This window comes from Pseudomonas fluorescens, from assembly GCF_902497785.1.
GTDB classification, from domain to species: Bacteria; Pseudomonadota; Gammaproteobacteria; order Pseudomonadales; family Pseudomonadaceae; genus Aquipseudomonas; species Aquipseudomonas fluorescens_BO.
Map to the genome: position 1 here is coordinate 1 of NZ_CABVHK010000027.1, position 56,877 is coordinate 56,877.

The 56,877-nt window shown below is 59.5% G+C and carries 49 protein-coding genes, 2 tRNA genes, 2 rRNA genes and 2 pseudogenes (1 of these 55 only partly in view); 23 read left to right on the plus strand and 32 right to left on the minus strand.

Annotation, left to right across the window (positions count from 1 at the left end):
• The 5 genes from F8N62_RS29360 to F8N62_RS29380 all read left to right on the plus strand — a co-directional run.
• Positions 1-130, plus strand: a 23S ribosomal RNA gene (locus F8N62_RS29360); the annotation flags it as partial.
• Positions 131-298: 168 nt separating this feature from the next.
• Positions 299-414, plus strand: a 5S ribosomal RNA gene (rrf, locus tag F8N62_RS29365).
• 150 nt (positions 415-564) lie between these two features.
• Positions 565-1,224, plus strand: coding sequence for a paraquat-inducible protein A (locus F8N62_RS29370; protein WP_150713914.1), 660 nt, complete (start codon positions 565-567; stop codon positions 1,222-1,224).
• A complete protein-coding gene (locus F8N62_RS29375; protein ID WP_150713915.1) occupies positions 1,211-1,834 on the plus strand; it encodes a paraquat-inducible protein A in 624 nt (207 codons plus the stop codon). The genes F8N62_RS29370 and F8N62_RS29375 overlap by 14 nt, the downstream gene beginning before the upstream one ends.
• Positions 1,827-4,130 carry an intermembrane transport protein PqiB gene (locus F8N62_RS29380; protein WP_150713916.1) on the plus strand — a complete coding sequence of 768 codons (2,304 nt, stop codon included), beginning with the start codon at positions 1,827-1,829 and terminating at the stop codon, positions 4,128-4,130. Before F8N62_RS29375 ends, F8N62_RS29380 begins: the two co-directional genes overlap by 8 nt.
• A 207-nt stretch (positions 4,131-4,337) precedes the next feature.
• On the opposite strand, the gene mksF is transcribed toward F8N62_RS29380, so the two are convergent.
• From mksF to mksB, 3 genes are read right to left on the minus strand one after another with little or no spacing between them, the layout of a single operon-like run.
• Positions 4,338-7,178: an Mks condensin complex protein MksF gene (gene mksF / locus F8N62_RS29385; RefSeq protein WP_150713917.1), complete on the minus strand. Its 2,841-nt coding sequence runs from the start codon at positions 7,176-7,178 to the stop codon at positions 4,338-4,340.
• Positions 7,175-7,876, minus strand: a complete 702-nt coding sequence (mksE, locus tag F8N62_RS29390; protein WP_150713918.1) for an Mks condensin complex protein MksE — start codon at positions 7,874-7,876, stop codon at positions 7,175-7,177. The genes mksF and mksE overlap by 4 nt, the downstream gene beginning before the upstream one ends.
• Complete coding sequence (gene mksB / locus F8N62_RS29395) at positions 7,866-9,140, minus strand: Mks condensin complex protein MksB (RefSeq protein WP_191632467.1); 1,275 nt, start codon at positions 9,138-9,140, stop codon at positions 7,866-7,868. Before mksB ends, mksE begins: the two co-directional genes overlap by 11 nt.
• Before the next feature lie 239 nt (positions 9,141-9,379).
• On the opposite strand from mksB, the gene F8N62_RS29400 reads away from it, so the two are divergent.
• Positions 9,380-10,120, plus strand: a complete 741-nt coding sequence (locus F8N62_RS29400; RefSeq protein ID WP_150713981.1) for an energy transducer TonB — start codon at positions 9,380-9,382, stop codon at positions 10,118-10,120.
• Positions 10,113-10,565: a ribosomal protein S18-alanine N-acetyltransferase gene (gene rimI / locus F8N62_RS29405; protein ID WP_150713920.1), complete on the plus strand. Its 453-nt coding sequence runs from the start codon at positions 10,113-10,115 to the stop codon at positions 10,563-10,565. The genes F8N62_RS29400 and rimI overlap by 8 nt, the downstream gene beginning before the upstream one ends.
• Positions 10,566-10,684: 119 nt before the next feature.
• Here rimI and F8N62_RS29410 read toward each other — a convergent pair whose 3' ends face one another.
• A complete protein-coding gene (locus F8N62_RS29410; protein WP_150713921.1) occupies positions 10,685-11,089 on the minus strand; it encodes a serine kinase/phosphatase in 405 nt (134 codons plus the stop codon).
• Positions 11,090-11,257: 168 nt separating this feature from the next.
• On the opposite strand from F8N62_RS29410, the gene can reads away from it, so the two are divergent.
• Positions 11,258-11,902, plus strand: coding sequence for a carbonate dehydratase (gene can / locus F8N62_RS29415; protein ID WP_150713922.1), 645 nt, complete (start codon positions 11,258-11,260; stop codon positions 11,900-11,902).
• Between the two features lie 6 nt (positions 11,903-11,908).
• Here the strand turns inward: can and F8N62_RS29420 are convergent, their stop codons facing one another.
• The 4 genes from F8N62_RS29420 to F8N62_RS29435 form a co-directional block, all read right to left on the minus strand.
• Positions 11,909-12,433 carry a lysine methyltransferase gene (locus tag F8N62_RS29420; RefSeq protein WP_150713923.1) on the minus strand — a complete coding sequence of 175 codons (525 nt, stop codon included), beginning with the start codon at positions 12,431-12,433 and terminating at the stop codon, positions 11,909-11,911.
• A gap of 180 nt (positions 12,434-12,613) precedes the next feature.
• Positions 12,614-13,786: a hypothetical protein gene (locus tag F8N62_RS29425; protein ID WP_150713924.1), complete on the minus strand. Its 1,173-nt coding sequence runs from the start codon at positions 13,784-13,786 to the stop codon at positions 12,614-12,616.
• Positions 13,787-13,965: 179 nt separating this feature from the next.
• Entirely contained in the window at positions 13,966-14,286 is a 321-nt protein-coding gene (locus F8N62_RS29430) for a hypothetical protein (protein ID WP_150713925.1), read from the minus strand.
• Positions 14,287-14,521: 235 nt separating this feature from the next.
• Complete coding sequence (locus tag F8N62_RS29435) at positions 14,522-15,940, minus strand: short-chain fatty acid transporter (protein WP_150713926.1); 1,419 nt, start codon at positions 15,938-15,940, stop codon at positions 14,522-14,524.
• 319 nt (positions 15,941-16,259) lie between these two features.
• On the opposite strand from F8N62_RS29435, the gene F8N62_RS29445 reads away from it, so the two are divergent.
• The 5 genes and pseudogenes from F8N62_RS29445 to F8N62_RS32425 all read left to right on the plus strand — a co-directional run.
• Positions 16,260-17,576, plus strand: coding sequence for an MFS transporter (locus tag F8N62_RS29445; RefSeq protein ID WP_150713928.1), 1,317 nt, complete (start codon positions 16,260-16,262; stop codon positions 17,574-17,576).
• A gap of 166 nt (positions 17,577-17,742) precedes the next feature.
• Complete coding sequence (locus tag F8N62_RS29450; RefSeq protein WP_150713929.1) at positions 17,743-21,375, plus strand: toxin VasX; 3,633 nt, start codon at positions 17,743-17,745, stop codon at positions 21,373-21,375.
• The gene (locus tag F8N62_RS29455; protein ID WP_224791429.1) at positions 21,359-22,489 is read left to right on the plus strand and encodes a DNA-binding protein; all 1,131 of its coding nucleotides are present in this window, start codon (positions 21,359-21,361) and stop codon (positions 22,487-22,489) included. Before F8N62_RS29450 ends, F8N62_RS29455 begins: the two co-directional genes overlap by 17 nt.
• A 257-nt stretch (positions 22,490-22,746) precedes the next feature.
• Positions 22,747-23,382 (plus strand): annotated as a pseudogene (locus tag F8N62_RS32420) (PAS domain-containing protein); the annotation flags it as partial.
• A gap of 153 nt (positions 23,383-23,535) precedes the next feature.
• Positions 23,536-23,970, plus strand: a pseudogene (locus tag F8N62_RS32425) (methyl-accepting chemotaxis protein); the annotation flags it as partial.
• A 105-nt stretch (positions 23,971-24,075) separates the two neighbouring features.
• Here F8N62_RS32425 and F8N62_RS29465 read toward each other — a convergent pair.
• Both F8N62_RS29465 and F8N62_RS29470 read right to left on the minus strand, forming a co-directional pair.
• Positions 24,076-24,444, minus strand: a complete 369-nt coding sequence (locus tag F8N62_RS29465; RefSeq protein ID WP_150713931.1) for a cupin domain-containing protein — start codon at positions 24,442-24,444, stop codon at positions 24,076-24,078.
• A gap of 76 nt (positions 24,445-24,520) precedes the next feature.
• Positions 24,521-25,330 carry an AraC family transcriptional regulator gene (locus F8N62_RS29470; protein WP_150713932.1) on the minus strand — a complete coding sequence of 270 codons (810 nt, stop codon included), beginning with the start codon at positions 25,328-25,330 and terminating at the stop codon, positions 24,521-24,523.
• Positions 25,331-25,574: 244 nt separating this feature from the next.
• Here F8N62_RS29470 and ddlA point away from each other — a divergent pair, with 244 nt between their 5' ends.
• Complete coding sequence (gene ddlA / locus F8N62_RS29480; protein WP_150713933.1) at positions 25,575-26,669, plus strand: D-alanine--D-alanine ligase; 1,095 nt, start codon at positions 25,575-25,577, stop codon at positions 26,667-26,669.
• A gap of 27 nt (positions 26,670-26,696) precedes the next feature.
• On the opposite strand, the gene F8N62_RS29485 is transcribed toward ddlA, so the two are convergent.
• The 3 genes from F8N62_RS29485 to ggt form a co-directional block, all read right to left on the minus strand.
• Positions 26,697-27,068, minus strand: a complete 372-nt coding sequence (locus F8N62_RS29485; protein ID WP_150713934.1) for a helix-turn-helix domain-containing protein — start codon at positions 27,066-27,068, stop codon at positions 26,697-26,699.
• Positions 27,069-27,071: 3 nt separating this feature from the next.
• Entirely contained in the window at positions 27,072-27,374 is a 303-nt protein-coding gene (locus F8N62_RS29490) for a type II toxin-antitoxin system HigB family toxin (protein ID WP_150713935.1), read from the minus strand.
• 260 nt (positions 27,375-27,634) lie between these two features.
• Positions 27,635-29,467, minus strand: a complete 1,833-nt coding sequence (gene ggt, locus F8N62_RS29495; protein ID WP_150713936.1) for a gamma-glutamyltransferase — start codon at positions 29,465-29,467, stop codon at positions 27,635-27,637.
• 154 nt (positions 29,468-29,621) lie between these two features.
• Between ggt and F8N62_RS29500 the strand changes: the two genes are divergently transcribed.
• The gene (locus tag F8N62_RS29500) at positions 29,622-30,722 is read left to right on the plus strand and encodes a DUF2817 domain-containing protein (protein ID WP_150713937.1); all 1,101 of its coding nucleotides are present in this window, start codon (positions 29,622-29,624) and stop codon (positions 30,720-30,722) included.
• A 122-nt stretch (positions 30,723-30,844) separates the two neighbouring features.
• Here the strand turns inward: F8N62_RS29500 and F8N62_RS29505 are convergent.
• The 6 genes from F8N62_RS29505 to F8N62_RS29530 all read right to left on the minus strand — a co-directional run bounded on the left by F8N62_RS29505 (position 30,845) and on the right by F8N62_RS29530 (position 36,446).
• A tRNA-Met gene (locus F8N62_RS29505) sits at positions 30,845-30,921 on the minus strand.
• An 80-nt stretch (positions 30,922-31,001) separates the two neighbouring features.
• A complete protein-coding gene (locus tag F8N62_RS29510) occupies positions 31,002-32,462 on the minus strand; it encodes an amidase (protein ID WP_150713938.1) in 1,461 nt (486 codons plus the stop codon).
• Positions 32,463-32,523: 61 nt separating this feature from the next.
• A complete protein-coding gene (locus F8N62_RS29515) occupies positions 32,524-33,558 on the minus strand; it encodes an extracellular solute-binding protein (protein WP_150713939.1) in 1,035 nt (344 codons plus the stop codon).
• Between the two features lie 27 nt (positions 33,559-33,585).
• The gene (locus F8N62_RS29520; RefSeq protein ID WP_150713940.1) at positions 33,586-34,395 is read right to left on the minus strand and encodes an ABC transporter permease; all 810 of its coding nucleotides are present in this window, start codon (positions 34,393-34,395) and stop codon (positions 33,586-33,588) included.
• On the minus strand, positions 34,392-35,312 hold the full coding sequence (locus F8N62_RS29525; RefSeq protein WP_150713941.1) for an ABC transporter permease: 921 nt from the start codon (positions 35,310-35,312) through the stop codon (positions 34,392-34,394). Before F8N62_RS29525 ends, F8N62_RS29520 begins: the two co-directional genes overlap by 4 nt.
• Positions 35,313-35,327: 15 nt before the next feature.
• On the minus strand, positions 35,328-36,446 hold the full coding sequence (locus F8N62_RS29530; RefSeq protein ID WP_150713942.1) for an ABC transporter ATP-binding protein: 1,119 nt from the start codon (positions 36,444-36,446) through the stop codon (positions 35,328-35,330).
• A 226-nt stretch (positions 36,447-36,672) separates the two neighbouring features.
• On the opposite strand from F8N62_RS29530, the gene F8N62_RS29535 reads away from it, so the two are divergent.
• Entirely contained in the window at positions 36,673-37,578 is a 906-nt protein-coding gene (locus tag F8N62_RS29535) for a LysR substrate-binding domain-containing protein (protein WP_150713943.1), read from the plus strand.
• An 11-nt stretch (positions 37,579-37,589) separates the two neighbouring features.
• On the opposite strand, the gene F8N62_RS29540 is transcribed toward F8N62_RS29535, so the two are convergent.
• The gene (locus F8N62_RS29540; protein WP_412071996.1) at positions 37,590-39,782 is read right to left on the minus strand and encodes a methyl-accepting chemotaxis protein; all 2,193 of its coding nucleotides are present in this window, start codon (positions 39,780-39,782) and stop codon (positions 37,590-37,592) included.
• Between the two features lie 186 nt (positions 39,783-39,968).
• Between F8N62_RS29540 and F8N62_RS29545 the strand changes: the two genes are divergently transcribed.
• Positions 39,969-41,186 (plus strand): MFS transporter, encoded by a 1,218-nt coding sequence (locus F8N62_RS29545; protein ID WP_150713945.1) that lies wholly within the window; start codon positions 39,969-39,971, stop codon positions 41,184-41,186.
• A gap of 188 nt (positions 41,187-41,374) precedes the next feature.
• Here the strand turns inward: F8N62_RS29545 and ychF are convergent, their stop codons facing one another.
• The 8 genes from ychF to F8N62_RS29590 all read right to left on the minus strand — a co-directional run bounded on the left by ychF (position 41,375) and on the right by F8N62_RS29590 (position 48,296).
• On the minus strand, positions 41,375-42,475 hold the full coding sequence (ychF, locus tag F8N62_RS29555) for a redox-regulated ATPase YchF (protein WP_150713947.1): 1,101 nt from the start codon (positions 42,473-42,475) through the stop codon (positions 41,375-41,377).
• 23 nt (positions 42,476-42,498) lie between these two features.
• Positions 42,499-43,083: an aminoacyl-tRNA hydrolase gene (gene pth / locus F8N62_RS29560; protein ID WP_095169011.1), complete on the minus strand. Its 585-nt coding sequence runs from the start codon at positions 43,081-43,083 to the stop codon at positions 42,499-42,501.
• 170 nt (positions 43,084-43,253) lie between these two features.
• The gene (locus F8N62_RS29565; RefSeq protein ID WP_150713983.1) at positions 43,254-43,856 is read right to left on the minus strand and encodes a 50S ribosomal protein L25/general stress protein Ctc; all 603 of its coding nucleotides are present in this window, start codon (positions 43,854-43,856) and stop codon (positions 43,254-43,256) included.
• 141 nt (positions 43,857-43,997) lie between these two features.
• On the minus strand, positions 43,998-44,939 hold the full coding sequence (locus F8N62_RS29570; RefSeq protein ID WP_003208392.1) for a ribose-phosphate pyrophosphokinase: 942 nt from the start codon (positions 44,937-44,939) through the stop codon (positions 43,998-44,000).
• Positions 44,940-44,984: 45 nt separating this feature from the next.
• Positions 44,985-45,059, minus strand: a tRNA-Gln gene (locus F8N62_RS29575).
• 36 nt (positions 45,060-45,095) lie between these two features.
• Positions 45,096-45,947: a 4-(cytidine 5'-diphospho)-2-C-methyl-D-erythritol kinase gene (gene ispE / locus F8N62_RS29580; protein ID WP_150713948.1), complete on the minus strand. Its 852-nt coding sequence runs from the start codon at positions 45,945-45,947 to the stop codon at positions 45,096-45,098.
• 2 nt (positions 45,948-45,949) lie between these two features.
• Complete coding sequence (gene lolB / locus F8N62_RS29585; RefSeq protein WP_150713949.1) at positions 45,950-46,567, minus strand: lipoprotein insertase outer membrane protein LolB; 618 nt, start codon at positions 46,565-46,567, stop codon at positions 45,950-45,952.
• A gap of 4 nt (positions 46,568-46,571) precedes the next feature.
• Complete coding sequence (locus F8N62_RS29590) at positions 46,572-48,296, minus strand: tetratricopeptide repeat protein (RefSeq protein WP_150713950.1); 1,725 nt, start codon at positions 48,294-48,296, stop codon at positions 46,572-46,574.
• A gap of 270 nt (positions 48,297-48,566) precedes the next feature.
• On the opposite strand from F8N62_RS29590, the gene hemA reads away from it, so the two are divergent.
• The 6 genes from hemA (at position 48,567) to F8N62_RS29620 (ending at position 53,929) form a co-directional block, all read left to right on the plus strand.
• The gene (gene hemA / locus F8N62_RS29595; RefSeq protein ID WP_150713951.1) at positions 48,567-49,856 is read left to right on the plus strand and encodes a glutamyl-tRNA reductase; all 1,290 of its coding nucleotides are present in this window, start codon (positions 48,567-48,569) and stop codon (positions 49,854-49,856) included.
• Positions 49,853-50,932, plus strand: a complete 1,080-nt coding sequence (prfA, locus tag F8N62_RS29600; protein WP_150713952.1) for a peptide chain release factor 1 — start codon at positions 49,853-49,855, stop codon at positions 50,930-50,932. The genes hemA and prfA overlap by 4 nt, the downstream gene beginning before the upstream one ends.
• Positions 50,929-51,759 carry a peptide chain release factor N(5)-glutamine methyltransferase gene (prmC, locus tag F8N62_RS29605; protein WP_150713953.1) on the plus strand — a complete coding sequence of 277 codons (831 nt, stop codon included), beginning with the start codon at positions 50,929-50,931 and terminating at the stop codon, positions 51,757-51,759. The genes prfA and prmC overlap by 4 nt, the downstream gene beginning before the upstream one ends.
• Positions 51,753-52,508: a molybdopterin-synthase adenylyltransferase MoeB gene (locus tag F8N62_RS29610; protein WP_150713954.1), complete on the plus strand. Its 756-nt coding sequence runs from the start codon at positions 51,753-51,755 to the stop codon at positions 52,506-52,508. Before prmC ends, F8N62_RS29610 begins: the two co-directional genes overlap by 7 nt.
• The gene (gene murI, locus F8N62_RS29615; protein WP_150713955.1) at positions 52,501-53,292 is read left to right on the plus strand and encodes a glutamate racemase; all 792 of its coding nucleotides are present in this window, start codon (positions 52,501-52,503) and stop codon (positions 53,290-53,292) included. Before F8N62_RS29610 ends, murI begins: the two co-directional genes overlap by 8 nt.
• Before the next feature lie 118 nt (positions 53,293-53,410).
• A complete protein-coding gene (locus F8N62_RS29620; RefSeq protein ID WP_150713956.1) occupies positions 53,411-53,929 on the plus strand; it encodes an acyloxyacyl hydrolase in 519 nt (172 codons plus the stop codon).
• A gap of 176 nt (positions 53,930-54,105) precedes the next feature.
• Here the strand turns inward: F8N62_RS29620 and F8N62_RS29625 are convergent, their stop codons facing one another.
• The 4 genes in view from F8N62_RS29625 to F8N62_RS29640 are tightly spaced (at most 53 nt apart) and all read right to left on the minus strand, a layout consistent with a single transcriptional unit that may run on beyond the window.
• Complete coding sequence (locus F8N62_RS29625) at positions 54,106-54,411, minus strand: YkgJ family cysteine cluster protein (protein ID WP_150633078.1); 306 nt, start codon at positions 54,409-54,411, stop codon at positions 54,106-54,108.
• Positions 54,412-54,464: 53 nt separating this feature from the next.
• On the minus strand, positions 54,465-54,971 hold the full coding sequence (locus F8N62_RS29630) for a DUF2878 domain-containing protein (protein ID WP_150713957.1): 507 nt from the start codon (positions 54,969-54,971) through the stop codon (positions 54,465-54,467).
• A complete protein-coding gene (locus F8N62_RS29635; protein ID WP_150713958.1) occupies positions 54,964-56,235 on the minus strand; it encodes an SAM-dependent methyltransferase in 1,272 nt (423 codons plus the stop codon). The genes F8N62_RS29630 and F8N62_RS29635 overlap by 8 nt, the downstream gene beginning before the upstream one ends.
• On the minus strand, positions 56,222-56,877 hold the 3' portion of the coding sequence (locus F8N62_RS29640; RefSeq protein WP_150713959.1) for a DUF1365 domain-containing protein. 160 nt of this gene lie beyond the right edge of the window; the window shows 656 of its 816 coding nt (coding positions 161-816); its start codon lies beyond the right edge, outside the window; it ends in the stop codon at positions 56,222-56,224. Before F8N62_RS29640 ends, F8N62_RS29635 begins: the two co-directional genes overlap by 14 nt.

Sequence of the window (56,877 nt, forward strand, 5' to 3'; positions counted from 1 at the left end):
AAGATGAGATCTCACTGGGACCTTGAGTCCCCTGAAGGGCCGTCGAAGACTACGACGTTGATAGGTTGGGTGTGTAAGCGCTGTGAGGCGTTGAGCTAACCAATACTAATTGCCCGTGAGGCTTGACCATATAACACCCAAGCAATTTGCTTGCTTCGAGCTGAAAAGCGAAAGAGCACCAGATTGCGGTGTGTGAAGACGCAATGAACCGAAAGTTCGAGAGCAACACACAAATCTATCGCATACCCATTCGCTGGAGCGTGATCTCGCAAGAGAAAACGACCCGGCTACCGAATTTCTTGACGACCATAGAGCATTGGAACCACCTGATCCCATCCCGAACTCAGCAGTGAAACGATGCATCGCCGATGGTAGTGTGGGGTTTCCCCATGTGAGAGTAGGTCATCGTCAAGATTAAATTCCGAAACCCCTATCTGCGTATGCAGGTAGGGGTTTTGTTTTGTCCGCAATAAAAGCGCTGATTCTATGGCGCACAAATTTGCACAGTTATTTTCGTTTCATGACACTAGAATAGGTCCAACTTTTTCGGAGTCAGAGCCTTTTATGCCAGATCCGGTTGACGCCTCAAGGCTGTCAGAATTACCGCTGGACGACTTGGTTGCCTGTCATGAGTGCGATTTACTGATGCGTAAGCCCAAGCTTGCCCATGGCGAGAAAGCCCTGTGCCCGCGATGCGGCTACGAGCTCTATGCCCATAGGCACAATGTGGTGCAACGCAGTCTCGCCTTGGTCATCGCCGCGCTGTTGTTGTACATCCCGGCGAACTTTTTACCCATCATGCAGCTCAATCTACTCGGGCAGTCGTCGCAAGACACCGTCTGGACCGGCGTCGTCGGGTTGTTCGATACCGGCATGCAAGGCGTCTCGGTTGTTGTTTTTCTGTGCAGCATGGGAATTCCGCTGCTCAAGTTGCTGTGCCAACTGGCCGTGCTGCTGAGTATTCGATTCGATATCGGCCGTAGTTACGGCTTGCTGCTCTACCGGATTTACCACCATTTACGCGATTGGGGGATGCTCGAGGTCTACCTCATGGGCGTACTGGTGGCGATCGTCAAACTGGCAGATATGGCAGCGATCACTGTCGGTCTTGGCCTCGCCTGCTTTATCAGTTTGTTGTTGGTCCAGGTCTGGTTGGAGGTAGTGATGTCACCTCACCAGATTTGGCAGGCTTTATCAGGAGAGGATGCCCATGCGGGCGATTGATGCGGGCATTCTGATTTGCACGGAATGCCATGAGTTGAATAGGCAGGAAGCTGATACCGACGAGCAGGTCTGCACCCGTTGCGGCGCGCTGGTTCACGCACGTCGACCGAATAGCCTCGAGCGTACCTGGGCGTTGCTGGTCACGGCAGCGATTCTCTACATCCCGGCCAATGTATTGCCGATCATGACGGTCAGCTCTCTCGGTCAAGGTGATCCCAGCACTATCATGTCCGGCGTGATCCAACTGGTTCAGCACGGCATGATTCCCATCGCGGCGGTGGTTTTTATCGCCAGTATCCTGGTACCCACGTTCAAATTGGTGGGTATCGCGTTGCTGCTGTTCTCCGTGCAACGCCGCCAGCCACTTTCGGCTCGCCAACGGATCTGGATGTACCGCTTTATCGAGTTCATTGGCCGCTGGTCAATGCTTGATATTTTTGTGATCGCCATTTTGGTGGCGGTCGTGAATTTTGGACGGCTTGCCAGCGTCGAAGCCAATCTTGGCGCCATCGCTTTCGCCAGTGTGGTGATTTTGACGATGCTTGCCGCAGTAACTTTCGATCCCCGACTGATTTGGGATAACACGGAGTCGGACGACGACCATGACTGATTTGCCTACCGCGAAAACCCGACCGGCCTCCAATTGGTCTGCCATCTGGGTGTTGCCCCTGATCGCCCTGATCATCGGCGGCTGGCTTGGCTGGCGTGCCTATAACGAAACCGGCATCGAGATTCAGGTGCGTTTTGAGAGTGGTGAAGGCATTCAAGCCAACAAGACCGAGGTCGTCTACAAAGGCATGTCGGTCGGCAAGGTCAAAACCCTCAAGCTCGACGACGAAGGCGCCTCGAAAGGGGTGATCGCCACTGTCGAGATGAACAAGGACGTGGAGCAATACCTGCGGACGAGCACGCGTTTCTGGCTGGTCAAACCCAGTGTGACCCTGGCCGGTATCACGGGCCTGGAAACGTTGGTCTCCGGTAACTATGTCGCGATCAGCCCAGGCGAAGGTGAACCCACGCGCAAATTCAAGGCATTGGCTGAAGAACCGCCGTTGTCGGACGCCCAGCCTGGCCTTCACCTGACCATCAAAGCGGATCGCCTCGGCTCGCTGAATCGTGGCAGCCCGGTGTTCTACAAGCAGATTCGGGTCGGCCAGATCAAAAGCTACTTGCTGTCCGAAGACCAGAGCACCGTCGAGCTCAAAGTGTTCATCGAACCCACTTACGCCAAGCTGGTGCGCAAACACACGCGTTTCTGGAATGCCAGCGGCATCAGCATCGACGCCAACCTGTCCGGTGTGAAAGTGCGCAGTGAGTCCCTGGCCAGCATTGTCGCCGGTGGCATCGCGTTCGCCACGCCGGAAAACCGCAAAGACAGCCCGGCTACCGATCCGAGTCTGCCGTTCCGTCTCTACGAAGATTTTGATGCCGCCGCGGCCGGTATTCGGGTCAAGGTCAAACTGAGTGATTTCGAAGGCCTGCAGGCGGGTCGCACACCGGTGATGTACAAAGGCATCCAGGTCGGCAATCTGAAAGCTCTCAAGGTCGATCCGGATCTGTCCGGTGCGACCGCTGAACTGACGCTCGATCCACTGGCTGAGGATTATCTGGTTGATGGCACTCAGTTCTGGGTGGTCAAGCCGTCGATTTCCCTCGCAGGTATCACTGGCCTGGAAGCATTGGTCAAAGGTAACTACATCGCCGTGCGTCCGGGTGATAAAGGCGCAGCGCCTCAGCGCGAATTCGTGGCGCGGCCCAAAGCCCCGCCGCTGGACCTGCGTTCGCCGGGCTTGCATCTGGTGTTGTTCACCGAGAACCTGGGGTCGCTGGAAGTCGGCAGCCCGATTCTGTACAAACAGGTCAAGGTCGGTTCGGTTCAGAGCTATCAGTTCTCGCGCACCAAGAAGCAGTTGGTGATCGGTGTGCACATCGAGAAGGAATACGAAGGGCTGGTGAATGCCTCGACACGTTTCTGGAATGCCAGCGGCATTACGCTCACGGGTGGATTGACCGGTGGCATTCAGGTTAAAAGTGAATCACTGCAAAGCCTGATGGCCGGCGGGATTGCCTTCGAAACGCCGGAAGCCAAGGCGCCGCTGCAAAAGAAAATCCCGCGTTTCCGTCTGTTCGCCAGCCATGACGAAGCCAATCAGAAGGGCACGGTGGTCACGATCAAGGTTGATCGCGCCGATGGCTTGCGCAGCGGCACGCCAGTGAGATTCAAAGGCCTGGACGTCGGCAAGATCGAAGACGTCGACCTCACTGATGACCTGCAATCGGTCATGCTCACCGCGCGGATCACCGAAGTGCCCGAGCGTATTGCCCGGGTCGGCAGTCAGTTCTGGGTGGTCAAGCCTGAACTGGGCCTGCTCAAAACCTCGAACCTCGAAACCCTGGTGACCGGCCAGTACATTGAAGTGCAACCCGCGCCGAAGAACCTTGGCCCACAGAAGAACTTTGTGGCGCTGGTCAATCCGCCGGAAATGGCCAAGCAAGAGGCCGGCCTTAGTCTGGTCCTGAGCGCTGCTCGCCGTGGTTCGTTGAAAACCGGTGTGCCGGTGACGTATCGCGAAATCACTGTAGGCAAGGTGACCGGCTATGAGCTGGGCCAGACCGCCGACCGTGTATTGGTGCATATTCTGATCGAGCCGAAATACGCGCCATTGGTGCGCAGCGGCACACGATTCTGGAACACCAGTGGTTTCGGTTTCGATTATGGCTTGTTCAAAGGCGCGACGGTTCGTACTGAATCGCTGGAGACGTTGATTCAGGGCGGCATCGCTTTCGCCACCCCGGATGGGGATCGGATGGGTAATCCGGCGCGGCCCGAGCAGACGTTCCCGTTGTTCGACAAGTTTGAGGATGAATGGCTGACTTGGGCGCCGAAGATTTCACTCGGCAAGTGATTCATTGGTGTCTGGGACGGCGCTTTCGCGGGCAAGCCCGCTCCCACAGGGATTTGCTGTGAACACAGATTTTGTGCTCAACACTAACCATTGTGGGAGCGGGCTTGCCCGCGAAGGGGCCCGAAAGAACGCATAAAAAATCTGCACAAAAAAAGGCCGCGATCCATCTGGATCGCGGCCTTTTTCATGCCTTTCGATTAACGCAACTCAGACCGCATCCAGCTCCGGTTCATCCGCTGCAACGTTTACCACAGCCTTCACCTCATCATGGCGGCGGATGTACTTCCAGTCCGCCTCATCAATGTAGATCCCGTTCGGCCCGCTGCCGCCTTCCAGGTCAATTGCCACACTGGCGCAAACCTGTGGCTTCACGCTCGCCAGAATCGGCACGAAGCCAAGTTGCAGACTGGTTTCCAGCAGCGCGGCCTGGTTCTTCTCGTCGATGTCCGCCGCCTCGTCGAGGTAGTACGGCAGACGCACGCGACCGGCCTGGTCGCGGTCCATCAAGTGCAGCAACAAGTACATGTTGGTCAGCGCCTTGATGGTCATCGTGGTGCCGTTGGACGCGGCGCCGTCGATGTCGGTGTGGATCACGGGTTGGCCGTTGACCTTGGTGATCTCGAACGCCAGTTCGAACAAGTCCTTGAGGCCGAGCTGGTTGTGGTTCGCCGCGACCAGGCGCGCCAGGTATTCCTTGGCCTCTTCGTTCTTGTTGTCCTGATCGGCACTTTGGCTCAGGTCGAACACGGAGAGGGTTTCGCCTTCTTCGTACTGGCCGGCGCTGTGGATGATCTGGTCGATGTGCTTGAGCGCTTCCTTGTTGGGTGCGAGGACGATGCGGAAGCTTTGCAGGTTAGAGACCTGACGTTTGTTGATCTCGCGGTTGAACAACGCCAGTTGGTGCTCGAGGCTGTCGTAGTCGCTGCGAATGTTGCGCAGGGTCCGGGCGATGTCGGTGACCGCCGCACGGCGCGCCTTGCCGAGGGTCAGGGCTTCGTCAGTGCGGTGCGCATAGGCGTTGATCAGCAACTGCAGACGACGCTCCATATCGTCTTCGCTGTCGAACTTGGCCACACCTTTGAGGCGTACCTGAGCGTACAACGCGTCGATCTGACCGTCGCTGCGCAACAGTCCCTGCCAGCTGTCCTGATAGTCATTGAGCAGTGGCAGCAGGTTGTCCATGGAATCGTCGATTGGGTCCATGAACGGTGTACCGAACGGCAGGTCGGCCGGCAACAGCTGACGGCGGCGCAGGGCGTCGTCGAGGGTGCGTTGCTTGGCTTCCATGTCGCCGATCTGCCGGCCGACCAGTTGCAGCTTGGCCGACAGTTGCTGGACGCGTTCGGTGAAGGCGTCGCTGGAGCGCTTCAACTCGTCCTGCGCGGCTTCCATCTGCGCCAACTGCTCAAGCTTGTCATCTTCTTCGGCGCTCAGGGTTTGCGCGCGACGGAAATCTTCCAGGGCCTTCTGCGCATCCAGCACTTGCTGGTACAGCGCTTCGGTCTGGGTCTTGCTCGCCGCGCGGTCGGCGGCCACCGCTTGCTGGGTTTTGAGCTGCTTGAGTTCTTTTTCCAGACGCTCTTTCTGATCGCGCAACGCCGCGCGGTCAGCCAGGGCTTGCAGCGCAGGTGGCTCGATGTGCGAAATGTCGATGGACAGGCCCGGCACTTCGAAGCGTTCGCCTTTGAAACCGTCGAGGATCAGCTCCATGGATTTGACCCACTGACCGTCCTCGTCCAGCGTGATGCCATGCTCGCCCAACGGCAGGCTGAACAGCGCGCTGTTGAACAGACGCATCAAGCGCTCGACGTCCTGCTGCGAGAATTCTTCGCGCAGGCGGGCGTAACTGTTGTTGTCGGCGTGATCGAGTTGTTGTTTGACCGACTTCAGGCGTTTTTCCAGATCGCGCAGGCGCTCTTCCAGATCTTCGGCGCTGAACTGCCGCGATTGGGCCAGCGCACCGGCCAGTTCGTCGTGGGCATCTTTGGCTGCCAACAGTTGCTGCTCAAGCACTTTGACGTCAGTGACCAACGCAAAGCGATGCTTGAGCACCGACAACTCACCGAGCCAGCGCTGGATGCCGGAGATTTCCCGCTCCAGACGCATCAGTTCCTGCGTGCCGCCGCGCTGATCGTTTTGCAGCGCGTCCTGCTCGTTGCGGTAATGCTCGGCCTGAATCGTCAGCTCTTCCTTGCGCGCGCCGGCATAATCCGACCAGGTGCCGAGCAACGAATCGAGCAGCGGCGAGATCCGGTGCAGTTTGCCGCGCAGAATATTGCGCTGGGCAACGCCGGAGGCCAACGCTTCAACCAGCGGGCCGGCGGTGACCAGCGAGTTGTAGTCCTGCTCCATGCGGCGTACATCGCGGAACGCTTCTTCGCACGCGGCGATGTAATCGACACTGCCAGAACGCAGGCTGTGTTCGAAAGCATCGAGGAACAACTGTTTGAGCTTGGCCGCGGTGATTTCGCGCATGTGCAGCAGGTTGATGAACAACGCGCGGAAGGTCTTCAGGCTCTGCTCGCTGGTGGAGCGCAGCGGAATCAGGGTCAGGTCCAGCGGAATCGAGGTGTGGCCGCCGACCAGCAAACGACGCAGTTCATCCGGCTTGAGTTCGTAGGCCTTCAGGCCCTCGCGCTCAAGGTTGGTGAACAGCTCTTTCTGGCGCAGGCACGTATCGTTTTTCTGGTAATGCGCCAGATCCAGCTTACCGGCGTAAGCGAAGAACTGGTGGCCGAAACCACCGCCCGGGCCGCGTCCGACCACGCCGATCACGTGAGGGCCGTGGGGCAGCGAGACTTCGACCAGGATGTAACTGGTGTCCGAAGCGAAGTAGAAACGCCGGGATTGTTCCAGGCTGTACTTGCCGAAACTCATGTCCGACATGCGCGCCAGAATCGGGAACTGCAAGGCGTTGATCGAGGCGGATTTGCCGAGGTTGTTCGCGCCGTAGACCGACAGGGGTTCTTCCAGCGGAAACAGGCCGAGGCTGTAACCGGCGGTGTTCAAAAGGGCGAAGCGGCGGATGCCGTAGCGTTCCTTGCTCATGTGTTGGTCTCCTGTTCTTCGGCAATGGCGCGGGCCATGGCGTCTTCTTCGCTTTCTTCAGCGAAGTCGCTCAAGTCCAGCGGGTCATCGGTTTCCAACAATTTTTCATCGCTGTCGTCGTCGATCAATACCGGAACCGGCAGCGGCAGCACGCTGTGCAGGCTGGCTGCCAGATCGCGGTCCTGCTGGACCGACAGGCAGACATCAAGGAAGCGATGCATGGGCGGCAGGAAGCGGTAGATGCCGTTTTCTTCGCCGGCAAAACCGAGCTGAGTCATGCGGCGCATGATTTTTTCTTCGAGTTCTTCGACGGTCTGCACTTCAGCCTGAATGAACAGGTCGCGGTATTTTTCCAGCAGCGACGGCAATTCATCACGGCCGAGGCTGCCACCGTCAAGCACGGCAACCGGGTCACGGCCCTGATCCGCCAGGTGCTCGACGAGGATGAAGGTGAACAGCGCCAGACGCTGCGCGGTTTTGTTCACCGCTGCGGCGGCAAGGTCCGGCACGAAATAGTAGAAACCCCGGGTGTCGCAGACCAGTTCAAAGCCCAGCGCCTTGAACAGCGTGCGGTACTGGTCCTGGAAGTTCGACAGTTGTGCGTACAGCTCCGGGTCGCGGCGGCTGACGTGGTAGCCCTTGAACAGCTCGCGAAAGATCGGTGCCAGTTGGGACAGTTCGGATAGATCAAGATGCATGTGGGATGCTCGCAGAATCCTCGGCGTTGTCGCTGGCCGAGAGCAGGGCGAAGGAGCGCAGGCTGACCTGGTGCTCATGAGTGTGGTAATCGCGGCGTTCCAGACGCTCGCGTTTGAAGCGTTTCTCCCGCGACAGACGCGAGAACCAGTAGAGCAATTCGTCGGTCGCGCCGTCCGGTTCCTGCTCCAGCAGCCAGATCATCAGGTCCGGCATCGGCAGGGCGTCTTCGCAGCGTTCGAGCATTTCCCGAACCGTGCGTGGCGCGCGCGGTGCTTCGCCTTTCCGGGTCTTGTGGGCCTTGGGGAAACGTGCCGGTTTCGGCTCGAAGCGGGCCAATGCGTAGACGTACGCTTCGACCTGACTGGCACTGCCGAGGAACGTGCTTTGCGGCCGGGTGAACATCGGCATGGCCGCTTGCGGCACTGCATCGAGGCCTTTGCGGCGGATGGCCGACAAGGCCAGTGCCGCGCCACGGGTCACCGCGTTATGCCGGCGCGCTTCTTCACGCAACGGCAGCAGCAGTTCGCGCGCGTGACGCAAAGTCAGCTGGGCGCTGGTCTGCATTTCAAGGATGCGCGCATGTGTACGCAAGAGCATGTCGTCGTCGACCAGGTGGCCAAGGCGTTGCTGCTCGGTGAGCATCTTCAGCAAGACGTTTTCGACCTTGCGCACGCCTTGTTCGAAAGCGCCGTCGGCGTTCACCAACTGAATCATCGGTTCGACGTATTCGTCCCAGGTCGCCAGCACTTCAGCGTACCGCTGACGCAGCGGGATCTGCCGGTCGCTGGTCTTGGCGCGTTCGGCGACCGCCACCAGGGCCTGCTCGTCGTTGGCGAGTTTCTTCAAAACGTCGCGTACGCGCATGTCGAGCAGGCGCAGTTGACGCGCAAGATCGTGACCGTCGCGGATGTCGAAGGCGTCCTGGATGTAACCGGCCAGGCGTTCGAGATGGCGCAGATAGGCTTCGATTTCCAGGCACAGGCCCAGACGGTGCTCGCGGCGCAGGTAGGCGAGGAAGTCGTGGATCTGCGCGTTGAGTTCGAAACGGTTCGGGCTTTTCGCCACGGGAACCAGAATGTCGAGACGGATCCACACGTCCAGCAGGCTGGTGATGTCCTGCGGCGTACTGTCGAGTTGCTGGGCGGCCAATTGCGTGCGCAGTTCGTTGAGGCTCAGTGTGCCTTGGTCGAAGTGCTCGCACAGTGGCTCCAAAAGTGCCCAGTGTTCAGCGAGGGCGCGCAAGACGCGCTTGGGTTCGATCATCGGAATGGCCGGCTGGTTGGCGAATAAAAGCCGCGATTGTACTGCATCGGGACCGGTGCGATTCACTCTCGGGACGGGCTGTCGCCATTTTTCACAGGTGGAAAGACTGTCGGTGAAGGCTATCGATCAACAGCGCGGGCGATCTTGAGCGAAGGGCGGTAGAATCAGCGCACTTTCAGTTATCCACAAGTGGCCGACCTTTGCTTATCGAGTCCCGTCGCCGTGCTTATTTGACCGCCATGCAGGTGGTCAACTGGCTGCCGCGCACCGAATTGCCCTTTGCCGCCCCTTCGCGGCCCGAGCTCCTGGTCATGCCCGAGCCGTTGGTCGTCGCGCCACTGGCACCGGCACCTGTGGCAGATGCGCCGACAGAACCTGTGATCAAACCGGCAGAACGGGTGAAAATCGACGTGCCCCGGCCATCGTTGGCCAGCACCCGCACGAACGCCAAGGTCGAAGAAGAGGTCGCGCCGGTCGTCGCAAAAGTCGCGCAGATTGCGCCACCGCGCTTCTCCCTGCAATTGTTGCGCGCCGGCCGCTGCCTGCTGCTGGTGGAGTTACCCACAGGCGAAGCGTTCCAGACCCGCGACCCCGCGTATTTGTTGCTCAAGGACATGCTTCGCGCCGCCGGGCTGCCGGACAGCCCGCAAATTGTCGGCGAGCCGGTGCGCTGGCCGCTGCTGACCCGGGGCACGATGGATCAGGGCCCGGAAGCCGCTCGCGACTTCGTCCAGGGTTTTCTGTCGGCCCGACTGGAAGATGCACCGTGCGTCTGTGTCTGGCTGATCGGCCTGCCGGCGGTGCGTTTTGCCGGTGAGGCGAATGCCGAAGCCTTCAACCGTGAACTCCAGGTCGAAGGCCTGGGTTCGGTCTGGGCCCTGCCGGGTCTGGAATTATTAATGGAAGAGCCACAGCGTAAGGCTGATGTCTGGCAAGCCATGCGTCGGCTGATGGCGCGCTGGAAAGAATCGAATGAGTGACGCTGTATCGTTTCGCCCGATGACCGAGGCGGACCTGGACGCAGTCCTGAAAATTGAATTCGCCGCGTACAGCCATCCCTGGACCCGCGGGATTTTTCTGGATGGCCTGGGCAAGTATCAGATCTGGTTGATGTTTGAAGGACACCAGCAGGTGGGGCACGGGGTGGTGCAGATCATTCTTGATGAAGCACACCTGCTGAACATCACGGTCAAACCTGAAAATCAGGGCCGTGGCCTTGGGCTGACGCTGTTGGAGCATCTGATGTCGATTGCCTACAAGGCCGAGGCGCGGGAGTGCTTCCTGGAAGTGCGCGACAGCAATCGCTCGGCGTTTCGCTTGTATGAGCGGTATGGCTTTAACGAGATTGGCCGGCGTCGGGATTATTATCCGGCGGTGGGTGGGCGCGAAGACGCCGTGGTCATGGCCTGCACCTTGGTCGATTGAAGACTTCGTAGGAGCTGCCGAAGGCTGCGATCTTTTGATCTTTCCTTGTGTGGAACATACAGATCAAAGGATCGCAGCCTTCGGCAGCTCCTACGGGGAGGACCGGTTAATCAGGTCGATCAGCGATTCCCGTCCAACGGCTGCTGCCGCGCCAATTCTTCCTCATCCAGACCATTACCCCCGCCGATGTCATCTTCATCGACAATACTCAAATCCCAATCGGTCTGGCCACCCTCACCGGCCTCTTTGGCATCGCGCGCACCGTCTTCCCGGATTAATGTTTCCGGACTCATGTCGTCATCGGTGGATTCGTGGTCATCGGTCGAAGCGCCGGTCATGCCGGCCTCACGCACACGCTCGTCAGGCATCAGGCGATCGCGTTCGTCTTCCGGCAATTCGTCACCGATCTTGGCGCTGGGTTGGTCCTCATCAAAATCCAGCTCATGCATAGAACCCATGCGGTCTTCGTTGTCATCGATGGGCTCGGGTTGCACCGCATCGAACGGACGTCGTGAATCAGTCATGGCAATTCCTCATACTGTGGGCCTTACTAGGGTGGACCCACCGAGCTCCTCAGAATTCCGCCGGAATGGAACACCGGTAAACGGCATGATCGGCAAAATGCATCTCGCGCGTGACCTCGACGGACGGTTGTCTGTCAAAGCAGCGCATCATTCTCGAGGCTTCATTGCATGAACGACTTACAAGATCTGATTGATAACAACGAGCGCTGGGCTGACGCGATCACTAAAGAAGATCCTGACTTCTTCGCCAAACTGGCGCGTCAGCAAACGCCGGAATACCTCTGGATCGGCTGCTCCGACGCCCGGGTACCGGCGAACGAAATCGTCGGCATGCTACCCGGCGACCTGTTTGTCCACCGCAACGTCGCCAACGTGGTGCTGCACACTGACCTCAACTGTCTGTCGGTGATTCAGTACGCAGTTGACGTGCTCAAGGTCAAACACATCCTCGTCACTGGCCACTACGGCTGCGGTGGCGTGCGGGCTTCGATGCAGGACCGTCAACTGGGCCTGATCGACGGCTGGTTGCGTTCGATCCGTGACCTCTATTATGAAAAACGCGAAGAACTCGCCCAGTTGCCGACCGAAGAAGAGCGGGTCGACCGCCTCTGCGAGCTCAACGTGATCCAGCAAGTGGCCAACGTCGGCCACACCAGCATTGTGCAAAACGCCTGGCACCGCGGGCAGAAACTGTCGATCCACGGCTGCATCTACGGGATCAAGGATGGTCGCTGGAAAAGCCTGAACGCAACCATCAGTGGCTTCGAGCAGTTGCCGCCGCAGTATCGTTTGCGGCCGGTCGAGAAGTTGTAAAGCGGGTCAGTCGATGCGTCGCCGATGCCAATGTCGGAGAAAACGTTCTCCGCAGGCATTCGGCGACTCGTCATAGCCGAGGATCCAGCCACGGCATTTGGCATCACGGCAACGGCACTCAAACTGCCGAAGCACCTTGTCTTCTGTCGAGGCGAGATCCATCGTCAGTCGATCGCCTTTTTTGATGTCCTGCAGCGACCATATTCGCATCTCACTCAAGTCGAGAAAGACGCTAGGGTCGCAGCAGTGTTTTATCAGACCGAGGAATAGCGGGTCGTAGACATGGATCCCCGTGGCCAGCTGACGAGTGTTCCAGCAGCGGTAAGGCAACAGGTGCCCGGAAACCCGGCAGATTCGGCTCAGGCGCGGGAATTCGCGCAGGGCCATGATCGCCGTTGCGAAGCCTTTGCCGTCGTAGAGGATTTCAAAGTCGGCTTTGGCCGGGAATCCCATGCGTATCGGCAGTTGCCTTGACGGATAGATCCCGTCGAACGGCGGGGGGATGATTTCTGGCTGGGCGTGAGCGCTCATAACAATCCATGTAGGACGAGTGCTGCGACATCCGTCAGCTGACATCCTGTCAGCCCTGCAGCACGTGGGTATGCTTCAAGCCTCTCGCAAAAAAATCCGCCGGTCTACTGTCATAAATGACAGTAGAAACAAGCGCGTTCCCGCGTAAGTCATGTCTCACGTGAGAACCGGTTCATCGTTCTACAGGGCGGGAGCCGGGGTCGCGGGCGCGGGCCCCGGTGCCTTGAGCAGTTTGAGCTGCGGCTTGATCGAGGCCGTCGCGCATTTGGCAGTGGCTTGCCCGAGCGTCAGGTGGCGGATCGAGGTGTAAAACAGCTCGCAGGTTTTTTCCGCCTGGGCCACTTGCCAGGTTTGGGTGCAACTTCTCAATTCAATGTCGGCATTACTGTCCTGTTCGCGGCCCATGGCGGCCTGCCAGCACGCGGCGCTCAAGTCCTGGCCCATGACTTTCAGGCCCGCCGCGTCTGCCTGGGCCTGGGCATCTTTGCCGGTATAGCTGGCCGGGTCGGCGGCGTACCAGATGTAGCTCGGGTGATTGGCACCCAGCACGGGCACCCTCATCCCATCGCTTGGACTGATGCTGACCAGGCCCAGCACATTCACCGTCGGCCCGTATTGCTGCTTGATCCAGTCACGCACCGGCCCGCCGAAAGCGACCATGGGCAGCGCTTCACCGCTGGCATTGCGCGTGAGTTGCTTGACCATGGCGGTCTGATAGTCCTTGAAGTAATCGTAGACACCTGCCAGATCCTTGCCGGCGTTGGAGGGTGCGGCAATCGGTGCGATATCGAGGATGGTCTGATAGCCCGGCGTCTGCTCGGCCGGGATGCCGTTGACAGTCAGCAGCGTGGCCCAACGATCGGTGGTGGCCGACTTCAGGTAGTCCTGAGCCTGGGTCAACGAGTAATCCGGCGGGAAGTGCAGCAACTCGACGCTTCTACGGTTTTCCAGGGCCATGCCCAGTGGCAGGAAAAAGTACCAGCTGTAAGCCCACTTGCCGTCGGCGTTCAGCTTGCTGGCGCCGGAATAGGCCAGATCGCCGGCTTCGAGCAGCGCCGCCAGCGGTTTTTCATAGCTTCGGGGTACGCCGATGATCTCGGCGTAGAGTTGATTGTTATCGGTTTTGACCAACACTTTCGCGTCGCTGTAACCATCACGCTGCACGCTTTGGGTCAGGTAATGCTCGACGGTCTGCTCCAGTGTCCAGTTGCGAAAGCAGATGACGTTGCAATTGTTCGGGTAGGCAAACAGTCGGCTGACGCGTTCAGTGCTGCCCAGTTTCAGGCCGATATCGGCATGGGCGGCTGCACTGAGAGTGAGTGCTGCGAGGGTGAGTGCTGCGAGTTTGAACATGCTCAGATCCTTTTCAGCGTGGTCCCGATGAGGGGAGAACGCTTCATAGTGGATCAGCGGCGCCACTCAGAAAAGTGGCAATACGCCCTTTTTTATCGCACTTACACGTTGTTCTTGCCGGGTTCGGGAGTAGAGCCGGCCCTCGACTAACTGTCTGCGAGCCGGACGGGCATTTTCGTTTACAAAAGTTTCAACGCCAGAAGCGTGCCCGCGCGCAAATACTCAACTTGCGCGATGACAGCATCTTTAACGATGGCCTCTGCGGTATCGGTCAGCTTGGCTTTTTTGGCATCAATGATGGACGTCTGCATCAACTGCATCGCGACATCCATCGCTTTTTGAAGGGCGGTCAGATTGTTGTGCAATCCAAACTCACCAACGACTGCATCCATGCGGCGGTCCGCGTCATCACGCAGATGAGTGTATTCAACGACGGAAACCCTGCCGTCCTGGTACGTTTCGTTAATCAGTTCTTCCAGCGATTTCGATAAATAAGACATGTGCAAGTTCATCCTTGGTCAGTGCTGTTTGACTTAAAAGTGTGTGTGCTTTGAGAGTCTACTGAGTGACCCAAGGGTTGGAGATAGGACCCTGCCGGGATTTATGTCAGGCGCAATCGAGCCTGTCCGTAGGACAAATCAGAGTGGAGTGATGGTCTGCTTCAAGCGGTGAGCAGTTGAAGCTCGTTTGGCGTGAGCGGATTGCACCTGCCTCCCGGCAGGTGCAATCAGTGTGTTACGGCATCACCGGCGGCGTATACGTCAGCGTCGTCCCCAACGCCCACAACAGAAACAGCACCAGCGGCGTGTGCACCAGCAGTTGTACGAACGAGAAGCCGATCAAGTCCCGAGCCTTCAGCCCCAGCACACCCAACAACGGCAGCATGTAGAACGGGTTGATCAGGTTCGGCAAGGCTTCGGCGGCGTTGTAGATCTGTACGGCCCAGCCCAAGTGGTAATTGAGGTCAGTGGCCACTTGCATCACATACGGTGCTTCGATGATCCACTTGCCGCCACCCGACGGAATGAAGAAGCCGAGGATCGCCGAGTACACGCCCATCAACAGCGCGTAGGTATCGTGGGACGCGATCTGTACGAAAAAGGTCGAGATGTGGTGCGCCAGGGTCTGCGCGTCGGTGCCTTTGACCGTGGTCATCAGCGCGGCGATCGAGCCGTATAACGGGAACTGGATCAGCACGCCGGTGGTGGTCGGCACTGCACGGGACACTGCATCCAGGAAGCTGCGCGGGCGCCAGTGCAGCAGGGCGCCGAGCATGATGAACAGAAAGTTATAGGTGTTCAGCCCGGAAATCGCACTGATCGCCGGTTTGGTCGAGAACTCGTGGAACAGCCACCCGGCCGCCAACAGCACCAGCAAAATGGTCAGCAGCGGACTGTGCTCGAGCCATTCGCCGGGGCGGGTGCGCGGTTGCAGCGGCGGCAGGTTGAAGCTCGGGTCAATGCCGCAGGCTTTGGCGTCGCGGGCCGAGTTCGGGCCGGGTGCGGTGGCGTAGGCAATGATCAGCGAGATCACGATCAGCGCCAGCAACATCACCCCGGACTGCCAGAGAAAGATGGTCTGGGTGAACGGAATCACACCGGTGATCGACAGAATCGAGGGCGGCAGGCTGGCCGGGTTGGCCTGCAATTGCGCGGCGGACGATGATAGGCCCAGGGCCCACACGGCGCCAAGGCCCAGATAGGCGGCGGCCCCGGCTGCGCGGTAATCCATTTTCAGATCGACGCGGCGGGCGAGGGCGCGCACCAGCAAGCCGCCAAACACCAACGACAGGCCCCAGTTCAACAGCGACGCGACCATGGAAATCAGCGCCACCCACGCCACAGCGGAACGGCCGTTCTTCGGGATTCGTGCCAGACGGTCGATCAGTTTCACTGCGGGCGGCGAACTGGCGACCACATAGCCGCCGATCACCACAAACGCCATCTGCATGGTGAACGGGATCAGGCTCCAGAAGCCGTCACCAAAGGCCATGGCGGCGTCGGTGGGTTTGGCGCCCATGAACAACGTTGCCACGGCGACGATGATCACCGCCAGCGCGGCAAACACCCAGGAATCGGGAAACCAGCGTTCGGCAAAACTGGAGCAGCGCAGGGCAAAGCGGGCAGAGCGGGCATCTTCGATATCAGCAGCCACGTGAGTACCTCGATTTTTATGTTTGTTGTGATGGTCAGGGCCTGTAGGAGCGAGCTTGCTCGCGATGGTGGTTAACGGTAACGCGTGTTTACTGGCTAAACGCGGCGCTCTCAAGTCCATCGCGAGCAAGCTCGCTCCTACAATTTTTGATCGGCATTGGCTGCAACGGCCTGCTAGTCAGGTGCCAACAGTAAATCAATCGGTCACGATTTGTGACGAAGTTTTAGCCATTTGGGACTTTGGTCTAACGGGTTGTCCGTGAGCGCGTTTGCGTAGACCATGGGCGCCTTGGTTTTTTGCCCATGCCAGAGTTCTTTTGATGACTGCCCATATCGATTCGCGCCCGGCACCGTTCAGCCGTTCGGACTACAAGACCCTGGGGCTCGCGGCCCTCGGCGGTGCGCTGGAAATCTACGATTTCATCATCTTCGTGTTTTTCGCCCTGACCCTCAGCCAGCTGTTTTTCCCGCCGGAAATGCCCGAGTGGCTGCGTCTGCTGCAAAGCTTCGGGATTTTCGTCACCGGTTATCTGGCACGACCGTTGGGTGGAATTCTGATGGCGCATTTCGCCGACCGGCTGGGGCGCAAGAAAGTCTTCAGCCTGAGCATTCTGATGATGGCGCTGCCATGCCTGCTGATCGGCATCATGCCGACTTACGCCCAGATCGGCTATTTCGCGCCGCTGCTATTGCTGGTCCTGCGCGTTCTACAAGGCGCGGCGGTGGGCGGTGAAGTGCCGAGCGCCTGGGTATTCGTCGCCGAGCACGCGCCGGCAGGGCATCGCGGCTACGCACTGGGTTTCCTCCAGGCCGGACTGACCTTCGGCTACCTGATCGGCGCCCTGACCGCGACTTTTCTGGCGCAAGCATTCACCCCGGCTGAAATCCTCGATTACGCGTGGCGTTACCCGTTCCTGCTGGGCGGCGTGTTTGGCGTGGTGGGTGTCTGGCTACGGCGCTGGCTCAGCGAAACCCCGGTGTTCATGGCCATGCAGGCCAAGCGTGACGACGCTGTCGAATTACCGCTGCGTACGGTTTTGCGGGAACATCGTATGGCCATGCTGCCGGCGATGATCCTCACCTGCGTGCTGACCTCTGCCGTGGTCGTCTTCGTCGTCATCACCCCGACCATGATGCAAAAAACCTTCGGCATGACCGCCAGCTACGCGTTCGCGCTGAGCGCAGTGGGCATCGTTTTCCTGAACATCGGTTGTGTGCTCGCCGGGCTGCTGGTTGATCGCATCGGCGCCTGGCGCACCGTGATGCTGTATAGCTTGCTGCTGCCGCTGGGTATCGGCGTGCTTTATACCTGCCTGATCATTGGCGGTGACTGGATCGGCCTGGCGTACGCGATTGCCGGCCTCGGCTGCGGCGTGGTCGGTGCGGTGCCGTCAGTGATGGTCAGCCTGTTCCCGGCGCGGGTTCGTGTCTCGGGGATTTCCTTCACCTACAACATTGCCTACGCCGCGTGGGCGAGTGTCACACCCTTGTTGCTGATCGGTCTGATGCCGTGGAGTCCGTGGATCTGCGTGATCTTCTGCGCCGTGATGGGCGCGGTGGGTGTAAGCAGTGCGGCGTACTTCGGTGCGCGCATGCCCTACGCAGAAAGCCGAAACGAGGCTCCCTGCACTCAATAGCTGCTGCAGGCCCGATTTAAAGACTTAACGGAGCCGTCCTACACCAATTATCGATTCGTCTGACATCACCGCTGAATAGATCCCAGCAAAGTCCTTGGTCTTGAAATAGACACAAGGAAATGTGGATGTTCAGTCCTTTCACGTCAGTCGTTTCGGCGGGTCACTCATGAACCATCCCGCCAACCTCGCGGCGGCGGCCGCCTCGAAAACCGCCATCGGCTCTCCCGGTGCCTGCCCGCTGCGCAAAACCCATGTGCAACTATTGCCGTTGCGTTATGGACTGGTGGAAAAAAACCTCGACCCCAGCGCCAAACTCAAGCTGCCCTATGCGCTGATGACCCGCCCGCTGGGCATCCGTTTACTGCGCAACGGCTGGCTGTACGTCATCGACAGCGTTACCGGTCACCTTCACGAATATCAGCTCGTCGACGGACTGGTCAGCGCCCTGCTGCACAAGGGCGCCAAGGTTGATGGCGACCGACGTACGCCCATCGAGGAGCGCCCGGCGCTCATCTTTTCAAGACGCAGCACCTTGTTTGTGGCCTTCGCCGAAGTGCCGTGGACGGCGGCGAAATGCGCGCAAGTGCTCGACAGCCGCGAGGAGCGCGAGCACTTCATGCAGCTGGTCGATCTCGGCCCGGTGAATTGCGAAACCGGGGGCGCGCACTTGCTCACGGTCGCGCAAGGCAAGCAGTGGCTGGCGGAAATTGCGACCGCTCCCGCGCAGCAAACGCAGACCGCACAGGATCGCGCCGAGCACGCCGCCGAGTCGCCGCCGGACGCGGTTTTACTGCCGACAGTGCACGTCAGCGACGCTCCCGAGTACGAACGAGAACCCTATTTATGGGAGCAGCCGCGACGCTTTCGCGACGCTCACATCGGCGAATTGCTCGGCCGGGTGCGCGGGCCTTATCAGGACGACACGCTGTTTCTGGTGGTGCAGGATGACCTCGGCGTGCTGCGCGATCTGGCCGAGTATCAAGACACGGTGGTCGGCTGGGTCGATGACTGGAGCAACGCCGACAGCAACGAACGCGATTACCTGCTGGCCTGTTACATCGAATCCCTGAGCCGGCTCAGCGCCGCAGATATCGGTAGGCTGGCCAAGGCGGACGCCAGCCCGACCGTGCAGGCCTTGTTCGCCGATCTGGAACAGTTGCCGGAACCGGACCGGGAGCAGACCCGCCAGGCGCTGCTGGATTATTTGAACAAGGGCGGCAAGGTCGAGCCGGCGGACACGCCGGCGCCGCCGGAGCTGGAGCAATTGCGCAAGGACGCGCGTGCCGAAGCGTTGAAATTCGCCAGATACCAGGGCGCCATGCCCGACTTCAGCGCTCAGGGCCGCGCCAGCGACAAGGCCGACCGCCGTTACTACACGCGTCAGCATTTCGAGGTGGCGCCGGACGATTTCGTCGAGCGTCACCTGGACACCTTGATCAAACTTGGCCAGGAGCAAGACAAACGCATCATCGATGTGCTCGAGGGCTCGAGTTTCGGCGGCAAACGCGGGGTCAACGATTTCATCGACCGCCCGGCGATGGACGCGGCGCTGGCGCAGCATCGCGACGACCTCAGCCGCTGGAACCGCAAGCTCGAGCGCATCACCGCCGACCGCACGCAGCTTGTGAGTGCCGGTCGCTTTCACCGTTCGGCCTGGTACTACGACGCGCAGGATCAACAGCAACTGCATCAGGCCTTCGCCACCGAATACGCCTGCCTCAAGGACATCTGCCGCAGCGACCACGCCAGCCAACGGCTGCTCGATTATCTGGAGCAACACCCGGAACTGACCCGGCCGCTGTTCTACACCTTGCCTTTGCGCGTGCAGCCCGAACTCATGGCGCAGTACACCACGGTGTTCAACGCCGGCCGCGGGGTGTTCAACAACCTGCCGCACTGGCTGGCCGCGCTGGAGAAAATCGAACAACCGCACCTGCCGGCACTCGACGACTTGCCCGATCTCACCCGTGTCATCGCGGACGCTGCCCAACACAGCCTCAGCCCCGCGCTGAACCTGGGCCTGAGTCGGGCGCTGGAAGGGTTCGACCTGACGGGCGAAAAAATCCCCGACCTTGACGAACTGTTCCGGCAACTGCCCAAGGCCTTGTCGGCACGCATCCTCGACGCGGCAAAAACCACCGGCGTGACCTTCACCGTCGCCAGCCCGGCGGAACACGCGGCGCTGCAAACCAACCTCAAGGAACTGCTCAGCGAACGCGACTACCTGAAAACCCTGACCCGTGAACGCAACCAGATCACCCACAACAAAAACCGCCAGGGCCACAAGACGGCACGGGCGGTGGAGTTGCAGGGCGAGATCGTGCGGGTGCGCGGAGAGTTGACGCGGCTTGAAGGGCGACTGGCCGGGGCGATCAGTCCGATTGCGGAATTGCCGGATCAATCGGTGCGGTTGTATGGCGCGACGCAGGCTCGGGCGGGGGTGACGGCGGTGTTTCCGCCGGCGCAGCAGTTGGAGGTGCGGAGTTTGCTGAAGGATATTCGGATCGGGGTGAGTTCGGTGCCGAATGGGAAGTTGATCAAAAGCGAAGGGATGGGGTTGTTGGTGTTTTTGGTGCAGGGGGTGAATTTGGTTTCGGTTTATCGGGAGATGATGAATCAAACGAAAAACCCCAAGCAACGCGCCGCCTTCTTCTCCGCATTTGCCGCTACGGGTGCAGCAGGGTTTACAGCGGCGCAAAGTCTGGCAGATACAGCGTTAAAGGCGCGAAGCACGGAACTCGTCGCGGGTCTTCAGCACCACGCACTTCAAAACGTGCATGTACAGATGGGGAAGATGCATGTTGGTTTGGGTTTCTTTACCTACATTTTTGGTTTTGCAACGTCAATGTACAGCCTCAGCGCCCAACAGCAAAAATGGCAGCAGGCGACACGTACCGGAGATAGCGCCGAACAGAGTAGTGCAGCGTTGGCCACATTGGGTGCGGGTGGTATGTCGGCTATGAATGCCTATGGCTTGGGTCATACCTTGCACGCGGGCTACACCGTATCTATAGCTAGGAACGCCGCGGCCAGAACAGCCGCTTGGGCCGCCGCGGGTACACGTCTGTCCACGGTGTTCTTTCGATTCAATCTTGCTGGCGCCATATTCACAGTGTTAGAGCTGGGCGGGACTTGGTTGTACAACCGCTACAACATCAGTGCCCATGACAAATGGCTGAAAACTACGCCCTGGAGTCTGGACACCGATAAACGCGGCAACTATACGCTGGATGAATATCAGCATTATTTGGGCTATTTGCTCAACGCCCCGTATGCACAACTAGGCCCGAACGAACATGACTCGTGGCTGAAAAACCTGCTGCTAAAAGCCAAGCCCAGCGACATACATCTGGTTCTTCCGAGGTTCAATCTCAGCGACTTTCAGCCGCCTCTCAGCGGTAAATCGACTTACCGTCTAGGCATTAGTGCCCGACGGCATTCCGTCCCCCTCCACAGTCGAGGTGTGCCACAGGAGCGTACAGACGTCATCAGCGATGAGGTATTGGCCAGCCTGCGCATCGTGCAGGCCGCGCCCGATCGGCTGGTGCTGTGTCTGCAATACCCCGTGAATTTTGACGCCGAGTTTACCCCGGCATCTGAAACGTTAGAGCTGGCGGTCTGCGTCGAGACTCTGAGCGCCAACGGGGTCTGGGAGCCACGAACCCAAGTCATTCGAATCAACCCACGCGGTGTGGGTCGTTTCCCCGTACTGCCGCTTAAATCCTCCAGCGAGCACCCACCGTTGTTGCTGGTTGAAACCCATGTACTGGAGATGGCCGACCATGCCCACCAAGAGTGATATTTCAATGTCTGACCCGGCTACCGAGCAGTCTCGCAACGCCGGAGATATCGATCCGTTTCCCAGCGGCAGGATAACTTATCTCGCGCCTTTACCCTTGCCGACAACCATGCCGCCTTATGGTCCTCATATCGGGGGGTTGAATGATGTTTACATGGATTTTGGGCTCGGATCACCCCAGGTGTTTATGTGGCAAATGACGCTAGGTGGACCATTCAGCGGCACTTTTATGCTCGCTTTTCTACCTCCACTACTAGCTGGGTTTCTCGGGGTTGTTTTCGGTTACAGCTGGGTAGAAATCCGGGACTCGTTACTCGGCGTGTATGAAGAAAGCTATGGCTACGCGCTAGTAACAGGCTTTAGCTCCCTACTCATCGGCCTAGGCGTCTGGCACCACAACCACAAAAAACGCCTCTCCATCATCCCCACCCGCTTCAACCGCCAGCGCCGCGAAGTCTGCTTCATGCCCGAAGGCGCCACCGAACCCCTCTTCGTCCCCTGGGAATCCCTCTCCGCATGGGTCATCGAAGCCCAGGGCGCCACCCAGTACGGTATCCACCGCCAATACGGCATGGGCATCGGTTTCCAGCACGGCGAAACCCTGACCAGCGTCGAATTCCCCTGCTTCGGCCTGCCCATCGCCATCAGCCACTGGGAAGCCATTCGCGGCTACATGGAATACGAAATCCACGACCTCAAATCCATCCAGGACCTGCAAGACTTGCAAGGCCCCGACGACCCGCCGGATGAAGGCCTGCATACCTTCCACAACGCCCGCGCGCGGATGCATCAGCAAATTCGCGACGGGCAGCGCAACCGGATCTCGGGATTTTTCTGGTACCTGTACCACGTCATGACGCTGTGGACGATTCCCAACCACCTGGTCGAATGGGAAGTCCGCCGCCTTCAGAAAATGGCCCCGCAGGCTATGCCCGAAGTTATGCAGCAATGGTCCGAACCGTTGCCGAAAGAGCAATGGGCGAAGCCGAGTGAAGAATTGCTGCGTATGAGCGAGCAGGTCCGCCAGCTGCACAAACGCCAGCCGCGCCGGCCGATTACCGAGGTTTTTGCTGAAGTGTTGCGACCAGGTTCGACGGAAAAACACAGTGTATGAGCATTTGCCCAACGAGCTTAGCTCCGCGCTCACTCGCAGCAACGGCGATCAAGATTGCCTGATTTTTTTGTAGGACAACCCCCAAAGCACTCTTCAGAAAATACCCCCAAGGCCGATGGTTAGGCTGCATGCCGCTTTCTATCCCTGTCCATCGGTGCTTTCCCATGTTCAACAAACGCTTGAAGCAAGAGTTGTCGGCTCTTCGCGAAGAACTCTCCAGCCTTCAGCAAGTGAAGGAAAGTCTGGAAAGCGAAATGATGGTCCTGAACCTTGAGCCCGACGGGCGGATTCAATCGGCCAACCCGAACTTCATCAGCGAGATGCGCTACAAGGGCAACGAACTGATCGGTCGGCAAATCGAAGACATCGTGCCGGCCCATGTTAAATCCGATGAGTTTCATCAGCGCTTCAAGGCTGCACTGACGCGTGGCGAGCACTTCGCGGGTACGGTGCGTCTGGTGCGTGGAGATGGCCAGGAGGCCTGGCTGCGTTCGATTGTGCAGCCGGTGCGCTCGTCGGACGGACGAATCAAGCATATTTCAATTTTTTCCAGCGACCTCACCCGTACCATCGAGGCGTCCCGTGAGCACGAGAACCTGATCGGCGCGCTGGTGCGTTCGACGGCGGTGATCGAGTTCGATCTCAACGGCAATGTGCTGACGGCCAACGACCGGTTTCTCAACGGCATGGGTTACAGCCTGGTGCAGATCAAGGGTAAACATCACCGCACTTTCTGCGAAGCACAGGAATACAACAGTGCCGAGTATCAGGATTTCTGGCGTCGCCTCAATAGCGGTGAGTTCGTGGCTGGCCGCTTCAAGCGCGTCGACAATCACGGGCGAACGGTATGGCTGGAAGCGTCATATAACCCGGTGGTGGACGCCAACAACACGCTCTACAAAGTGGTGAAGTTCGCCACGGTGATTACCGATCAGGTCAATCAGGAGCAGGCCGTCGCCGAAGCGGCCAACATTGCCTACGGTACGTCGCAGCAAACTGACCAGAGTGCCCAGCGCGGCACGGCCGTGGTGACTCAGGCAGTGAACGTGATGCGCGATCTGGCCAGGCACATGCAAACCGCCGGCGAAGGTATCGAAGCGTTGAACGAGCAATCGCTGGTGATCGGCACCATCGTCAAAACCATCAGCGGCATCGCCGAACAGACCAACCTGCTGGCGCTCAACGCGGCTATCGAAGCCGCCCGTGCCGGCGAGCAAGGCCGTGGCTTTGCGGTGGTCGCGGACGAGGTACGGCAGTTGGCTTCGCGCACCAGCCAGGCCACCGATGAAATCGTGTTGGTCGTGCGCCAGAATCAGGACATGGCCCGCAATGCGGTGGCGCTGATGACCGACGGCAAGCTCCAGGCTGAACAAGGGCTGGCGCTGGCGGCGGAGGCGGGCACGGTGATTGTCGAGATCCAGGACGGAGCGCAGAAAGTGGTGAATGCGGTGGGACAGTTTGCCAATCAACTGTCGACTTGATCCCTGAGCTTTAAAAGATCGCAGCCTGCGGCAGCTCCTACAGGAAATACACCCTCGTAGGAGCTGCCGCAGGCTGCGATCTTTTCATGCGCGTTTACCTGGCGGCTAAACCCAGATGTCATTCTCAGCCGTGCGCTCGCCACCCTTGCCGCCGGTGTTCAACACACCCCGGGGTTCGATCAGCAGGAGTTTCACCTCCTGCTCAGCGAACGGTTTGTGTTCGACGCCCTTGGACACCACATACATTTCGCCGGCGTTCACCAGCACGTGGCCATCGCGAAAATCGATGCGTAACTGACCTTCGAGCACGATGAAGGCTTCGTCGGTATTGAGGTGGTCGTGCCAGATGAAATCCCCCAGCACCTTCACCACCTTGAACTGATAGTCGTTCATTTCAGCGATGACCCGAGGTGTCCAGTGCGGGCCTATCCGGGAGATTTTGTCGGCGAAGTTCAGGCTTTCGTAGGCTTTCATGAAACGGTTCTCGTGGTCGGTCGGGAAACCACGTTAGCCACCGATCCGGCGTGTTTCTTGAACGATTGTGCGTGGCTCAGCGGCGGTGCATTTTCATCCAGCGCGCTGGCGACAGGCCGTAGGTTTTGCTGAACTGGCGGGTCATGTGGCTCTGATCGGTGAACCCGGCGATCAGCGCGGCACTGACCAGCGGCTGACCCTGCATCAGTAGCGAACGGACCAGGTCCAGGCGACGCATGGTCAGGTACCGATAAGGGCTGGTACCGAACAGTAGGCGAAAATCCCGCGACAGGCTCCAGCGATCCCTGCCGCTGTGGTGCGCCAGGCCTTCCAGGGTTACGGTGCGATCCAGTGCGCTGTGGATGTATTCACGCGCACGCTCCGCTGCCACGTAATCGAAACTGGACCGCGAGGGCGGTACTCCGCCTGCGCTGTTCAAGGCTTGCGCCAGATCGAACAGGGCGTCTTGTTCTTCCAGCGGTTCGAGGGGGCAATCAAGGCTGCGCAGCAGCACTTCGGTGGCGGCGAACAATCGTGGATCGGTTGACAGCCCGTCCTTGATGAACGGCAGCGGCTGACCGCCGAGCACCTGCTGGATCAGCGCCGGTTCGATGTACATCATCCGGTAGTGGAAACCGCTCTCCGTTCCGGCCTCGCCATCGTGGACTTCGTCCGGGTGCAACACCATCGTTGCGCCGGGCAGGCTGTGGCGCCAGCTGCCGCGGTATTGATAACTTTGCACCCCGGCCAGGGTGTGACCGATGGCGTAGGTGTCGTGGCGGTGCAAGTCGTAGCCATGACCGGCAAAAAACGCCTCAAAACGCTGTAGCCCGGCGACATCGGGGGCGCGGTGGAACCAGTCGTTGTGCGGTTGATGCCTGGCCATGGTGCTCGCTGTCCCGGACGGATGCCGAATACGTTAACCCAGTAGCCGGTCGTCTGTCTTCTGGCCGATGGATGACTCTGCTTAGTGGAAAATCGAAGGCAAATGTTGCACTGTGTTGCCCAGTCGCTAACGGCCACAAGGCGCGGGTTTACGACCGTTCGCGAAAATGGCTGGATCGTTTTTCCGGCAGTTGCTATCTGCTGTTCGGTGCGAATCTGCTGGCCAATCGTTGAGGAATTTCTGAATGAGCAAACTGCGGGTAGGGATCATTTTTGGCGGCCGTTCGGCTGAGCATGAAGTGTCGTTGCAATCGGCGAAAAACATCGTCGACGCGCTGGATCGATCGCGCTTCGAGCCGGTGCTGATCGGTATCGACAAGCAAGGCCACTGGCACCTGAATGACCCGTCGAACTTCCTGCTGAATCAGGAAAACCCGGCGTTGATTGCCCTCAACCAGTCGAACCGTGAACTCGCCGTGGTGCCGGGCAAGGCCAGCCAGCAGTTGGTGGAAACTTCCAGTCAGGAACTGCTGGGGCATGTCGATGTGATCTTCCCGATTGTTCACGGCACGTTGGGGGAAGACGGTTGCCTGCAAGGGTTGCTGCGCATGGCAGATTTGCCGTTTGTCGGCTCCGACGTGCTCGGTTCGGCCGTGTGTATGGACAAGGACATCAGCAAGCGCCTGCTGCGTGATGCCGGGTTGGCGGTCACGCCGTTCGTGACCCTGACTCGCGCTTCGGCGAAGCGCACTGGGTTCGCCGAGGTCCAGGCCAAACTGGGTCTGCCGCTGTTCGTCAAACCGGCGAATCAGGGTTCATCGGTGGGCGTGAGCAAGGTCGCCGATGAAAACGAATACCGGGCGGCGGTCGAACTCGCCTTGGGTTTCGATGAGAAAGTGCTGGTCGAATCCGCCGTCAGCGGTCGCGAGATCGAATGCGCGGTGCTCGGCAACGAAGACGCCATCGCCAGCGGCTGTGGCGAAATCGTGGTGCGCAGCGGGTTTTATTCCTACGACAGCAAGTACATCGACGCACAGGCCGCGCAAGTGGTGGTTCCGGCTGACATCAGCACCGAAGCCAGCGAACGCATCCGAGCCCTGGCCGTCGAGGCGTTTCAAGTGCTCGGCTGCTCCGGGCTGGCGCGGGTCGATGTGTTCCTGACCGACAGCGGCGAAGTACTGATCAACGAGATCAACTCGCTGCCCGGTTTCACCCGCATCAGCATGTACCCCAAGCTGTGGCAGGCCACTGGCATGTCGTACAGCGAACTGGTCAGCCGGTTGATCGAGCTGGCACTGGAGAGGCACAAGGCGCGGCGGGATTTGAAGATTTCCCGATAGGGTGTCTGACCAGCGAAAAGGTAAAGATCAGACCTGCTTCACAGGCTTGATCAAACTCTCGGCGGGTATGCCGAACAGATCATGTAGTTTCCAGATCATGGGTAGCGTCAATGCCCGCTTGCCATTCAGCACTTCATACACCCGATTTGTCCGGCCAATGGCGGGCGCAAGGTCTGCGGCGGACAGGCCAGACTGCTCCATCCGAAATTTGATGGCATCGATCGGATTGGGCAAATCGACAGGAAATTGCTTCGATTCATAGGCTTCAATCAGCGTAATCATAATGTCGAAGTAATCACCCTCGGGGGTGCCAGGCTCTGGTTCATTGTCGAACAGCGCTGACACGCCCTTGAGGGCTGCACGGTAGTCCTCGTCGGTGTGAATCGGACGTATGTTCATGGGTTACTCCATCTCGACGGTATTAGCGTCGACTGCGTCGTACTGTTTGTGAGTGCCGACAAATTTTATGTACACGGCGCCGAAGCGATAGGCCACAGCGACGACTAACCGAAAGTCATTGCCCTTGACGTTGAATACCACTCTGCGGCTTTTGAGAATACTGACGGTCGCGAAGTGAGCTTTTATGTCCGCCGGTGATTTCCACTCGGCAATTCTGGCCTCGTCAATCCAGGCCAGGAATGGTTGTTCCGAATCCGGATACTTCTCCCAAAACCTTTTTAAATGGCTGATAGCGATGATTCTCATGGCACGATCCTAGTCCCATGATGGGACTGATGCAAGTCTGAGGAGATAGTCGGGGTGCGAGTTCAGTTCCTTTGATCAGGTCTCGCTGACAGCTTTTTTGATAGGCCGAGCGTGATAGGCGTCGGGAAATCGAACTTCAAACTCTACCTTGGAATCCTTTATTTGCGTGTAGGAAAAGGCTGTGCAATTGGGGCGATCAGGATGGGTTTTCCATAAAAAAAGGCCTACCACCCGGTAAGCCTTTCTCAAATAGGCAGTAATCAATCCCCTAACGCTTCCCCTTCACGCCGTGGATCCGCGCCACCCACCAGCGACACGTTCCCTTGCGCATCCTTGACCCGGACAATCGCTTGAGTGCCGCTGGTCATGTCGATCTCGTTCACGCTGTGCCCTTTGTCCTTCAACGCCTGAATCAGCCCAGCGCTGAACTGCCCCCGTTCCAGTTCGGTCGGGCCGTTGCGGCTGCCGAAGTTCGGGAGGCTGATGGCCGTTTGCGGGTCGAGGTTCCAGTCGAGCAGGCCGATGGTGGATTTAGCGACGTATTCGATGATCTGCGAACCGCCGGGGGAGCCGAGGGTGGCGAGGAATTCGCCGCTCTGCCGGTCGAAGATCAGAGTGGGGGCCATGGACGAGCGCGGGCGTTTGCCGGGTTCGACGCGGTTGGCGACTTTCTGCCCGTTTTCTTCGGGGATGAATGAGAAGTCGGTCATCTGGTTGTTGAGCAAAAAGCCTTGAACCATCAGGTGCGAGCCGAACGCCGATTCGACGGTGGTGGTCATCGAGACCGCACTGCCGAGGTCATCGACCGCCACCACTTGCGAGGTGGAAATGCGCAGCGGCGAGCGGTCGGGTGCGAAGGCGACCTGAATCCCCGGCGGCGTGCCGGGCCTGGCCACGCCCATGCTGCGATCACCGATCAAAGCGGCGCGGCTGGCCAGGTAGGTCGGGTCCACCAGGCCCTTGACGGGAACGGGCACGAAGTCGCTGTCGGCGACGTACTGCGCGCGGTCGGCATAGGCCAGACGCTCGGCTTCGGCGATCAGGTGCACGGCTTCAGGGGACGGTTCAACGCCCGCGGAATGGGCGCTCTTGACTGGCTTCAACGGCACGAGGTTGTAGCGCGGGTCGCGGGTTTCCAGTGCCTGCAAGGTGCCGAGGATTTGCGCCACGGCGATGCCGCCCGATGACGGTGGCGGCATGCCGCAGACCTGCCAGCGTTTGTAGTCGGTGCACAGGGGCGCGCGTTCCTTGGCGGAATAACCGTTGAGGTCGTTCAGCGACAGGCTGCCGGGGTTGGCGTGGCCCTGAACCTTGGCGACGATTTCCTCGGCGATGGGGCCTTTGTACAGCGCGTCGGCACCTTCCTTGGCGATGCGACGGAACACGGCGGCCAGTGCCGGGTTTTTCAGCTGGGTGCCGACAGCCTTCGGAGTGCCGTCGGCGTTGAGGAAATACGCCATCATGTCTGGCGAACGCTGCATCGACGAATCCGAGGCGATCAACAAGTTCAAGCGAGGCGAAATGGGGAAACCTCCCTCTGCGAGTCTGATCGCCGGTTCAAACAACTGCGCCCACGGCAGTCGCCCGTGTTTCTGATGGGCCAGTTCAAGTGCCCGCAACACGCCGGGCGTGCCCACGGAGCGACCGCCGATTTGCGCTTGGGTGAACGGCATCGGTGTGCCGTCGGCTTGCAGGAACAGTTTCTCCGTGGCGCCGGTTGGTGCCGTTTCCCGACCGTCATAGGTGCGCACTTGCTTGCCATCCCACAACACGATCAGCGCGCCACCACCGATGCCCGATGACTGCGGCTCGACCAGCGTCAACACCGCTTGCATCGCAATGGCCGCATCGATTGCCGAACCGCCCTGACGCAGCATCGCACGTCCGGCTTCGGCGGCGAGCGGATTGGCCGCTGCGGCCATGTGTTTCGAGGCGTGCCGGGCTTGCACGTCGGTGCGATAGCCCGAAGCGGCTTCCGGTGCCGTCGGCAACGTCGAAGCGGGCGGCGCGTTGCACGCGACAAGGGTTAATGCAGAGGCAATCAGCGAAAACGCTGACAGGCGAAAGCGGTTCAAGTGGAAGGCTGAAAACACGCGGTGGCACTCCGTCCGTGGGAAAGGATCAGGGGACTTTATCGGCCGACCGGGGGCGACGCAAACGGCGGGGCGCTTTTGTCCTTCATCCGTTGAAGAATTTTCTGTAGGGTCGAGGGCAACAGCCAGGCCAGAAAATCAACAAGAGGCAGACATGCACACCGACTTTCCTACCCAGCCCAGCTACAGCGCCCAACGGGAACAGTTTTTGGCGGCGGCGAACGCAGTCGGCGCGACGCTGACCGAGTACCCGCACCCGCTACGCGGGCCGTTTGGAGAACCTTTGAGCACCGACGTGGCCGTGCTCGGTGACCCCGGCGCCAAGCGTTTGCTGATCGCGCTAAGTGGCACTCACGGCGTTGAAGGCTTCTATGGCTCGGGTTGCCAGATCAAGTGGATGCAGGCGTTGGGCAAGCGCGCATTGCCAGCCGATGTCGCGGTGGTGTTCGTCCATCTGATCAATCCCTGGGGCACGGCGTGGCTGCGTCGGGTCAATGAAGACAACATCGACCTGAACCGCAATCACCTGAACTTCGAACGCCCGCTGCCTGACAACCGGGCCTACGCCGCGCTGCATGAAATCTATGCCTGCACCGAGTTGAAAGGCCCCGAGCGTGATCGCACCGATGCTCTGCTCGACGAACAGATCCGCGAACACGGATGGCCGGCGCTGATGTCGATTGTCGAGGGCGGCCAGCACAGCCATCCCGATGGTTTGTTTTATGGCGGGCGGGCGCCGAGCTGGTCGAACCGCACCCTGCACCAGATCCTTCAGAAACACGTCGCTCACGCCGAAGTCGCCATGTGCTTTGACTTGCACACCGGTGCCGGGGAATACGGCCATCCGATGTTGCTGACCATCACCGAGTCGGCCTATCCGGCACTGCCGGAGGCGCAGGCTGTGTATGGACCATGGCTTTACACACTGCAGACCGGCACTGCTACGCTGAGCGAAACCGGTGTCGCCGCAACGGCGACCGGCTACACCTCGCAGGCGCTGATCGACGCGTTGCCGCAGGTGCGGCTCATGCCCTTCGTGATCGAGTGCGGGACTTATCCGGGGGCTGGCGTTCATCGTCATTTGCGCGATGACCATTGGCTGCATCTGCACGGCAATCCCGGAGATGCAGTGGGGCGCGAAATCAAATTGAATCTGCTGGAGCAGTTCTATCCCGCCGACAGCGACTGGCAGGCGATGGTCTGGCTGCGTACCTGGCAGATCTGGGAGCGGGGGTTGTCGGCCATGGGTGCCTGACAGGCAGCTTGGTCCGACTCACGTTTTGTTGAGGCTACTCCGCCCCTTCGCCAGCAAGCCGGCTCCTACAAAAAAAATGCATAAAAAAACGGCCTACCTTTCGGTAAGCCATTTTTAGTACTTGGTGGCTACACAGGGACTTGAACCCCGGACCCCAGCATTATGAATGCTATGCTCTAACCAACTGAGCTATGTAGCCAAGTGGCGCGCATTATTCGCGGGAAACGAATATGCGTCAAGCGCTTTTTTAAAAAATTTATCTACGCTATCAACCGTTTATCAAAATCCCCCACTCAGTAGCGGCGAAGGGCAGCGCTGAAACCAGCGGCTGGCCTGTTCGTAGGCGTGGGCCAGTTGCAGGACGGCAAAGTCGGCCTGATGCCTGCCGATGATTTGCAGGCCCATCGGCAAACCGTTCGTGTTGAATCCGGCCTGCACATTGGCCACCGGACAGCCGGACAAGGTGCCTGGAATCACCACCTCCATCCAGCGGTGATAGGTGTCCATGCTCACGCCTTCAATGGACGTCGGCCACGGCTGGGTTTTATCGAACGGGAAGACCTGGGCGCTGGGCAGCAGCAAGTAGTCGAATTCCTCGAACAGCCGCGAGATCGCGCGGTACCAGTGACTGCGCACCACTGACGCAGCAAACACCTCGCTGGCGGACAGTGTCAGGCCATTTTCGATTTCCCAGCAGGCTTCCGGTTTCAGCTGTGTACGTTTTTGCGGGTCGGCGTAGATCGCGCCCAGCGAGCCGGCGACCATCCAGTGACGCAACGTGCGCCAACTGCTCCACAGTTGTTGCGGGGCGAATTCTGGCTGCACCGCTTCAACGTGACAACCGAGGCTTTCAAAGTCGGCGAAGGTTTTTTCGCAGAGCTGCAGAATGCCTTTCTCCATCGGCAGATAGCCGTTGAAATCCCCCAGCCAGCCCAGGCGAGTGCCTTTGAAATCCCGCTCCAGTGGCGCCGCGAAGGCACTGCCGGATTCGGCGATGGACAACGGCGCCCGGGCATCGGCGCCGGCCTGTACCGACAGCAACAAAGCGGCGTCGCGCACACTGCGGCCCATCGGGCCTTCATAGCCGAGCTGATCGATGAACAGGTCGGCGCTGTCATCGAAGGGCACGCGACCCTGTGACGGCCGGAAACCGAAAATGTTGTTGAACGCGGCCGGGTTGCGCAGCGAGCCCATCATGTCGCTGCCGTCCGCCACTGGCACCAGATGCATCGCCAGCGCCGCCGCCGCGCCACCGCTGCTGCCGCCGGCCGTTTTGCTCGGGTCGTAAGCGCAGGCAGTGGCGCCGAACAGCGGGTTGTAACTTTGCGAACCGAGGCCAAATTCCGGGGTATTGCTTTTGCCGATGATGATTGCGCCGGCCGCCTTGAGACGCTCGACCATGATCCCGTCGCGGTCGGGCACAAAGTCCTTGTACAGCGGCGACCCCAGCGTGGTGCGGATGCCACGGGTCAGCGACAGGTCTTTGACCGCGTGGGGCAGGCCGTGCATCCAGCCACGGTATTCGCCCCGTGCCAGCTCGGCGTCGCGGCTATCGGCCTGCGCCAGCAGATCTTCCGGCACTTGCAGGCTGATCAGCGCATTGACGCGAGGGTTGAAACGATCGATGTGGGCCAGGTAAGTCTGCATCACTTCCCGGCAGGAAACCTCGCGCAGGCGAATGCGTTCGGCGAGTTCATGGGCCTGCAGCAGGACCAGTTCGCTGATGTTATTGGAAGTCATTGCAACGCTGCCTTTCGGACGGCTGGAGGAACACCCCGTCACGCTGACGGGGCGGTAGAAATCAACGCATCAGGCTGGTCCAGAGACGGTCGGCCAGACGGATCGCGCCTTCGCCGCAGGTCTTGCTGAACACCACTTGGGTGCCCTCGGGAATGTGCAGCTCCGGGGCATCTTTCAGACTGGCATCGAGGAACGGTTCCACACCCTTGATCGGGCTTTGATGCTTGAGGAAATTCTGGGTCATCGCGGCGTTTTCAGGCTGGCTGAGGAAGGCGATGAACGCCTTGGCGTTCGCCGGGTTCTTGCTGCCGGTCGGGATCACCATGTTGTCGACCCACGCCAGCACGCCTTCTTTCGGGTAGAGGTACTTCAGGCCGGGTTTCATTTCCCGGGCGCGCATCGACGAACCGCCCCAGAACATCGACATGTCGATTTCACCCGCGGCCAGGTTCTCGCGAATCGAGCCGGCCTTGGAGCTGTAGGTTTTGACGAAAGGTTTTTGCGCCTTGAGCAAGGTCAGCACTTGCTGCATCTGCTTGGGGTCTTCGCTGCACAGCGGGATGTTCAGGTACAGGCTGGCCATGTCGATCACTTCACTGACCGAATCGAACATGTTGATCCGTCCCTGCAATTCGGCCGGCGGCGCGTAAAGCACTTTGTAGCTGTCGGCCGGGCCTTGGTAGCGTTCGCTGTTCAGCACCACGCTGGTGGTGCCCCAGATGAACGGCACGGCATACGCACCTTCCGGATCCCAGGTCGGCTTTTTCAAGTTATCCACAACGCTGGCGTAGTAGGGCTCTTTGACCGGGTCGAAGCGTTCCAGCAGTTTTTCCTGGATCAGGATCGGCACGAACTGGTGCGACGGTATCGCCACGTCATAACCCGCGCCGCCCTGTTTCAGCTTGGCCAGCAAGGTTTCGTTGGAGTCGTAGGAATCCACCGTGACTTCAATGCCGGTCTGCTTCTGGAACTTGGCGAGAATCTCCGGCGAAAAGTAGCCGCTCCAGCTGACCACATTGAGTTTTTCTGCGGCCTGAACGCTGCCGGCCAGGGTCAGTAACAACGAGGTCCCGATGCTTGCAATCAACTTGCTCATGCTATTTCCCCACAGTACGTAGAAGGTTCAGGTGTTCTTTTTGCCCAGCAGCCAGGAGAGGCTGACAAACAGCACCGAGACGCCCAGGATCAGGGTCGACACGGCGTTGACGTCGGGTGTCACGCCCATGCGCAGCAGGCCGAAGATGAAGATAGGCAAGGTAGTTGTGCCCGCCTGGGACACCATCATCGAGATCACGAAGTTATCCAGCGAGACGATGAACGCCAGCATCAGTCCGGAGAAAATCCCCGGCATCAGCAGCGGCAGGGTGACCTTGCGAAAGGTCCGCCACGGGCCGGCGTAGAGGTCGGCCGAGGCTTGTTCCAGGGACAGGTCCATGTCGTTGAGCCGCGCCCGAATAGGCAGGTAGGCAAACGGGATGCAAAACACCGTGTGGGCGATGATCAGGTTGCCGTAGCCGAGGGACAGGCCAAGGGTTGAAAACAGCGCCAGCGTGGCGACGCCGACCACGATTTCCGGCAATACCAGCGGCAGCATGATCGCGCCCATCGACAGTTGCAGGCCCTTGAATTTCGCACCTCGGGAAGTGCCGAGGGCGGCGAGGGTGGCAATGGCCGTGGCGATCATGCTGGCGCAGACGGCGATCAACAGGCTGTTGCCGGCCGCTTGGCGCAGGGCCTGATTGGCGAACGCGGCGCGGTACCAATCGAAACTGAAACCGGTCCAGACCGTCGCCGACTGGTTGGCGTTGAACGAGAACACCACCAGCACCACGATCGGCGCGTAGAGGTACAGGTAGAACAGAAAACTGAAGCCGCCGAAGCCCGGGAAATCCTGCACGCCCAAGCCGTTTCGTTTGAATAGACGCAGCATCATGCACCTCCCTTGGCGATGCGCTGGCGTTCAGCGCGCAAGGCGTAAACCGTCAGCACCAGCATCACCGCAGCCATCAGCACCAGTGACAGCGCCGCACCGAACGGCCAGTTACGCGCATCGCTGAACTGCCGGAAAATCAGGTTGCCGAGCATCATCCGCGTCCCGCCGCCCAACAGTTCCGGAGCGATCATCGCGCCCAGGCACGGCACGAATGTGAGGATCGCGCCAGCGAGAATCCCCGGTTTGGCAATCGGCAGGACCACTTTGCGCAGCGTGCGCCAGCGTCCGGCGTAGAGATCCTGGGCGGCTTCCAGCAGGCGAATGTCCATTTTTTCCAGCGTCGCGTAGATCGGCAGCACCACGAAGGGCGCGTAGGTGTAAACCAGCCCCAGCAACACCGCGCCGTCGGTGTAGAGCAATTGCAACGGTTGGTCGATGACACCGAGGCCGATCAGGCTGTTGTTGATCACCCCGGTGTTACGCAGCAACAGAATCCAGGCGTAGGTGCGGATCAACAGGTTGGCCCAGAACGGCACAGTGATCAGAAAGATCAGCAGACCGCGCCGATGCGCCGGTTGCATCGCCAGCCACACCGCCACCGGAAAGCCGATCAGCAAGGTGATGATCGTGGTTAGCCCGGCGATGCCGATGGAGCGCAAGGCGATTAGCAGATAGGAGTCGGCGAAGGCCAGGCTGTCGTCCAGTTGCCGTTCGAACAGCAACGAGGTGTAGGCGTCGCTGCTGAAGACTTTGTTGACCCCGCCGTAAGGGTTGGCTTCCATCAGCGAATAGCCGATGACGATCAGGATCGGCACCAGCAAAAACAGGCCGATGGCGATCAGCGCCGGGCTGACCCCGAGGAAGCTCTGGAAGGCCCGACGGCGCTCCAGGGTATTGGCGATCGGTAACGCGTGCATGGCAAATCCTCGGGCTCAATCGTGCAGGACGCTGGCGCTGCCGCTGTCAAACAACAGGCCGGCCTGGGTGCCCACGGCGAAGCGCAGGCTGCGGTCGACGCTGTTGGGCGTGCGCACGGTGAGGCGCGAACCGTCACTCAGGCTGACCTGGTATTGCAGATCAGTGCCGAGGTAGACCTGCGTATCGATCCGGCACGGCAGCGCGCCCTCGGTGTTGCCCGGCACCAGGTGCAGACGTTCGGGGCGAACCGACAGCGCGACGCTGGCGCCGATCCGCACGTCGCTGCAAGGCTGTGCCGGCAGCGGATGCCCGGCAGGGCCGGCGAACCAGGCCTGGCCGTCTTCAACTCGCGTGACGGTGCCTTCGATGAAGTTGGTTTCGCCGATGAAGTCCGCGACGAAGCGATTGCGCGGGCGTTCGTAAATGTCTTCCGGGCGGCCGACCTGCTGCACTTCGCCTTCGGACAACACGGCAATGCGGTCGGACATGGTCAGCGCTTCTTCCTGGTCGTGGGTGACGAAGATGAAGGTGATGCCGGTCTTGGCCTGAATGGTTTTCAGCTCTTCGCGCATGGCCTGGCGCAGCTTGAGGTCGAGGGCCGAGAGCGGCTCGTCGAGCAGCAACACTTTGGGGTGTGGCGCCAGCGCCCGGGCGAGGGCGACGCGCTGTTGCTGACCGCCGGACAGTTGCGCCGGTTTGCGTGTGGCGAAGCGCTCCATCTGCACCAGTGCGAGCATTTCGCGTACGCGCTCGGCGACCTGGGCTTTACTCATCACCTTGCCCATCGGGTGCGATTCGAGGCCGAAGGCCAGGTTCTCGGCGATGGTCATGTGCGGGAACAGTGCGTAATGCTGGAACACCGTGTTCACCGGACGCTCGAACGGCGGGCGGTCGGCGATGTTTTCGCCGTAGAGCAGAATCTCGCCCTCGGTCGGAAACTCAAACCCGGCGATCATCCGCAAGAGCGTGGTCTTGCCGCAACCTGAAGGGCCGAGGAGGGTGAAGAATTCGTTGTCGCGAATGTCCAGGTCGATGCTTTGCAGCGCCACCGGGCCGGTCTTTGGATCACCGTAGACTTTGCGCACCGAGCGGATCGACACCGCCAGTGTTTGCAGCGAATGCAGGGCATTCATGCGTTACCTCCGATTCCCCCATCGCCTGCGAATACGCTGATGTCAGCGGCACCGTCGGGCCATGGATATTATTTTTTTGGGCAGGATCGAGATGTGTTCAGGTGTTTTGAGCCAGCTGTTTTTTGTTTTGCTGTGCTTCGATTATCAGTGAGGGGTTGCGGCCGCGAAACTTCAATTTTAACATACGACCTGTTAAATAATTTAATAGCAAGAGGCGGCCCGCACCATGCCCGATCACCGTTTACCGCCGCTGAACGCCGTGCGTGCCTTCGATGCCGCCGCCCGGTTGGGCAGTTATGTCGAAGCCTCGAAAGCCCTCCACGTCACCCAGCCTGCAATCGGCCGGCACGTGAAGTTGCTGGAGGAATGGCTGGGCATTCAACTGTTCGAACGCACCTCTCGGGGCGTGACCTTGACGGCGGCGGGGGAGAAATATCACCGCAAGATTGCCGCAGCCTTGCAGCTGATGATCGAGGCGGGAAAAGAGGCTCGGCCCAAGGATGCCGAGCGCTGGCTGCGGATCATGGTGGTGCCGGGGTTTGCCAAGCGCTGGTTGATGCCGCGCATTGAAGGCATGCGTCATTTGCGTCCGGGTCTTAAGTTCGCCATCGAGCCCAACTCGACCTTCACCGATGTCGATGGCAAGCATGCCGACCTGGGAATTGTCTACGGCGTGGACGGACAATATGCTCAATCGCGCGTCAGCCTGATCCGCCCGCGCGTGTTTCCGATCTGTACGCCCGATTACCTGGCTAGCGTAGATCCCGTCGAAGTGCCTGCCGACCTGGTGAAACACCATCTGATCCACGTCGACGACGGCGAATGGTGGAACCTGTGGTTCGCCGCTCACGATCTCGATGTGCACCTCAATTCGGACATGCTCTACGTCAACAACGACCACGCGCTGTCGGTGGCCGAGAGCGGGCAGGGCATCGCACTGGCCAACGAAGTGCTGGTCCGTGAAGAATTGAAAAGCGGCACGTTGGTGCGGGTGCTGGACGCGCAAGTCAAGCTGGAAAGCTATCGCGTGTTGACGCCATCCGCCGAGCACTCGGCGGATGTGTCGTGGTTCATCCAGTGGCTGAAAACCGAACTGGAGCAGGATTTCCCGCAAGCAGTGATTGTCGACTGACTCCGGACGTTTCAGCTCAGGCGAAACCGGCCCGTGTTGTCGCTCAAGGCCTTGCTGCCCTGGCTCAAGGTGTCTGCGGCGTGGTTCACCGCTCGTGCGCCTTCGAGCAAACGTAACGCTGCCTGATCGACTTGCTGGATGTTGCCGCTGACCTCGTCGGCAGTCGTCGCTTGCTCATCGACCGCCGTGGCGATCTGCGCCAGGGTGTCGGTGACACTCTGCACGGCGCTGGCGATTTCTCCCAACCGTTCGCCAAGACCGGTGACCGCCTCTGCATCGGATTGCGCCTGACCGCAGGCGGCTTCCATCAGGCTCACAGCTTCGTTCACCGTGTTACGCAGGCTGTCGACAGTGCCGGCGATTTGCGCGGTGGAGGATTGGGTGCGCTGCGACAGGCTGCGCACTTCATCGGCCACCACCGCAAAACCACGACCTTGTTCACCGGCACGAGCGGCCTCGATCGCGGCGTTGAGCGCCAGCAGGTTGGTCTGCTCGGCGACCCCGCGAATGGTGTCGACCACCGACTGAATCTGCTGCCCTTGCTCACTGACCCGCCCCAGTGCCGCGGCGGTTTCGTTCAAGCGCTGATTGAGCTGCTTAATACTCGCCGTGGTGCGCTGGCTGTCACGGCTGCTGTCAGACGCAATGCGCTGGGTATGCTGAGCGCTGCCGGAAGCTTGTTCGCAACTTTGGGCGACCCCTTGCGAGGTGGCGGCCAATTGCGTGGCCGCCGCAGCGATCTGGCTGATCTGCAATTGCTGCGCTTCGACCTCGCCCAGCGCACCACTGGAATGATGGTTGAGCGTGCGCACCGCGTTACTCAACTGCAGAGTTTCGTGATCGACCCCCAGCAAGCTGTTACGCAGTTGCACCACCGCGACATTCAGCGCCGTGCTGATCGCCGCCAGTTCATCGCGGCCCTCGACCGGGACTTGCAGGCTCAGATTGCCGTCACGTAACGCTTCGGCCAACAGCGTGATGCCGCTGGCGCTGCGCCGGATCGAGGCCTGCAAGCAGATGAACAGGTACAACGCGGCCAGCAGCAGGCAGCCAAAGATTGTCGCCACCACAATGAACTGGCGAATGGCCGAGCCGTGGTAATAATCCAGGCGCTGATCCAGTGAGACCAGCGACTGCTGGCGCAACGAGGCGAGGTCGGTCAGCAGTGCGTCGAGACTGCGTTCGAATTCTTCAGGCTTGAGTTTGATGCTGCCGCCAAACACGCCGTCATCGAGGTTCTTTAGCTCGGTGTCGAGGTGTTTGAGGCTGTCATGGTATTGCCCGGCCCAGCTTTGCAAGGCGCTGGGCAGACGCGCTTCCAACAGGCTCGCGGTTTTGACCAACTGCTCACGCGCGTCACCAATGCGGCTGCGCAAGTCACGCAATTGCAGACGGCTTTGCAGGGTGAATTGTCCCGACACCACCGACGCCTGGCCGACACTGGCGAGGCGGCCGACGCGCTCGATCAGGTCCGGCGCGTGTTGCGTCGAAATCTGCGTCAACAAATAGGTTTCCAACCATGGAGCGAGGGTCAGGCGATTGTCCATGGCGATCTGTTCGCGCAAGGCTTGCAGGGCGCTCAAGGCATTGGTGAAACGGTCGTAACCGTCTGGCCACCAGCCAACGCTGCTCAAACTTTTCGAGTCCAGGCCATTGAGCGCGGTTTGCAGCGCTTGATAGCGGACCAGGGTTTCGCCCTCGGCACCTTCGGTTTGCAGCGTATTGCCGAGGTCACTGCTGGCCTGCGCGACGGCCGGCTGAACCGCATCGAACGCAGCCATCGCGGCGAGGGTCGCCGGTGTCGGCTGGCGATTGGTCTCGGTGGCACGCCAGCGGGCAGCGCGGTCACGCTGGGCGGCGAGCAGGTTGTCGAGCGCATCCAGCGCGAGTAGCTGCCGAACCCCGGCGCGCTCCCCGGAGATCAAGTTAAGTTTGGCGCGGTAGTCTTGCCCAATCATCAGCAGACTGCCCGCCAGTGGCAGGATAAACAGAAGAAACAACAGCTGAAATTTGCGGGCGAAGCCGAAGCGCCCCAGCAACCCGATCCCCGGTGATAAAAACGACATGCCCCATGACTCCTGTGGACACCACGCACCATTGGCGTGCGTCGAGGTCGTTGCGACCGCGACTCGTGCCCTTTTTAAAGGCCTCGAAAGTTCACCCTCGTCAGCTCTGTAGGCCAACTCTGTAGCAAAACTTCCCATTCTCGGTGCCCTTTGTAAGGGCGCCGCGTTAATGCGGATAAACAAGGCAAGATTCAGACCATGGCGTTGCGCTATCAGTCGGTGAATTTAGTTCGTTAGCTGGCTAAGGGGATGGCGCTGCTGCACTGAAAAATGGCACATTGACGCACCTGCCCCTGTGCACCCATCTGTTGTACGGAAACTCCCATGGCTATCAGCAACGCCCAGACCGGCACAGCGCCGGCGTCCGCGACTCCACAAAGCAGCCCTCTGGTCATGCGCATCATCGGCGCGGTGGCGCTGGCGCATTTGATCAACGACTTGATTCAATCGGTACTGCCGTCGATTTACCCGATGCTCAAGGCCAACTATGGCCTGACATTTACGCAGGTCGGTCTGATCACCCTGACCTTTCAGCTGACGGCCTCGCTGTTGCAGCCGTGGGTCGGTTACCACACTGATCGCCATCCCAAACCCTGGCTGCTGCCGGCCGGAACAGTGTGCACCTTGATCGGCATTTTGATGATGTCGGTGGTGGGCAGCTTTCCGATGATCCTGCTGGCGGCCGGGTTGATCGGCATCGGCTCCTCGACCTTCCACCCGGAAGCTTCGCGCGTGGCGAGACTGGCTTCGGGCGGGCGATTCGGTCTGGCGCAATCGACCTTTCAGGTCGGTGGCAACGCGGGTTCGGCCTTCGGTCCGTTGCTGGCGGCGGCGATCATCATTCCCTTTGGTCAGGGCCATGTGGCGTGGTTCGGACTGTTTGCGGTATTTGCGCTGTTCGTGCTCTACCGGATCAGCCGCTGGTACGCCAATCACCTGAACCTGTTCAAGCTCAAGCAAGGTCAGGCGGCGACGCATGGTTTGTCGAAAGGCCGAGTGACCAGTGCACTGGTGGTGCTCGGGTTGCTGGTGTTCTCCAAATATTTCTACATGGCCAGCTTCACCAGCTACTTCACCTTTTACCTGATCGAGAAATTCGACTTGTCGGTGGCGAGCTCGCAGCTGCATCTGTTCCTGTTTCTGGGCGCCGTAGCGGCGGGGACATTCTTCGGCGGCCCAATCGGCGACAAGATCGGGCGTAAGGCAGTGATCTGGTTTTCGATCCTGGGCGTGGCGCCGTTCACGCTGATCCTGCCGCACGTTGATTTGTTCTGGACCAGCATTCTCAGCGTGGTGATCGGCTTCATCCTCGCGTCGGCGTTCTCGGCGATTGTGGTCTATGCGCAGGAATTGGTGCCGGGCAACGTAGGGATGATTGCCGGGATATTCTTCGGTCTGATGTTCGGTTTCGGCGGGATTGGTGCGGCATTGCTGGGGTATCTGGCGGATGCGCATGGCATCGAATACGTGTACTACCTGTGCTCGTTCCTGCCGTTGCTGGGTGTGTTGGCGATCTTCCTGCCAAGAACCAAAAAGGCTTGAACCCCCACAGACCCTTGTGGGAGCGAGCCTGCTCGCGAAAAAGTCTTCACAGTCGACATCATTGTTGAATGTTGAGCCGCCTTCGCGAGCAGGCTCGCTCCCACATTGGGTCAGTGGTGTGGCGCAAGGTTGTTTCAGGCACAAAAAAGCCGCGTATCGAACGCGGCTTTTTTATTGGGCGGTGTGTCTTACACGTTGAAACGGAAGTGCATCACGTCGCCGTCTTTGACGATGTAATCCTTGCCTTCCAGGCGCCATTTACCGGCTTCTTTGGTGCCGGCTTCGCCCTTGTACTGGATGAAGTCGTCATAGGCGATGACTTCGGCGCGAATGAAACCTTTTTCGAAGTCAGTGTGGATCACACCAGCGGCTTGCGGTGCGGTGGCACCGACGCGGACGGTCCAGGCGCGGACTTCTTCGACGCCGGCGGTGAAGTAGGTCTGCAGGTGCAGCATTTCGTAGCCGGCGCGGATCACGCGGTTCAGGCCAGGCTCTTCGAGGCCCAGGGCTTCGAGGAACATGTCTTTCTCTTCGCCGTCATCCAGCTCGGCAATTTCCGCTTCGATCTTGTTGCAGACCGGAACCACCATCGCGCCTTCTTCTTCGGCGATGGCTTTGACGATGTCCAGCAGCGGGTTGTTTTCGAAACCGTCTTCAGCGACGTTGGCGATGTACATGACCGGCTTGGTGGTCAGCAGGTGGAAACCACGGATCACTGCTTTGTCGTCGGCACCCATGGTTTTCATCAGGGTGCGCGCAGGCTTGCCGAGGGTGAAGTGAGCGATCAACTGCTCTAGCAATGCCTTTTGAACCACCGCATCCTTGTCACCACCCTTGGCGTTACGGGCGACTTTCTGCAGTTGCTTCTCGCAGCTGTCGAGGTCGGCGAAGATCAGTTCGAGGTCGATGATTTCGATGTCGCGTTTCGGGTCGACGCTGTTGGAGACGTGAATCACGTTCTCGTCTTCGAAGCAGCGGACCACGTGGGCGATGGCATCAGTCTCGCGGATGTTGGCGAGGAACTTGTTGCCCAGGCCTTCACCTTTCGAGGCGCCCGCCACCAGGCCGGCGATGTCGACGAATTCCATGGTGGTCGGCAGGATGCGCTTTGGATTGACGATGGCCGCCAAGGCTTCCAGGCGCGGATCCGGCATCGGCACGATCCCGGTGTTCGGCTCGATGGTGCAGAAGGGGAAGTTCTCGGCCGCGATCCCGGATTTGGTCAGGGCGTTGAACAGGGTGGACTTGCCGACGTTAGGCAGGCCGACGATGCCGCAATTGAATCCCATGGTGTTTTCCCCGAGGAGTAGAGTCAGGCCTTCTGGCTGTGCAGGTTTTTCATCGCGCGGTTCCATTCCCCGGCGAGGATATCCGGCAGCACGCCGAGGGCAAAGTCGATGCTGGCATCGAGTTTTTCCTGTTCGGCGCGTGGCGCACGACCCAGGACGAAGTTTGAAACCATACTGGCAACGCCCGGGTGGCCAATGCCAAGCCGCAAGCGGTAAAAGGTATTCTGATTGCCCAGTTGCGCAATGATGTCGCGCAACCCGTTGTGACCGCCATGGCCGCCGCCCTGTTTGAGTTTGGCAACGCCCGGAGGCAGGTCGAGTTCGTCGTGCGCCACGAGGATTTCTTCAGGTTTGATGCGGAAAAAACCTGCCAGAGCTGCTACGGCCTGGCCGCTGCGGTTCATGTACGTGGTGGGTATCAGCAGACGAACATCCTGACCCTGGTGCGAATAGCGCCCGGTCAGGCCGAAATATTTGCGATCGGCCACAAGGTTCACGCCTTGTGCGTGCGCGATGCGCTCAACAAAAAGGGCCCCTGCGTTATGCCGGGTCTGTTCGTATTCAGCGCCTGGATTACCCAGGCCAACGATCAGTTTGATGGCAGTCACGATAGGGGCCCTTCCTTGGAGTGGTGGCTAACATCGCCGCGATTAGTGTGTGCGGCGAAAGTGGACGACAAGTGCTCATTTACCATTATGTAAACTCCGCGTTCTCGCCCGCTTTCTCGCTACGTTCCAGTCCGCGATGTTACCTGGTCACTCCGGCATCACAGAGTGAATTACTCTGCTGCGCCTTCTTCAGTAGCTTCTGGAGCAACACGTGGAGCGTGGACGTTGGCAACAGCCTTGTCATCGCCGTGCGCCAGAGCAACAAACTCAACGCCTTTAGGGGCTTTGAGGTCGGACAGGTGAATGATCGAACCGATTTCGGCGTTAGCCAGGTCGACTTCGATGAACTCAGGCAGGTCCTTCGGCAGGCAGGTCACTTCGATTTCCGAAACAACGTGCGAAACTTCGCCGCCTTTCTTGATCGGAGCTTCTTCACCAACAAAGTGTACAGGCACGATAGCGGTCAGTTTCTGGCCAGCTACAACGCGTACAAAGTCAGCGTGCATCACGTGGCCTTTGGCCGGGTGACGCTGCAGAGCTTTGATGATTACGTTTTGCTTGGTGCCGCCAACGTTCAGCTCGATGATGTGGCTGTAAGCCGCTTCGTTTTCGAGCAGTTTGGCAACTTCTTTAGCCAGCATGCTGATGGATTCAGGGGCTTTTTCGCCACCGTAAACTACAGCTGGAACCAGGCTTGCGAGACGACGCAGGCGGCGGCTCGCACCTTTCCCCAGGTCGGAACGCACTTCAGCATTCAGAGTAAAATCGTTCATGTTGTATCTCCAAAATAACCACATTCGCCCCAGCGTTTGCGACCAGCGCTAAAGGCGATATGGGCAAAAAAGCCCCGCCCCGACAGGAATGTCGGGGCGGGGCGCTTTTCGTCAACGAAATAGTCGAGAAGGGCAGGACCCTTATCGGAACATCGCGCTGATCGATTCTTCATTGCTGATGCGGCGAACCGCTTCGGCAACTACCGGCGCGATATCCAGTTGACGGATACGCGAGCAGGCTTGAGCAGCAGCGGACAACGGGATGGTGTTTGTCACCACCAGTTCGTCCAGCATGGAATTTTCAATGTTTTCGATCGCCCGACCGGACAGCACAGGGTGTGTGCAGTAGGCGAAAACCTTGGCAGCGCCATGCTCTTTCAAAGCCTTTGCCGCGTGGCACAAAGTGCCGGCGGTATCGACCATGTCATCGACCAGAATACAGGTACGCCCTTCGACATCACCGATGATATGCATCACTTCAGAGTGATTGGCTTTCTCACGGCGTTTGTCGATGATCCCGAGATCCACGCCCAGGGATTTGGCAACAGCACGTGCACGCACGACGCCGCCAATGTCCGGGGACACGATCATCAGGTTTTCGAAGCGCTGATCTTCAATGTCATCCACCAGAACCGGGGAGCCGTAGATGTTATCTACCGGAATATCGAAGAAACCCTGGATCTGGTCAGCATGCAGATCAACCGTGAGAACACGGTCGATGCCGACTACGGTAAGCATGTCAGCCACGACTTTCGCGCTGATAGCCACACGTGCGGAACGCGGACGGCGATCCTGACGGGCATAACCAAAGTAAGGAATTACAGCAGTGATACGAGTAGCCGAGGAGCGGCGGAAGGCATCAGCCATCACTACCAGTTCCATCAGGTTATCGTTGGTCGGAGCGCAAGTCGGCTGAATAATGAAGACATCTTTACCGCGGACGTTTTCATTGATCTCGGCAGTAATTTCGCCGTCGGAGAACTTACCGACAGAGATGTCACCGAGAGGGATATGCAGCTGACGTACGACACGCCGAGCCAGATCGGGGTTAGCATTCCCCGTAAAGACCATCATCTTGGACACGCGCAGTACCTAGAGGCTGAGGGTAACCTGGATGAGTATAGAAAATGGCAGGGGCGGCTGGATTCGAACCAACGCATGGCAGGATCAAAACCTGCTGCCTTACCGCTTGGCGACGCCCCTGTATCTGTTGCAACGAATACCCAGTATTCGGTTCCTTTAGAGCAGACTTTGCAGCTTGCGATGCAACATCGAAACGTTGCTTCCTTTTGCTACAAACCCTGTAAGGGTCTCTGTAAGAAGGGCCGAGACTTTATCAGCTTCAGCTTTGCTTGGGAAGCCCCCAAACACACAACTTCCAGTTCCGGTGAGTTTTGCTTCGGTAAATTTACCTAACAAATTCAATGCGTTACGAACATCTGGATAACGCCTTGCTACCACCGGTAAGCAGTCATTTCGACTGTTTCCCTTGGGAACGGGGCGCACTTTAATGGGAGGAGAGTTACGTGTCAACAGTGGATCTGAAAAAATTTCTGCTGTACTTACAGATACTTGCGGCACCAGCACGAGATACCACGGTTCTTCGGGGTCTACGGGGGTCAGTTTCTCGCCCACGCCCTCTGCAAAAGCGGCGTGGCCCCGTACGAAAACCGGGACGTCGGCGCCCAGCGTCAGGCCCAGCGCGGCCAGCCGATCCTCATCCCAGCCCAGTTGCCAGAGATGATTCAGGCCGAGCAACGTCGTCGCGGCGTTGGAACTGCCGCCACCGATTCCGCCGCCCATGGGCAGGATTTTTTCGATCCAGATGTCGATGCCGAGCGAAGAACCGGATTGCTCCTGAAGTTTTTTCGCCGCGCGAACAATCAAATTGCTGTCGTGAGGAACGCCATCGAATTCGGTATGCAGTTGAATCACACCGTCGTCGCGTACGGCGTAGGTGATTTCATCGCCGTAGTCGAGAAACTGAAAAATCGTCTGCAACTCGTGATAACCGTCTGCACGGCGACCGAGGATGTGCAGCATCAGATTGAGCTTGGCCGGGGAGGGCAGCGTCAGGCGTTGGGCCGTCATGTTCATTGCCCCAGTTTGCGCGGTTGCCATTCCTTGATCACCAGCGTGACGTCAAGGTCGGCGCCGTGCAGTTTGATCCGCTCGGGCAGCCAGTAGCCGTTTTGTTCGGCGTAACTCAGGTATTCGACCTGCCAGCCATCCTGGTCCAGATTGGCCAGACGACTGTGGGCATCCAGCGTCAGGCGGCTTTTGCTGTCCGGCGCCGGGAGCCCGCGGACCCACCAGGCCAAGTGCGATACCGGCAACTTCCAGCCGAGCTGTTCTTCGAGCAGCACTTCCGGGGTCGGCGCTTCAAAGCGCCCCTGGTTGGCCACTTCCAGCGAGACTTTGCCCGGGCGACCGGTCAAGCGCGCCGCACCGCGACCCAGGGGGCCGGAGAGGCGGATGTCGTAGTAATCCTGTCGTTGCAGCCAGAACAAGGTGCCGCTGCCCGAGTCTTTCGGGGCGCGGATGCCGATCTTGCCGTTGATTTGCCAGCCATCAAGACCCGTCAGCTGCTGCTTGTGATCCCGCCATTGGCCCGGGTCGCCTTGACCCTGAACCGATTCGCGGGCGCCGAAGCCCGCGCAACCGGCGAGCAGGGCGATAAAACTGAAAACGATGAAGTGGCGCAAAAACATAATCTTAAAGAGTCTCTGATCCGGTCAGGCGCTTGATGGTACCGCGCAGGATTGGGCTGTCGGGCTGTTCCTTGAGGAACTTGCTCCAGATTTGTCTGGCTTCGCGCTGCTTGCCGTTGGCCCACAGCACTTCACCCAGGTGGGCGGCGACTTCCTGATCGGGGAAGCGGTCCAGCGCCTGGCGCAGGTAACGCTCGGCTTCATCGAGATTGCCCATGCGGAAATGCACCCAGCCGAGGCTGTCGAGTACCGCCGGGTCTTCCGGATTGATCTTGTGGGCCTGTTCGATCAGGGTCTTGGCTTCGGCATAACGGGTCGTGCGGTCGGACAGGGTGTAGCCGAGGGCGTTCAGCGCCATCGCGTTGTCCGGGTCACGCTTGATGATCAGTCGCAGGTCTTTTTCCATCTGCGCCAGGTCATTGCGTTTTTCCGCCTGCATGGCGCGGGTGTACAGCAGGTTCAGATCGTCCGGGTATTGCTGCAAGGCTTTTTGCAGAACACCCCAGGCCTTGTCCCCTTGTTTATTGGCGGACAGGGTTTCGGCTTCGATCAGGTACAGCTGAATCGCGTAGTCGGGTTGTTCATCGCGCTCGCTGGCCAGTCGGCTTTGAGCTTCGGCGGTTTTGCCGTTGTTCATCAGGATATCGGCCTGACGCAATTGCGCCGGCAGAAAATCATTGCCCGGGCCGACCTGGGCGTATTCGATCAACGCACCCTGGGGATCGTTGCGCTCTTCAGCGATACGACCCAGGTTCAAATGCGCGGAGTCGACATGGCTTTCCCGCGCGATCAGGTCTTCCAGATACCCCTTGGCCTCGTCCCAGGCTTTGGCTTCGAGGCACACCAGCGCCAGCGAATAACGCAGTTCGTCGTCTTCCGGGTATTGCTGAACCAGGCTGGAGAACTCGGCTTTGGCGTCGTCCATCCGGTCCTGTTCGACCAGCATGCGCGCGTAAGTCAGGCGCAGGCGTTTGTCTTCCGGGTACTTTTTGATGCTTTTTTGCAGCAGCGGCAGGGCTTCGTCGCCACGGTCAAGGGTTTGCAGCAGGCGTGCGCGCAAGAGAATCGGAGCAATTTCGCCGTCGTCCGGTGGATTGTCTTCCAGCAGGGCCAGCGCGCCTTTGCTGTCGCCGTCCTGTTGCAGGAGCAAGGCCTTGCCGAAAATCAACTGACTGTTGTTGGGGTGACGCTGCAACAAACGGTCAAAACTTTTCATCAAGCCGTTGCGGGTTTCCTGATCGGTATCGGCCGCAGAGAGTGCGAGGAAGTCGAAATGCGTGTCGCCCTTGCCTTGCAGCACTTTCTCCATATAAACCATGGAGTCGTCATAGCGCCCGGCGCGCGCCAGTTGCACGGCAGCGGCCCGTTGCGCCTCCAGGTCGTCAGGCGCGTTTTTCGCCCAGATCAGCGCGGTATCGAGGGCAGCCTGATCGGCGCCCAGGTACTCGGCGATACGGAATGCCCGCTCGGAGATGCCCGGATCCTGAGTGTTGATGGCCTGGGTCACGTAGTTGTCCAGGGCAATGTCGAAACGATTGCGCTGGCCAGCCAGTTCGGCGCTCAACAGGCTGAAGACGGTTTCTTCGCTGAATGAGCTGTAAACCTTGGGCTTTTCAGGGGCCGGAGTGCTGTCTTCGACCGGCGGCGTACCGTCGGGTGAAACGGGGGCCATGGACTGGCAGCCGCTGAGGAAGACAAAGGCGAGGAGCAACGCGGAAGATCTATTCATATAGGAAGAGGACGACTAACCTGCGGTCGGATCATCATGACACAAGCCTTCGGCCAAACATAATGTAGGAGCGAGCTTGCTCGCGATGGTCGTTAACGATAACGCGAGCTGCCTGAATAAACGCATTAACCTCACTTTTTTCGCGAGCAAGCTCGCTCCTACAGAAAGCCTCTATAGAGGCGAGTCATTGGGACAATAGTCAGCAGTAGTTGTTCTGGCTCTGTCGAAGTAGGACAATTGTCGGCTTCTCGTCACCATCAGCGACCTTGAATGGCCTTCCTTGCACTCGGTATCAACCACAAGACTGCTTCAGTAGACGTCCGCGAGCGCGTGGCCTTTACCCCTGAGCAGCTGGTGGAGGCGTTGCAGCAGCTCTGCCGACTGACCGACAGCCGCGAAGCTGCGATCCTCTCCACCTGCAATCGCAGTGAACTCTATATAGAACAGGATCACCTTTCGGCTGACATCATCTTGCGCTGGCTGGCCGATTATCACCATTTGAGCCTCGAAGAACTGCGCGCGAGCGCGTATGTGCACGAAGATGATGCGGCAGTTCGTCACATGATGCGGGTGGCCTCCGGGCTCGATTCGCTGGTGTTGGGCGAACCGCAGATTCTCGGCCAGATGAAATCCTGTTACGCCGTGGCTCGCGAGGCCGGCACCATCGGTCCGCTGCTCGGGCGTTTGTTTCAAGCGACGTTCAATGCGGCCAAGCAGGTGCGAACCGACACCGCCATTGGTGAAAACCCGGTGTCCGTGGCGTTTGCCGCGGTCAGCCTGGCCAAGCAGATCTTCAGCGACTTGCAACGCAGCCAGGCCCTGCTGATCGGCGCCGGCGAGACCATCACCCTGGTCGCCCGCCATCTGCATGAACTCGGCGTCAAGCGCATCGTCGTCGCCAACCGCACCCTGGAACGCGCGAGCATTCTGGCCGAGCAGTTCGGCGCCCATGCCGTTTTACTCTCGGACATCCCGGCAGAACTGGTGCGCAGCGACATCGTCATCAGTTCCACCGCGAGCCAGTTGCCGATCCTCGGCAAGGGCGCCGTGGAAAGTGCCTTGAAGCTGCGCAAGCACAAGCCGATCTTCATGGTGGACATCGCCGTACCGCGCGATATCGAGCCCGAAGTCGGCGAGTTGGACGACGTTTACCTGTACAGCGTCGACGATCTCCACGAAGTGGTCGCCGAAAACCTCAAGAGCCGTCAGGGCGCTGCGCAAGCGGCCGAAGAGATGGTCTCGATCGGTGCCGAAGATTTCATGGTGCGCCTGCGCGAACTGGCGGCGGTGGATGTGCTCAAGGCCTATCGCCAGCAAAGTGAGCGCCTGCGTGACGAAGAATTGCAGAAAGCCCAGCGCATGCTGGCCAACGGCAGCAGCGCCGAAGACGTGCTGCTGCAACTGGCGCGCGGCCTGACCAACAAACTCATGCACGCCCCGAGCGTGCAGTTGAAAAAGCTCTCTGCCGAAGGTCGCCTCGATGCACTGGCCATGGCCCAGGAACTCTTTGCCCTCGGTGAGGGTTCATCGGATAGCTTTTCGGATAAGAAACCGCAATGAAAGCGTCACTGCTCAATAAGCTGGACATCCTCCAGGACCGTTTCGAGGAACTGACCGCCTTGCTTGGCGATGGCGAGGTCATTTCCGATCAGACCAAATTCCGCGCCTATTCCAAGGAATACGCGGAAGTCGAGCCGATTGTCGACACCTATAAACAGTTGCTCAAAACCCAAAGCGACCTTGAGGGTGCCCAGGCATTGCTCAAGGACAGCGACCCGGACATGCGCGAAATGGCCGTGGAAGAAGTTCGCGAAGCCAAGGAACAACTGATCGGGATCGAAGCCAGGCTGCAACGCCTGCTGCTGCCCAAGGACCCGAACGACGGGCGCAACGTGTTCCTCGAAATCCGTGCCGGCACCGGCGGCGACGAGGCGGCGATTTTTTCCGGAGACCTGTTCCGCATGTATTCGCGTTACGCCGAGCGTCGCGGCTGGCGGGTGGAAATCCTCTCGGAGAACATCGGCGAACACGGCGGCTATAAAGAAGTCATCGCCCGGGTTGAAGGCGACAGCGTTTACGGCAAGCTCAAATTCGAATCCGGCGTGCACCGCGTGCAACGGGTTCCGGCCACTGAATCCCAGGGTCGCATCCACACCTCGGCGTGCACCGTGGCGGTATTGCCCGAGCCGGACGAGCAGGAAGCGATCGAGATCAATCCCTCGGATTTGCGCATCGATACGTACAAGTCCTCCGGTGCCGGCGGCCAGCACGTCAACAAGACCGATTCGGCGATTCGCATTACGCACTTGCCGTCCGGCATCGTTGTCGAGTGCCAGGAGGAGCGTTCCCAGCACAAGAACCGCGCTCGCGCGATGTCCTGGTTGTCGGCCAAGCTCAACGACCAGCAGACCAGCGCCGCCGCCAATGCCATCGCCAGCGAGCGTAAATTGCTGGTGGGTTCGGGTGATCGCTCCGAGCGCATCCGCACGTACAACTTTGCCCAGGGCCGGGTCACCGACCACCGGGTCAACCTGACGCTGTACTCCCTCGATGAAATTCTCGCGGGCGGCGTTGATGCGGTGATCGAACCGCTGCTGGCCGAATACCAGGCCGACCAACTGGCGGCCATCGAATGACGATCATTGCCAGTTTGTTGCGCGCCGCGGATTTACCCGACTCGCCGACGGCGCGTCTGGACGCTGAATTGCTGCTGGCCGCGGCGTTGGGCAAATCCCGCAGTTTTCTGCACACCTGGCCGGAGCGCATCGTTCCCAGCGACGCGGCGCTGAAGTTCGCCGAGTTTCTGCAACGCCGTCGTGGCGGTGAACCGGTGGCGTACATTCTTGGCCAGCAAGGTTTCTGGAAGCTTGATCTGGAAGTCGCGCCGCACACGCTGATCCCGCGCCCGGACACTGAATTGCTGGTGGAAACCGCGCTGGCATTGTTGCCCGCGACTCCGGCCAGAGTTCTCGATCTCGGTACGGGCAGCGGCGCCATCGCCCTGGCCCTGGCGAGTGAGCGCCCGGCGTGGAACGTCACTGCCGTGGACCGTGTACTCGAAGCCGTAGCCCTGGCGGAACGCAATCGCCAGCGCCTGCACTTGAACAACGCCACGGTGCTGAGCAGTCACTGGTTCAGCGCCCTGGACGGTCAGCGTTTTCAACTGATCATCAGCAACCCGCCTTACATTGCCTCGACCGATCCGCATCTGGCCGAGGGCGACGTGCGTTTTGAACCGGCCAGCGCGCTGGTCGCCGGCATCGACGGGCTCGACGATCTGCGTCTGATCGTCGCCCAGGCGCCGGATTATCTGGACGCGGGCGGTTGGTTGATGCTCGAACACGGTTACGATCAAGCCGAGGCTGTGCGCAATTTGCTGCTGAGCCGCGGCTTCGAGGAAGTTCACAGCCGCACCGATCTGGGCGGCCACCAACGGATCAGCCTGGGGCGCCTGCCGTGCTGAATGATCAGGAATTGTTGCGCTACAGTCGGCAGATTCTGTTGCAGCACGTCGATATCGACGGGCAGTTGCGACTCAAGCAAAGCCGCGTATTGATCGTCGGTCTCGGCGGACTCGGTTCGCCGGTTGCGCTGTACCTCGCCGCTGCCGGCGTCGGCGAACTGCATCTGGCGGATTTCGACAGCGTCGACCTGACCAACCTGCAACGCCAGATCGTGCACGACACCGACTGCGTCGGGCTGAGCAAAGTCGATTCGGCGATCCGTCGCCTGAGCGCAATCAACCCCGAGATCACGTTAGTCGCCCATCGCACTGCGCTGGACGAAGATTCTTTGGCGGCAGCGGTTGCCGCCGTGGATCTGGTGCTCGACTGCTCGGACAATTTTTCCACCCGCGAAGCGGTGAACGCCGCGTGTGTGTTCGCCGGCAAACCCTTGGTCAGCGGCGCGGCAATTCGCCTCGAAGGGCAGTTGTCGGTGTTCGACCCGCGTCGCCCGGAGAGTCCGTGTTACCACTGTTTATATGGGCACGGCAGCGAAGCCGAGTTGACGTGCAGCGAGGCCGGCGTCATCGGTCCGCTGGTGGGCCTGGTCGGCAGTCTTCAGGCGCTGGAAGCGCTGAAACTGCTGGTTGGTTTCGGCGAGCCGCTGGTGGGCCGCTTGTTGCTGATCGACGCGTTGGGCTCGCGTTTTCGTGAGTTGCGCGTCAAGCGTGATCCCGGTTGCAGCGTCTGCGGGTCGAAACATGCGTGAAGCGCCGATTGGCGTGTTCGACTCCGGCGTCGGTGGGTTGTCGGTGCTGGCCGAGATCCAGCGTTTGCTGCCCAACGAATCCCTGTTGTACGTCGCAGACTGCGGCAATGTGCCTTACGGCGAGAAAACCCCGGAGTTCATCCGCCAGCGTTGCAGCGTGATGGCCGGATTTTTCCGGCAGCAGGGCGCCAAGGCTCTGGTGCTGGCCTGCAACACGGCGACGGTCGCCGGTGTCGCCGACTTGCGACGCGATTATCCGCAGTGGCCCATCGTCGGCATGGAGCCCGCCGTCAAACCGGCCGCGGCTGCCACGCGCAGCGGCGTGGTCGGTGTGCTCGCCACCACCGGCACCTTGCAGAGCGCCAAATTTGCCGCGTTACTGGACCGTTTCGCCACCGATGTCCGGGTGATCACTCAGCCGTGTCCGGGGCTGGTGGAGTTGATTGAAAACGGCGATCTGCACAGTTCCGCGTTGCGTGAGTTGCTGGCCAGCTATGTCGGGCCGCTGCTCGCCGCTGGCTGTGACACGATTATTCTCGGCTGCACGCATTATCCCTTCCTGAAACCGTTGCTTAAGCAGATGATCCCGGATGACATCAGCCTGATCGATACGGGGGCGGCTGTAGCGCGGCAACTTCAGCGCCTGTTGGCCGAGCGCGAGTTGCTCGCCCTCGGCCCTGTTCATGAGGCGCGATTCTGGACGAGTGCCGATCCGATTCATTTCAAGAATGTGTTGCCGGTCCTGTGGAATTCGCCCGGTAGTGTGCAAAGCTTCAGTTTGTAAAAAAAATGTGAAATAGAGGTGTTGTCGCTGAACTTCTGAATAAGCGCGGACTTCTATAGCTTTGACTGCTGAGCTGCAAAAAAAAACTTAATGAAATGATCGGAAAAGGATGTTTCTAGTGAAGAGACTATTCTGCTTGGCCGCGATTGCGGCCGCATTGACGGGGCAAAGTTTTACGGCACAGGCGGCGGGGGTGGAGTTCGGAGTCGGGGCAACCAGCGATTCCACCATGACTTACCGATTGGGCATGCAATTCGACTGGGACAAGAGCTGGCTGCAAAGTGACGTCGGTCGTCTGACCGGTTACTGGAGCGGCGCCTACACCTATTGGGAAGGCGACGAGACCTCAAGCAATCACAGCCTCTCGTTTTCGCCGGTGTTGGTTTATGAGTTTGCCGGGCAGAACGTCAAGCCGTATGTCGAGTTGGGGGTTGGCGTAGCGTTGTTTTCCAACACCGAACTTGAAAACAACAAACTGGGCGGTGCCTTTCAGTTCGAAGACCGCTTCGGGTTTGGTCTGCGTTTTGCGGGCGGGCATGAGGTCGGGATTCGTGCCACGCACTATTCCAATGCCGGGCTCAGCAGCCCGAACGACGGTGTAGAGAGTTACGCATTGCACTACACGATGCCGTTGTAAGGCTAAAAGCATCGCGGGCAAGCCCGCTCCCACAGGACTTGAGTCGATTCACAATAATGTGATCAACACAGATTCTCCCAGAGGACTTGAGTCGATTCACACTAATGTGATCGACACAAATCCTGTGGGAGCGTGGCTTGCCCGCGAATGCGTCGGATCTGACAACAGCGCTCTTATTACCGATACGCCGTGGTAATTCCCTGCCGCTCTTCAATGCATTCCGGTGCGCCCATCTCGAACTCCCGGCAGATCAGCGGGCGTTTTTCGTAGATCGTGCACATCATGCTGTTGCGATCCAGCGCGGCGCACCAGCCGTCGTCCAGGCGCAGCATGACTTCCCCACCCCAATCATCGGTATCGATAAAACGTTCGGGCACGCCCGTGTCGGTGATCAGCATGACTTCGAGCTGGCAGCAGCAAGCCGCGCAGGTCGAGCAGGTGACCGCCGGCTCGGCGATTTGCGTGTGGGGAATGGTTTTCATGGCGCGCAGTGTAAGTCAGTCGGTCACCGCTGTGTGAAAGGCCTGACGGACGCTCAGGGGGGAGCGTCGGATGCCGCCAGCCGCTGGGCCATGAAATGCAGCGTGGGAAACAGCAATGCCCAGAGTAATCCGATGCCAACAAGCGTCGGCAATTGCCCGTAAGGGAATTGCACCCCGGCCAGTTGTCCTCCGGCGTAATAGGACAAGGGACCACCTGCGGCACCCAACAGGCTGCCCAGCCACCAGGGGTTTGCTGTCCATTGCAGGCAATGACGCAACGTTGTCGCCAGTAGTGCCCATAGCAACATCAGCCATAAAGGAATCAGCGGCGCGATATCGTCGAACTCGAATACGCCCAGCCAGCGCAAGGAACTGTCGACTGTCGTGCCCAACAGGACCACGCTGAGGATCAGCCGGCCTTCATCGGCCCAGCGACTTATCCACAGCAGATGAATCACCAGAGCGCCCAGCGCCACCAGCAACCACAAACTGTTGCCGCCGATCACACAGGCAAACCAGCCGAGCTGAAACAGTGCCGCATTGGCCAGGCGTTCAAGCATCGAAACGGCCGAGCAGCGGCGCGGTGATTGCCGAAGGTTTGGCCAGCAGTAGCTGCGCGGTGCCGATGGAGCGCTCCAGGAAGCCGCCTTCGCAGTAACACAGGTAAAACTCCCACAGCCGCAGGAAATAGTCGTCGTAGCCCAATTCGCTCAAGCGCCCGTGGGCGCGGCGAAAATTCTCATGCCACAGGCGCAAGGTTCGCGCGTAGTGCAGGCCGAAATCCTCCATGTGCAGCAAGTTCATGTCAGTGTCGCGGCTGACGATTTCCAGCATCTTCTGCACGCAGGGCAGGGCGCCGCCGGGAAAGATGTAGCGTTGAATGAAATCGACACTGCCCTTGGCCTGTTCGTAGCGTTGCTCGCGAATGGTGATGGCCTGCAACAGCATCAAGCCATTGCCCTTGAGCAAATGCGCACACTGCTTGAAGTAGGTCGGCAGAAAGCGATGGCCCACGGCTTCGATCATTTCGATCGACACCAGTTTGTCGTACTGCCCGGTAAGGTCGCGATAATCCTTGAGCAGCAGCGTGACCTGATTCTGCAGGCCAAGGGCTTCGATGCGTTGCGCGGTAAACGCGAACTGCTCTTTGGACAGCGTGGTGGTCGTGACTTTGCAGCCGTAATGCTGTGCCGCGTACAACGCCATGCTGCCCCAACCCGTGCCGATTTCCAGAAGGTGATCGTCCGGTTTCAGGTCGAGCTTGCGACAGATCCGTTCGAGCTTGTTCAGCTGTGCCTGTTCCAGTGTGTCGTCGGGGCTGAGGAATTGTGCCGCTGAATACATCATCGTCGGGTCGAGAAATTGTTCGAACAGGTCGTTGCCCAGGTCGTAGTGCGCGGCGATGTTTTTCTGCGAGCCCTTGCGCGTATTGCGATTGAGCCAGTGCAGCCCTTGCACGAACGGTCGGCCAAGTTTGGCCAGTCCACCTTCCAGCGCGTCCAGTACCTCGAGGTTACTGACGAACACCCGGACCACCGCGGTCAGGTCCGGCGAAGTCCAGTAACCGTGAATGAACGCCTCGCCGGCACCGATCGAACCGTTACTCGCCACCAAACCCCATGCAGCCGCATCGAGAATGTGGATTTCGCCTGTCAGATGGCTGCCGGCGCAGCCGAAGACCTGCCGTTCGCCGTCCTCGACGACCACCAGTTGCCCGTGTTTGAGGTGCGCCAACTGGCGCAGCACGCCACGCCGTAGCAGCGATCCGGTCAGGCCGTGGGTGCTGAGCCGGTTGGCTTTGACCAGCACACTAGAGGATTTCATGGCGGCGATCCTTGGGCGGAACAGTGGCGGTACGAAAGCTGCCATCGGCAGCCTGATGAGCAACGATCGGTACGCGTTTGAGCAGCAGGCGCAGGGCTTGCCAATAAATCGCCACGCAGGTTTTTGCGGTCATCCACGGGAAGCGCCGCAAGTAACGGTGCAGGCTGGCGCGAGTGAGGGCCTCGCGTTTCAGATTGAGCGTGGCGTCGAACAGTTTCAGGTCGCCTTGCCAGTCCGCCATGTGCACCCCCAGCTTTTTCGCCGCCGGGCTGAAGCTCATTCGGTGTTCAAGATCTCGCGGCAGAAAGGGCGAGACATGAAAGGCCTTTGCCACGGCGAAATGCTGATGAAAATCGCCCAGGCATTCCGGCGCCCTGGCCGGCAATACGTAGTGATAGCGTTCGCGCCACGGCGTGTTGGTGACCTCGGCGAGAATCGCTGCCAGTTGGCCGTCCGCTTCGTAGCAGTAGAAAAAACTCACCGGGTTGAACGACAGGCCCCAACTGCGCGGCTGGGTCAGCAGACAGATCGAGCCTTGTGGCGCGTGGCCAATCGCCTGGCGAACCTGCTCGCGTACGGCGTCGCTCAGGCGCATTCCGGTGCGGGTGAAATTTTTGAGGTAATCGCTTTCGCGAAACGAAA

Excerpts from the sequence above, each read along its gene's own strand:
- F8N62_RS29470 (WP_150713932.1), bottom strand. The coding sequence starts at position 25,330 with ATGGCCAGGCATCAACCGCACAACGACTGGTTCCACCGCGCCCCCGAT.
- F8N62_RS29625 (WP_150633078.1), bottom strand. The coding sequence starts at position 54,411 with ATGAAAACCATTCCCCACACGCAAATCGCCGAGCCGGCGGTCACCTGC.
- F8N62_RS29380 (WP_150713916.1), top strand. The coding sequence starts at position 1,827 with ATGACTGATTTGCCTACCGCGAAAACCCGACCGGCCTCCAATTGGTCT.
- F8N62_RS29545 (WP_150713945.1), top strand. The coding sequence starts at position 39,969 with ATGGCTATCAGCAACGCCCAGACCGGCACAGCGCCGGCGTCCGCGACT.
- F8N62_RS29445 (WP_150713928.1), top strand. The coding sequence starts at position 16,260 with ATGACTGCCCATATCGATTCGCGCCCGGCACCGTTCAGCCGTTCGGAC.
- F8N62_RS29375 (WP_150713915.1), top strand. The coding sequence starts at position 1,211 with ATGCGGGCGATTGATGCGGGCATTCTGATTTGCACGGAATGCCATGAG.
- ychF (WP_150713947.1), bottom strand. The coding sequence starts at position 42,475 with ATGGGATTCAATTGCGGCATCGTCGGCCTGCCTAACGTCGGCAAGTCC.
- F8N62_RS29510 (WP_150713938.1), bottom strand. The coding sequence starts at position 32,462 with ATGACTTCCAATAACATCAGCGAACTGGTCCTGCTGCAGGCCCATGAA.
- mksB (WP_191632467.1), bottom strand. The coding sequence starts at position 9,140 with ATGATCGAACCCAAGCGCGTCTTGCGCGCCCTCGCTGAACACTGGGCA.
- F8N62_RS29410 (WP_150713921.1), bottom strand. The coding sequence starts at position 11,089 with ATGACTGATTCACGACGTCCGTTCGATGCGGTGCAACCCGAGCCCATC.
- ddlA (WP_150713933.1), top strand. The coding sequence starts at position 25,575 with ATGAGCAAACTGCGGGTAGGGATCATTTTTGGCGGCCGTTCGGCTGAG.
- F8N62_RS29590 (WP_150713950.1), bottom strand. The coding sequence starts at position 48,296 with ATGAATAGATCTTCCGCGTTGCTCCTCGCCTTTGTCTTCCTCAGCGGC.
- F8N62_RS29565 (WP_150713983.1), bottom strand. The coding sequence starts at position 43,856 with ATGAACGATTTTACTCTGAATGCTGAAGTGCGTTCCGACCTGGGGAAA.
- F8N62_RS29635 (WP_150713958.1), bottom strand. The coding sequence starts at position 56,235 with ATGAAATCCTCTAGTGTGCTGGTCAAAGCCAACCGGCTCAGCACCCAC.
- F8N62_RS29500 (WP_150713937.1), top strand. The coding sequence starts at position 29,622 with ATGCACACCGACTTTCCTACCCAGCCCAGCTACAGCGCCCAACGGGAA.
- ispE (WP_150713948.1), bottom strand. The coding sequence starts at position 45,947 with ATGACGGCCCAACGCCTGACGCTGCCCTCCCCGGCCAAGCTCAATCTG.
- F8N62_RS29455 (WP_224791429.1), top strand. The coding sequence starts at position 21,359 with ATGCCCACCAAGAGTGATATTTCAATGTCTGACCCGGCTACCGAGCAG.
- F8N62_RS29400 (WP_150713981.1), top strand. The coding sequence starts at position 9,380 with ATGCAGGTGGTCAACTGGCTGCCGCGCACCGAATTGCCCTTTGCCGCC.
- mksF (WP_150713917.1), bottom strand. The coding sequence starts at position 7,178 with ATGAGCAAGGAACGCTACGGCATCCGCCGCTTCGCCCTTTTGAACACC.
- F8N62_RS29370 (WP_150713914.1), top strand. The coding sequence starts at position 565 with ATGCCAGATCCGGTTGACGCCTCAAGGCTGTCAGAATTACCGCTGGAC.
- rimI (WP_150713920.1), top strand. The coding sequence starts at position 10,113 with ATGAGTGACGCTGTATCGTTTCGCCCGATGACCGAGGCGGACCTGGAC.
- prmC (WP_150713953.1), top strand. The coding sequence starts at position 50,929 with ATGACGATCATTGCCAGTTTGTTGCGCGCCGCGGATTTACCCGACTCG.
- hemA (WP_150713951.1), top strand. The coding sequence starts at position 48,567 with ATGGCCTTCCTTGCACTCGGTATCAACCACAAGACTGCTTCAGTAGAC.
- F8N62_RS29540 (WP_412071996.1), bottom strand. The coding sequence starts at position 39,782 with ATGGGAAGTTTTGCTACAGAGTTGGCCTACAGAGCTGACGAGGGTGAA.
- F8N62_RS29490 (WP_150713935.1), bottom strand. The coding sequence starts at position 27,374 with ATGAGAATCATCGCTATCAGCCATTTAAAAAGGTTTTGGGAGAAGTAT.
- mksE (WP_150713918.1), bottom strand. The coding sequence starts at position 7,876 with ATGCATCTTGATCTATCCGAACTGTCCCAACTGGCACCGATCTTTCGC.
- F8N62_RS29515 (WP_150713939.1), bottom strand. The coding sequence starts at position 33,558 with ATGAGCAAGTTGATTGCAAGCATCGGGACCTCGTTGTTACTGACCCTG.
- murI (WP_150713955.1), top strand. The coding sequence starts at position 52,501 with ATGCGTGAAGCGCCGATTGGCGTGTTCGACTCCGGCGTCGGTGGGTTG.
- F8N62_RS29535 (WP_150713943.1), top strand. The coding sequence starts at position 36,673 with ATGCCCGATCACCGTTTACCGCCGCTGAACGCCGTGCGTGCCTTCGAT.
- F8N62_RS29420 (WP_150713923.1), bottom strand. The coding sequence starts at position 12,433 with ATGAGCGCTCACGCCCAGCCAGAAATCATCCCCCCGCCGTTCGACGGG.
- F8N62_RS29485 (WP_150713934.1), bottom strand. The coding sequence starts at position 27,068 with ATGAACATACGTCCGATTCACACCGACGAGGACTACCGTGCAGCCCTC.
- F8N62_RS29520 (WP_150713940.1), bottom strand. The coding sequence starts at position 34,395 with ATGATGCTGCGTCTATTCAAACGAAACGGCTTGGGCGTGCAGGATTTC.
- F8N62_RS29465 (WP_150713931.1), bottom strand. The coding sequence starts at position 24,444 with ATGAAAGCCTACGAAAGCCTGAACTTCGCCGACAAAATCTCCCGGATA.
- F8N62_RS29530 (WP_150713942.1), bottom strand. The coding sequence starts at position 36,446 with ATGAATGCCCTGCATTCGCTGCAAACACTGGCGGTGTCGATCCGCTCG.
- F8N62_RS29450 (WP_150713929.1), top strand. The coding sequence starts at position 17,743 with ATGAACCATCCCGCCAACCTCGCGGCGGCGGCCGCCTCGAAAACCGCC.
- F8N62_RS29630 (WP_150713957.1), bottom strand. The coding sequence starts at position 54,971 with ATGCTTGAACGCCTGGCCAATGCGGCACTGTTTCAGCTCGGCTGGTTT.
- lolB (WP_150713949.1), bottom strand. The coding sequence starts at position 46,567 with ATGTTTTTGCGCCACTTCATCGTTTTCAGTTTTATCGCCCTGCTCGCC.
- F8N62_RS29430 (WP_150713925.1), bottom strand. The coding sequence starts at position 14,286 with ATGTCTTATTTATCGAAATCGCTGGAAGAACTGATTAACGAAACGTAC.
- F8N62_RS29525 (WP_150713941.1), bottom strand. The coding sequence starts at position 35,312 with ATGCACGCGTTACCGATCGCCAATACCCTGGAGCGCCGTCGGGCCTTC.
- can (WP_150713922.1), top strand. The coding sequence starts at position 11,258 with ATGAACGACTTACAAGATCTGATTGATAACAACGAGCGCTGGGCTGAC.
- prfA (WP_150713952.1), top strand. The coding sequence starts at position 49,853 with ATGAAAGCGTCACTGCTCAATAAGCTGGACATCCTCCAGGACCGTTTC.
- F8N62_RS29425 (WP_150713924.1), bottom strand. The coding sequence starts at position 13,786 with ATGTTCAAACTCGCAGCACTCACCCTCGCAGCACTCACTCTCAGTGCA.